Source organism: Parahaliea maris, from assembly GCF_008064665.1.
GTDB classification, from domain to species: Bacteria; Pseudomonadota; Gammaproteobacteria; order Pseudomonadales; family Halieaceae; genus Parahaliea; species Parahaliea maris.
This window is the reverse complement of record NZ_VRZA01000003.1, coordinates 631,106-688,776: the sequence shown is the minus strand read 5'-3', so window position 1 is coordinate 688,776 and position 57,671 is coordinate 631,106. Positions and strand designations below refer to the sequence as shown.

Sequence of the window (57,671 nt, the reverse complement as noted above, 5' to 3'; positions counted from 1 at the left end):
ACTACCGGAATCGGTGGTGGTGCTACCGTCGCTGAAAATTCGGGTGGCAACCGGTCCCGGCAAAATCGCGGACACCGCAATCGGTGCCCCGGCAAGCTGCATCTCGAGGAACAGGCACTCGCTGTAGGAGATCAGCGCGTGCTTGCTGAGGATGTAGGAGGTCTGGATGGGCATCATGCCCAGGCCACCGATAGACGCGGTGTTGGCGATCCAGGCTGGCTTGCCACAGGCGATCATGCGCGGGGCGAAGGCACGGACTCCGTGAATGGCGCCGTGAATGTTAATGTTGAGGGTTCTGTCCCACTGCTCTGCGCTCAGCTCCCAGCTGTAACCGAGGGTCTCCACCCCGGCGTTGTCGATCAGCAGGGTCACATCCCCGAAGCGTTCGTGGACCGCCGCCGCCAGGGCGTCGATCGACCCAGCGCTGGACACATCAACGCGCAGCGGATGCGCCTCACCCCCGCCTTCGCAAATGGACTGCGCCACCTGCTCCGCCCGCTCCAGGGCGATATCGGCCACCACCACCCGCATGCCCGCCTCGGCGGCCACCCGGGCCAGGCCCTCGCCGATACCCGATCCAGCACCGGTAATGACCGCGACACCGCCTGCCAATTGTTCCAGGGAATTCGACATGCCCATCTCCTCCAGGTTGTTGTTATCTACTGAACAGAAAGCTGCCCATTATGGCCCGCGACAGGCGTCGCCTGCCTCCTGCATATGGCTGAGGCGGTTCAATGACGATAAACTCGGAGGGATAATACGGCTGCGCTGGTCAGATGACTGAGAGCGCAGCCGGCTTGCAGCGGGATATCGGGAGTGCCTGCCCCGTCTGTCAGTTCACTTCGTTAACCCGGTCCGTGGAGGGTGGTGCCACCGGGCTGTTGGCACCCAGGTAGGTAGTGAGCGCATCCAGGTCAAGGCCCCAGGTGACCCGCGATGACGCTTCGGTGAAGGTAGTGAAGCTGTCGCCACCATCGGCGAGGAAGCTGTTGACCGCCACCAGGTAGACATCATCCATATACACCGGCTCACCGTTCAACTTCACGTTGCTGACGGTGATCGATGTACAGCCGCCGCCGACAAGTTCCTTCTCGAGGTCGTAGGTGAAACCTGCCGATACCCCCAGGTGCAGGAACCGGGTGGGCTGGCACTGTTCTTCCAGCACCTCGACAATCTGCTCGCCAGTCATGCTGATCACCTCGAGACCATTGTTGAAGGGCTGGAAGGTGAAAGCCTCGCCAAAGGTCACATTGCCGTCGCCTTCGGAGCCGGACTGGGCGTAGACCAGGTCGGAGCGCACGCCCCCCGGGTTCATGAAGGCCACCTGGCTGCCGAAGGTCTGGGTCGCCCAGAACTGGGCGTCGGCGACCAGGTTGCCGGCCGCGGACTCGACACTGCGGTCGGAACCCGAGGGATCCCCCCCGCGATTGATATCCTCGGTAATGCTGCCCACCACCTCGTTGGCGAAGTCGTCGTACAGCGGTTGCCACTTGTCGATGACGGCGGTAACGGCGGGGTCAGGGGTGAGCTCTTCGCGTACCACGGCGTGGTTGTAGGCCGAGGTTTTCTTGCGGTCCACGTCATTGGTCTTGGGATCGAGCACCAGTGTGACTTCAGTCACCACCCGACCGTATTGATAGGCGGAGGTGACGATACGATCATAACCCGCGGCATCCGGCAAGCGGCAATTGTAGGGCTGGTGAGTGTGACCGGTGATCATCACGTCGATTTCCGGGTCCAGCGCAGCGTTGATGTCGGCCACCGGTCCCTCGAAGTCGTCACAGGCGTTGTAATCACCGGGGGCCGGCACCTGGTTGCCGCCCTCGTGCAGGAGCACCACAATGGCCTCAACACCCTCACCGGCGAGAACCGGAACCAGGTTATTGGCGGCCTCGGCCTCGTCGAGGAAGTCCCAGCCTTCGATCCCGGCCGCGGCAACGATGGTGTCAGTCCCTTCCAGGGTCATGCCGATGAAGGCCACTTTGACCCCTTCAACTTCCTCGATCCAGTAGCCGGGCAGCGGCGTGGTCACCCCGTCGAATTCACTGACCACGTTGGCAGCCAGCCATTTGAAATTGGCCCCGGCGTAGGGCGAGTCAGGGTAGTAACAGCCATCCACGGGATGACAGCCCCCGTTTTGCATGCGCAACAGTTCGTCGACCCCCTCGTCGAATTCGTGGTTGCCGACACCGGAGAAATCCAGGCCCATGGCATTGAGTGATTCTACCGAGGGCTCGTCGTGGAACAGGCCCGAGAACGCCGGGGTGCCACCGATCAGGTCACCGGCAGCCACGGTGAAGCTGTACCTTCGGTCCTGGCGCAATTCAGCCAGCTTGGCGGACAGATATTCACCGCCACCCTCGTCGACGCCAAAACCCACCGCGTCGGTCTTGAGGTGGCCGTGGTAGTCGTTGAAACCGAGTAACTGAACCTCGATTTTTCGGCCGAGTGCTTTGCCCTTACCGGGATGATCTATATGGGCAGGATTTTCCGCTTGTACTGCTGCCGCGATGAGTGAAAGTGACGCGGCCATTGCGAATGATGCTGTACGACGATGGTGCTTCATCATGGAACCCCCATTGTTTCGGATGGATGACTTGGCGAGTAACGGAACAAGTAACGGTGCTTCACAGGATCAGACGGTCATTCTGCTGGTATAAAGTTAGTCGCTTTTTTTCAAATTGACCGAGTCGTTATTGAAGCGTGGAAATATGACGGTCTGTGGACGTTGTTGTGACAGCGGCAGGGGGAGGGAGATCACTTGAAGTGGTGGTTTACACTGCCGGGGAAGCGCCGGCAGGCGCAGCGCTGTGAAACCGGTGCCAACGGCGGGAGCAGGTGTATCCGCCCGGGTGGACAGGCACACGCCTGCGACAGTGGCGCCCGGGAGCCCGAAGTGACGCCGACACCCTGTTTGCGCCATAGTGGAGGCCCCTGGCACCGAGGAGAAGCCCGATCAGCACGAGGTCGACCCTGCTACCCCCTGACTGGCCGCTTTACGCGACCCTGCCGCCCTATGGCTGCAAACTCTTGCAGGACATCGGTGTCGACCGGATAGCGCCAGCGGCTGACGAGAGCGAACCCCATGAGAATCTGCAGGCTACCGGTGACCGGCCGGGGCTGGACCTGCCTGTTCCCCTGGCCTCCTGTGCCAACGACGTATTACAGGCGTATCGGTCGCTGAGCGGTGTCGACGTATTGCCTGCACTGTCGGGTGCCCGCCTGCTGGACGAACGCCACACCCTGGATGCCAGCCGACGCGAAGGCGAAGCCCACTGCCGCCTGTTACCGACTGCCGACGGCGTAATCGGCGTGAATCTCGCCCGCGACAGCGACTGGGAACTGATGCCGGCCTGGCTTGAAGGGAACGAGGCAAGTAACTGGGAGCAACTGGCTGAGCAGGTGGCGAAGCGCCAGACCAGCGCCTTGCTGGAGCAGGGCCGCCTGCTCGGACTCGCGCTCGCCGACGCCACGGTCATCCCCTCCCGGGAAACCCCCTGGTTCGAGCCCACAACACTTCACAGCCCGCTGACCGCCGACCGCCGCGACCGCCGCCCGCGGGTGATCGATCTGAGCTCACTCTGGGCCGGCCCCCTGTGCAGCCGCCTGTGGCTCGCTGCGGGAGCCGAGGTCATCAAGGTCGAGGGCGCCCATCGCCCTGACGGCGCCCGCAGCGGCTCCCCCGCATTTTTTGAACAACTGAATTCGGGCAAGCGCTGCGTCAGCCTCGACCTGCACTTGCCCAGTGGACAGGCAGAACTCAGGGAGCTGATCGCCGGCGCCGATATCGTCCTGGAGGCCTCAAGGCCCCGGGCCCTGCGGCAGATGGGTTTGGTAGCGGAAGACCTGCTGCAAACGCATCCGGGCCTGAGCTGGGTCAGCATCACCGGTTACGGACGTCAGGAACCACAAGCCAACTGGATTGCCTACGGAGACGACGCCGCTATAGCCGCCGGACTGTCAGCCATTGGCCACCAGGTGCACGGCCAATGGCGGGTGTTCGGGGACGCCATCGCCGACCCGCTCACCGGCCTGCACGCGGCGCTCGCCGGCTGGGCCAGCTGGCTGGGGGGCGGCGGCCACCTGCTGGACCTGTCGCTGGAGCGAACCGTACGCCACTGCATAGTGGCCACGGCACCGGCTGACCACAACTACCGCAGCCGCTATCGACTCTGGCGATCCGAGGCCGAAACAACAGTGAACAGGGGACAACCATCATCACGCTGATTCACAACGTCTGCCTGTACGGTCACGACGACAGGGTCACGGTGCGTCTCGAGAACGGCCACATTACCGACATCCGGCCCCGCCATGGCAGCGACCTGCCTGTCAGCGACCCCGCGCACCGCTGGATCGAGGGCAACGGCGCCACCCTGCTGCCGGGTCTGCACGACCACCACCTGCACCTGATGGCCTACGCCGCCGCGCTGGACTCGGTACACTGCGGCCCCCCGGCTGTGCAAACAGAGGAACAGCTCGCGGGATGCCTGCGCGACGCCAACGGGCAGCCCGACGCAGGATGGTTGCGCGGCATCGCCTATCACGCCAGCGTGGCCGGTGACATCGACCGCCACTGGCTGGACCGTTACATTCCGGACCGCCCTGTTCGCGTACAGCACCGCGGTGGCCGCCTCTGGGTGCTCAACAGCTGCGCGCTGGAGGCCCTGAACCTGGACCAGGCCCTCAACCAGGACCAGGCCCAGGGCGAACTACCGCCCGGCCTGGAACGCAGCGGGGAACAGTTTACCGGCCGCCTCTACGAAGGCGATGCCTGGCTGCGCGCCCGGGTACCCCGCAAGCTCCCCGACCTGGCCCGGGCCAGCTGCCAACTTGCCCGCTACGGCATTACCGGCATCACCGATACCACCCCGGCTAATGGACTCGAAGAGTGGCGGCTGTTCGCCGCCGCCCAGGACCGCGGGGAACTGGGCCAGCGAGTGAGAATGATGGGCGGCCCGGACATCGCGCTTTGCCATGACACCGAGGGCCTGCAGCGCGGAGAGCTCAAGGTACACCTGCTGGAATCGCAATTGCCGGAGCTGGACCGCCTGTGCGACGACATCGCCGCGGCGCACGCCCGGGAGCGGGCGGTCGCCATCCACTGCGTGACCCGTACCGAACTGGTGTTTGCCCTGGCCGCGCTGGACGCTGCCGGAACCGTGAGCGGCGACCGCATCGAGCACGCCTCGGTCTGCCCTCCCGAGCAGCTGGAGGAGATCCGCCGTCTCAACCTGCGGGTGGTCACCCAGCCTCACTTTATCGAGGAGCGAGGCGACCACTACCTCGACGAGGTGGAGGCCGAGGACCAGCCCTGGCTGTACCGGGCCGCCGCTTTCCTGGAGGCCGGCGTACCCCTCGCTGGCGGCAGCGACACACCCTTCGGAGACGCCGACCCCTGGCGCCTGATGCGCGCGGCGGTGAGCCGCAGGACCTTACAGGGGAGAATCATCGGAGCGTCAGAGGCACTCACCCCCGAACAGGCTCTGGCACTGTTCCTCAGCCCCCCGCAGTCACCGGGCCTCGGCTTGCGCCACCTGCAGGTCGGTGCCCCCGCCGACCTGTGCCTGCTGAAGGCGCCCTGGGCACAGGTCAGGACCCGACTCGACGCCAACCAGGTGCGCATCACCTGGCGGGGTGGTCAGTGTATTTTCGACGCCGCTGCAACCTGATCCAGCACCCGCGGTCTAGCTTTCCCCTTTCCCCAGCTGCGCGCGCCGGAAACGGTACAGCGACAGAGCGAGGCTCGACCCCACCACCAGCGCCGCCCCGAGTATTTTCTGCGGCGTCAGTGACTCCCCCAGGAAGAGCACACTTTCGAGCATCGACAGCGGCAGGTAGAGGTAGTAGATCATGCTCGAGTAAATGGCCGGCAGCTCGGTACTGCTCTTGACCCACAGGCCGTGGGAGATGACCGTACAGAGCAGCGCCAGGGTCAGCAACTGGTAGACGTCCGCGGTCTGCAGCTCCCAGCTGGACAGGGGCCACAGGGGCAGGAAAAACAGCAGGGCAAAGAAGAACTGGCCCCAGGTGCGGTCCGCCGTGCGCACGCCCTCCGCCCGCTGGTGCAGCAGGGGCAGGACCGCATACAACAGGGCACTGAACAGGCCCACGGCGATCCCCTTGCTGGTGGCATTGTCGAAGGACAGTGCCGGGGACACCACCAGGCAGCCGGCAAAACAACAGGCGATGGCAATCCACTCCACCGCCGCTACCCGCTCACCGTTGAAGAACCAGGCCAGCAGCATGTATTGCACGCCGTAGGTCGTGATCGTCAGGGCGGCGATGGAGGGGGTCGACAATTTGATGCTGGCAAAGTAACTCAGCCAATGCACCGCAAACACCAGTCCGATCACCACCAACTGCCGCCACTGCCGCGGAGCCAAGCGCCACAATCGGCCCTGCCACAACACCATCGGCGTAAACACCAGGGTGGCGATGGCCAGGCGGGTGAAGCCGATGGTGACCTCGTTGGCGGTGGTGGCACTGATCAGTACCGGCGCCGCCGACATGGTGGCCACGGCCACCAGGGCGATGATGATCAGGCGACTGTTTACCACGGCGGCCTCAAGCCCCGGCTGACGGATCATCGGGGCCGCCAAGGGCAGCCACCATGGCATTCAGTTCGAACACGTGTTCGTCGTAGGCCTCGAGCCCCTCGAGGGCTGACACCAACTGGCACAGGTAGTCCCGGTTGCTGCCGCTGGGCCCGGTGCTGCCGGCAATGTGGCGCGCCATGTCCGACATTGGCGCCGCACCGAGAAACGCGGGATTATCGGGCGCCGCGTAGTACACCACGCCGGCCACTACCTCGTCGCTGCCTGCCAGGGTGATCTGTACCGGGGCGCGCACATAGCCGTTCTTCTCCCGGTGGTCCAGGTGCACGAACACGCTCTCCTCCACCCGGTAGGCCACCCCCCGGCACAGGGCGCCAGGAGAGGCCGTCAGAGTTACCACCCGGCCGGGCTGCTCCGGTGTGCCGCGGTGGTCGTGGGAGCCCTGCCAGAAGCGCCGCTCCCAGCCCTCGATGCTCGCCACCTCGCGGCGCAGGTAGGGGAAGTCGACCTTGTAGATCAGCGACCCGTAGCCGAATACCCAGGTTGCGTCCGGTCCTGTCTCACTCACTGCCCGCTACCACCTCTTGTTACTCTCACCTCTTCCTGCTCCCCCTCTCGCCACGCGACTATTACCGCCGCCAGGTCGGGCCGCACGAGACTAGCAGAATGCGCAATCGGCACAAGCCGACCAGGCAGCTTCCTTACACTCTCCCCGGAGGGTGTGTATCCTTGCAGGCCCAGACCAGACCGGAATGTGCCCATGCTCCCGCTGTACCGACCCGCCGTGCTCGGCTTTCTTCTGCTGCTGGCCGGCTGCGCCAGCAAACCCAGTTACGACATCGACTTCAGCGACAGCTTTGATTTTGCCGGCCTGCACAGCTACCGCTGGTACGACGACGTCCACCCTTCGGAAATGGCGGACTACCGCCAGTACAACAGCTCCGACAAGCGAGTGCGCACTTATGTCGACCGCGAACTGCGGCGGCGGGGGTTTAGCGAAGGCACTACAGGCCAGCCCGACTTCCTGGTGAACTACAGTATCTCCAAGCAGGACCAGATGCGCATCGACAGCTTCAGCGGGTATCCCCAGGGGGTGCACGGCGGAATGGGTGTCGGCACCTACGGCGCGGGCGTCAGTATTGGTTACAGCAGCGGGCCCAGCGTCAAGCACTACCAGGAGGGCACGGTGGTGCTGGATGTCATCGACACTCGCAGCAGCAAGATCGTCTGGCGGGGAATCGCCGAGGGCAAGCTGAAGGACTCCCTGACCCAGAAGGACAAAAACCGCATTGCCTCGGAGGTCTCCCAGGCCCTGCTGCAGGACTTTCCCCCAACACCCGGCCAATAGGCCGGATTGTCACCGCGCAACGCCCCCTGACAGGTATCGCAACATCATGAAGAAATATATCGCTGCCGCAGTTGTACAGACGGCCCTGGCACTGGCCCCACTGACGGCGCAGGCCGACGCCAGCGCAGACTTCGAACAACTGCTGGCCGACCACTGGGCCCGGGCCGAAAAGGAAAAGATTTTCTTTCGCACCGACCCTGATGCCTTCCGCCCGGACGGTATTCTGCCGGAAATGGACACCGAAGCCCGGGCCCGACGCCAGGCCTTTAACGAGGAAGTACTCAAACGACTCGACGCCATCGACGGCGACGCCCTGCAGGGGCAGGAGCGTATCAGCTACAAGCTGTTCCGCTACGAGCGGGAGACCGAGCGGGCCAGCTACACCCAGCACGACCATGTCTTTCCCATTACCGCCCTGTTCGGCTTCCACATGTATTTTGCCGACGCCCCGGCCAACATGGCCTTTGGCAGCGTGCAGGATTATGAAAAACTCATCGTCAGCTTCCACGACTACCCCCGCTACAACGGGGAACAGATCGCGGCGCTGCGGGAGGGCATCGCCACCGGCTACACCCAGTTCTGCGGCTCCTTCGGCGAGTATGATCAGACCATCAGCCGCTACATCGTGGAAGACCCCGCCAACAGCGCCTTCTTCGAGCCCTTCACGCGCTTTCCCGGCAACATCCCCGAAAAACAGCGCAAGCGCCTGAGCAACGAGGCGCTGGAAGCCATCGCCGAGGACGTCATTCCCGCCTACCAGGCCTTCGAAACCTTTTTCCGCAATGAATACATGCCCGCCTGCCGCCAGCGGGAAGGCATCACCAGCGTCAAGGGGGGTGACGAGTACTACCAGTTCCTCATCGGCTATTTCACCACCACGGACCTCAGCCCCAGGGCCATCCACGAGATCGGCCTTAAGGAAACCAAACGTATTCGCGGTGAGATGCAGGCCATTATCGACAGGCTGGAATTCGAAGGCTCGTTCCAGGACTTCCTGAACAGCCTGCGCGATGACCCGAAGTTCTATGCCGACAGCCCCCAGGACCTGCTGGAAAAACTGGCCTTTATCGCCAAGCGCATGGATGGCCTGATGCCGACCTACTTCGGCCAGCTGCCGCGCATGCCCTACACCATTCGCCAGTCCGTGGGACGGGGCGCCTTCTATGCCAGTGGTACGGCGGACGGGCGCACCCCCGGCGTCTACTTCATCAACGCCGAGGGCTACCAGAGCCAGCCGCTCTACAATCTCGAGGCGCTCACCCTCCACGAGGCGGTACCCGGCCACCACCACCAGACCGCGCTGGCACTGGAACTGGACCTGCCCGCCTTCCGCCGTTCGCTGTATCACTCGGCCTACGGGGAAGGCTGGGGGCTCTATTCGGAAAGCCTGGGCAAGGAGGCTGGCTTCTACCAGGACCCCTACAGCGACTTCGGCCGCCTGACCTACGAGATGTGGCGCGCCAACCGGCTGGTGGTCGACACCGGCCTGCACGCCTTCGGCTGGACCCGCCAGGAGGCCATCGACTATCTGCTGTCCAACTCGGCGATGACCGAAGCCGAGGTCACCGCGGAGGTAGACCGCTACATCACCTGGCCGGCCCAGGCCCTGTCCTACAAGATCGGCGAACTGCGAATCCAGGCACTGCGTGACAAGGCTGAAGCCGCCCTGGGTGAGCGCTTCGACCTGCGCGCCTTCCACGACGTGGTGGTGGGCAACGGTTCGCTGGCCATTGCCATTCTCGAAGAGGTGGTGGACGAGTGGATCGAGAGCCAGCGCTAGCGCTGGCTCCCTGAAGCCAACTTACTGATCCCGGCCCTCGGCGACATCCTCAGCGCGCTTCTCGAGGTAGTTGAAGATGGCCATAGCGTCGTCCTCGTCGAGAATCTCGAGGAACCCCACCATCCCCTTCTCATGACGCAGACCACCGAGCACGATGGGCAGGAACTGTTCCCGGGTCTCGGCGCTCATGTACCGCAGGTCGGGAACAGAACTGCCGGACACCGCGCGGTCGCCATGGCACACGTAGCAGTAGTCCATATACAGGCTGTAGCCTTCCGCCACCTTGTCGGCGTCGTAGGCGAACTCGCGTGGAGCCACCGTTTTACTGTCTGCGACCTCCGCCTGGGGCAGGACGGCACTACCGCCCAGCTTGAAAACCAGCACCCGTGGGTGAGACACCGCGCCCTTGCTGCGGGTGGCAGCATCCCCCGCCGTCAGGGCAAATGCGCCCCCCCAGCCCGCGGCCACCGCCACGTACTGCTCTCCGTTCACGGCATAGGTCATCGGCGCGGCCGCGATCCCGGTCTGGGCATCCATTGACCAGAGCTCCTCGCCGGAGTCGGCCCGATAGGCCACGAATTCGGCTTCCGCATTGCCCTGGAACAACAGGTTACCCGCGGTACTCAGCATGCCACCGTTCCAGATATTGGCGTGCTGTATGCGCCAGCGCTCTTTACCCGCCACCGGATCCCAGGCACTAATGTGCCCTTTTACCAGGGCCATGAGCTGGTCGCGCATTTCGGCGTCGTCCGGCATCCCGGCCTTGTCGGTCTCAACGCCAGTGTTCCAGCCCAGTTTGCGGTAGGTGAAATCCGTCTCGGAAGAGTACAGCAGGGGGATTTCCTGAGCCGGGATATACACCAGGCCGGCTTCGGGGTTGTAACTCATCGGATGCCAGTTATGGCCACCCAGGGGGTGGGGATATACCACGGCCGCGGTGCCGTTCTCGTAGCGAGCCTCGGGATTCTCCACCGGCCGGCCGGTCGCCAGGTCCACCCCGCTCGCCCAGGTCACCTGAGTGTAGGGTTCGGCGGAAAGCAGCTTGCCCGTGGCCCGGTCCAGCACGTAGAAGAAGCCATTCTTGGGCGCCTGCATGATGACTTTGCGGGTTTCACCGTCGAGCTCGATGTTCGCCAGGATCATGTGCTGGGTGGCAGTGTAGTCCCAGCTCTCCCCCGGGGTGGTCTGGTAGTGCCAGACGTATTCACCGGTATCCGGGCGCAGGGCGACAATGGATGAGAGGTAGAGGTTGTCACCGCCTCCGGGGCTGCGGATAGCGCGGTTCCAGGGAGAGCCGTTACCCACACCAATGTAGAGCAGGTCGAGCTCCGGGTCGTAGGCCATGGAGTCCCAGACCGTGCCGCCACCGCCGATCTTCCACCATTCGCCGCCTTTCCAGGTCGGCAGGGCCTGCTCCAGCGCCGGGTTCTCCAGCGGCTGGGCGGGGTCACCGGGCACCGTGTAAAAGCGCCACAGCAACTCGCCGCCATCCGCGCTGTAGGCAGACACAAAGCCGCGCACGCCCAGTTCGGCACCGCCATTGCCGATCATCACCTTGCCCTTGACGATCCGCGGTGCACCGGTAATCGAGTAGGGCCGGTCCCTGGGCGTGGTCTGCACCTCCCACACCCGGCTGCCGTCGCTCGCCTCCAGGGCCACCAGGCGGCCATCGATGGTGCCGAAGTAGACCCGCCCCTTCCATACAGCGACCCCGCGGTTGACCACGTCACAGCAGGTATTGACCGCCCAGCTAGGCGGCACCTCGGGGTCGTAGGACCACAGCAGTTTGCCGCTGGCCGCGTCCAGGGCAAACACCTTGCTCCAGGCGCCGGTGACATACATCACGCCATCGACCACGATCGGGGTGGCCTCGATGCCGCGCTCGTCGGGCAGGTCGAAATACCAGTCGAGGCCAAGGCTCCGGACGTTATCCGCTGTGATCCCGTCCAGTGGGCTGAAACGCTGCTCGTCGTAGGTGCGGCCGTGGCTCATCCAGTTCTGCGGCTCGGTATCGGCAGCGCGAATCCGGGCACCGTCCACCGCCGCCTGTGGCGGCTCCGCGACGGAGCTGGCGGGAGTACCCGTGACGGAGGACTCCGAAGGCGGGTCGGATGGTTCCTGGGTACAGCCGGCAGTCAGCCCCAACAGGGCGGACAGGGCCAGCGCTCCCAGGCGCGAACGAGTGTGCAGACCCGTTAGAGAGTCCATTTCGGGGGTAGTCTGGAAAACGTGCATTGCAGATACCTTCTGGCGTTGTACAGGGCCCGGCTTGGGCCCCTTGTCGTTATTATCGGCGGCCTTTGTAGGCCCCCTGGATTTTTTCCCACCCGCAGAGTAACGCAGGGCTGGCTGGATGGGTACCTGTCCAATCCTACAGGCACGGAGGGGCCACTTTACTCGGCCTGCACCCCGCTATTCACCTCCGCCAGGATGCTTTTGTAGGCTGCGTCATCCCGCGCGGCCTGCCACTGGGGGTCGATACCGAGAAACACCATGGAGTGTGAGCGCTCCGCCAACGCGCGCCGCAGCCAGCTATAGGCCTTGTCCCGCTCCCCCAGCGCCAGCCAGGCCTTGGCGACTTCATAGGAGGGCAGGTAGTCCCCGGAGCGAACGAGCCCGGTGAGCAGGCTCTGCGCCTCGTCACGCTGTCCCGACAGCGCCAGCGTCCGGGCCAGTGAAGCGCGGAAAATGCCTCCGGCCGCCGACAGACGGTCTGCCTCTCGCAAGACAACGACCGCCTCGTCCGGACGCCCCTCCGCCTCCAGGGTCCAGCCCTGCCACAACAGGGCCAGGGCGAAGTCGGGTGCCAGTTCCCGGGTCAATGCCAATTGCTCCAGCGCCTGCGCGTAGCGCCCCTCGAAATACCACACCCAGCCCAGGACGGCATTGGCAATAAGCGAGAGAGGGTCGAGTTGCCGGGCACGACGCATCTCGCGCTCGGCCTCCTCGAAGCGGCCTGCCGCCGTCAACAGGTTGGCGTACCACTGATGGGTCTTGGCGTGCACCGAACGCAGCGCAAGTGCGCGCTGGAAATGCGCCTCTCCCTGCGCCAGGTTCCAGTCGAAATAGAGCGAGACATAACCCAGGGTGGCGTGGGCCGAGGCGTTGGCAGGGTCGAGTACCAGGGCCTGCTGTGCCGCTTCCCGCGCCAGCGGAAACGCCTCTGTCGGGCGGCGGTAGTCGTAGAAGCCCTCGACGGCATAGGCATCCGCGAGCCCGGCCCAGGCCGGCGCGTAATCCGGCGCCTGGGAGGTCGCCAGCAGCAGGAAGCTAACAGCGCGAGCCAGGTCGTCCCGGGTTCGCTTGTGCCAGTAAAAGCGCCCCTGCAGGTAGTTGTCGTAGGCGCGGGGGTCCGGCGGCGCCTGGGCGGGCGCACTCACCTCCCCCGGAGGCGTCACCATGCGCCCCACCAGGGTGCGGGTAATCGCACCCGCAATCTCTTCCTGAACCGCGAACACATCGCCCTCGGAGCGGTCGTAGCTTTCCGACCAGAGTTGCAGCCCGGTGGCGGCGTCCACCAGGCGCACACTGATCCGCAGGCGCTCACCCGAGCGTCGCACGCTGCCCTCCACCAGGGTGTCGGCATTGAGCAGGCGCCCAATCTCCCGGGCCCCCAGACCCGCCCCCTGTACCGCGGCGGCGGAGGCACGGGACACCATCTGGATCTCCCGTACCCTACCCAGGCGGAACATGACCTCCTCGGCGAGGCCGGCGCAGAAATAGTCGTCACGGGCATCGCCACTGGCGTTGGCAAAGGGAAGTACGGCCAGGGTATGGCCTGTAACCCGGGCACTGTGGGACACACTGCCACCCGGCCACCACTCACTGAATACGCCCGGGCGCCACAACCACCCCCCGAACAGCAGCGCGGCCAGCAGCAGCGCCAGCAGGAGGGCAGCCGACCATCCCGGTAAACGGCCGCCGGACCGCGATGGAACCGGCTCTGGCTGTCTCGGTGCCACAGGCTCCGGGAGCGGGGCATCCGCCTCCACGGCCTCCTCGGGTGGCACCAGCCGCCCCTGGACCGCCGACACAAAGCGGTAACCGTGCCGCGGCACGGTTTCGACAAAGCGCGGGTGGTTGGCGGAATCGTCCAGGGCCTGGCGCAGCTTGCGCAGGGTGGTGTTGAGGTTGTCGTCGAGGAGCCCGCTGGCGTCTTCGGGCCACAGGGCGTGATAGAAGGTGTCGCGGGTAACCAGCTCACCAGGGTGCTCGAGAAAGATCTCCAGCGCCCGCAGCGGCATCTCCTGGATCACCACGCGCCGGCCCTGCCTGCGCAGCTCCCTGGTTTCCGGGTCGTATTCGAATTCAGCGAAGCGAAGTAGTGCCAATTGCCCGTCCCGTACCCTTGAGGGTCGCCGGGTGCTCCCATTTCGGCCCCCGCGCCGCGACCACTATTTTCAGTTATCAGGTCACCTGTCTCAGTATAGTGAGGAGGATGCAGAATCGTCGCAAAAACAGGAATCGGGCCACAGCGAGCAAACACAGGTGGGCAAGGCGGCCAGGGAGTGCCATTATCAGGGGAGGCTCCAACAATAAAAAGGAGAGCGCCCATGACCCGCCAACCCGGCATTCTCGATCTCATCGGCAACACTCCACTGATCCACCTGCGGGAGGCATCGGAACTCACTGGCTGTCACATTTACGGCAAGGCGGAGTTCATGAATCCGGGTGGCTCGGTCAAGGACCGCACCGCGCTGGGCATCATCCGCGCCGCGGAGGCGGCCGGGGAACTGCGCCCCGGCGGTGTGATCGTGGAGGGCACCGCGGGCAATACGGGCATCGGCCTGACCCTGGTCGCCAATGCCCTCGGCTACCAGTCGGTCATCGTGATGCCCCAGACCGCCAGCCAGGAGAAGATCGACCAGCTGGAGATGCTGGGCGCCGACCTGATCCTGGTACCGAACGCGCCCTACAGCAGCCACCAGCACTACATCCATACCGCCCAAAGCGTTGCCGAGGGGCGCGCCCACTCCGAACCCAATGGCGCCGCCTGGGCCCGCCAGTTCGGTAACCCCGCCAACCGCCAGATTCACTACGACACCACCGGCCCGGAAATCTGGGAGCAGACCGGGGGCAAGGTGGACGGCTTCATCTGTGCCGTGGGTACCGGCGGCACCCTGGCGGGGGTGGCGGACGCCCTGCGCGAGCGCAAGCCGGCGGTGAAGATCGGCCTGGCGGACCCGATGGGCTCCGCACTCTACAGTCACTTCAACGGCGGCGCGCTGCAGGCCGAGGGCAATTCCATTACCGAGGGCATCGGCGTTTCCTTCGTACCCGGCAACCTCGACGGCGTGGAGGTCGATTTCAGCTGCCAGGTAGACGACGACACCGCCCTGCCCTGTGTATTCGACCTGCTGAAACACGAAGGCATCTCGGTGGGCGGTTCCTCGGGCATCAATATCGCGGGCGCCATTGCCATGGCCAAAGAGCTCGGGCCGGGGCACACCATTATCACGATCCTGTGCGACGCCGGCAGCCGTTACCACAGCAAACTGTTCAATCCCGAGTTCCTGATGCGGCACAAGCTGCCTTTCCCGGAGTGGATGGCCAGTTGATTCGCAGACGCTGTATCCGCTCGCCGGTCAGGTAGCCAGCAGCAGAAACCCCTCTTCGTTGAGCCGGGCCTGGCAGCCGGTCGCGATCCACGCACCCGCACTCCCCTCCCGGCTGGCCACCTGGGGGCCACCAACATGGAGTTCCCCCGGGCTACCCAGGGGCAGGTCCTGGCCGCTGACCGCATCCACAACTCGCAGGCGGGTGCCGGGCAGCGGCATCCCCACGCTGCCCGAGAGATTCCCCTGCTGGACTTTCCAGTCCTTGAGATCGACCGCGTCGGGAATATTCAGGGTGGCAACGGCAGTACACCAGGCGCCACCGAAACCGGTGAAGACACGGCAGCCAAAGCGGAGTTCAAACCGTTCCCGCTCCGCGGTGTCCAGTTCACCTTCAGTACAGGCAACCCGGCGCAGAGACTCCAGCATCAGGGGATGGACCGCTGTCTCGGCAGCCAGCGCATCCACTTGTCCCGCGCGGGCCACCAGCAAGGTGGCATTGGCCCGGGCCACACCGTGGGCTAGGCCGGTCACATCCTCTGCCGGGGCATGGCACAGGAGCGGGATGCCCTCGGTGAGTGGCATCAGCAGGCCCAGCGTGAAGCCGGTGGGGGTGTCCAGGGGGAGCGCACTGGCCACCACGTCTTCCACGCGCGTATTGAACACATCCGACAGCTGTTTACTGTTCACCAGGATATTGCGATGGGAGAGCGGCAGGGCCTCACCTTTATCGAACAGCAGGGCTGCGGCAGCTTCCCCGTGCTGGCGACCGCCGCCAAGACGGTAGATCAACCGCGAGGGCAACAGGCGCAGCTGCAATGTACCGAGCAACTTCTGCCAGGGGGACACACCGGACAGCAGCTCTTCGATGTAGTGGACAGCATTCTGACCGAAGGCGGCAGCATCCTCGAAGCCCTCTTCCGACAACCCCTGTTCCGACAGCCCTGCCAGGGTATCGCGCCGGGTAACAACCCGCTGCACACCGGCCTGTTGCGCCAGCGCTGTTGCCTCTCCGGACAGCGGCAGCGGCACCACGGTATGACCACGCCAGAGCGCCGCCAGCACGACAATGGCCGCCTCCGTTCCCGGCGGCAACAGGATGCCGACAACGCTCGACGAAGCGCCGCCCAGGCGAGCGGCAACCACCCGCACCCGGGCAAACAGCTCGGCTTCCGTCAGGCGCTCGCCGGATGTGTCGGCGATAGCCTGCTCGGACGGACGGCGCCGGGCAGTGCGCAACCAGGCCAGGGCAACGGGGTCCAGGCTTTCGCTGTAGGCCTGCCAGGCGGTGACCGAGAGATCCATCACTTCCTGTTTGAGTTCCTTGGCGCCGGTCTGCAGTGGCAGGGGCTCGCCAAAGGCAACGATCAGGTCGCGGCGAAAATCCGGTGTGCGCGCGAGTTGCAGACCATCGTCCGCCCGGGACAGGCTGCTGCCCCAGAGGCCGTGCAGGTAGAAAGGTACGATCACACCCTCTTCCACCCCGTCCAGGGTACGCTGGTAACCGGTGTGGAACTTGCCCAGATGGCCGTTGCGGCTGATGGCCCCCTCCGGGAACAGGCACACGCACTCGCCGGCCTTGAGCAGGCTGTTGATGGTGGCAAGGGCCTCCTCGCTCTGGCCCGCGGCGATGGGCACCACGCCGAACGCTTTGAGGAGGGGCTTCAGGTACCAGGTTTCATAGATGCGGCGCAGCATCACGAATCGAATGGGACGGGGGCAGGCGATCTGCACCAGGGCCCAGTCAATCCAGGAAATGTGGTTACCCAGCAGCAGGGTGGCCCCGGACTGGGGCAGGTTGTCGAAGCCGATCACCGCCACCTTGTAACGGCGCTTGAGAATCCACATCACCAGGATACGGGCCAGGGAGTGGGGTAGCTTGCGCACGGTGTAGCCGGTGCCAATGACCGCCACCACGGTCAGCAGGTAGAACAGGCCGACACTGCCGATGCCCGCCGTGGCGAATACCACCGTCAGCACGAGAGCCGTCATCATGGCCACGTTCTGCACCCAGTTGTTACCCGCCAGTACGGTACCCAACTGTTCCTTGCGCGCCTGGAACTGGATCAGGGCATTGAGCGGTACGATGAACAGGCCGCCCATTACCCCCACCAGGAGGAAGGTGAGCCCCATGGTCACCGCGCTCTCCAGCCCCGGCAACACGAAAAGTCCGATGGCGATACCCAGCGCGCCCACCGGAATGAAGCCGGTCTCGATGTAGTTCCGGGAAGCGCGACCGGCCAGCATCGAACCCAGCGCGATACCAATCCCCGAACACGCCAGAATCCCCTGGATGACCACGGTATTGGTTTCCCCCAGCGCCTCCTTGGCAAAGGCCGGGAATGCCGCCAGCATCACCTGGGAAATCGCCCAGAAGGTGGCCAGACCGATGATCGACAGCCAGATGGCACTGCGCTCATTCAACACACGCAGATTCTGACGCAGGTAATCGAGCCGGGCGTAACGGGAAATTTGAAAACCGGTGTCAGGTGCGGCCGCCCTACGCGCCGGCAACAGGGCCGTAGCCAGCCACTCCACCAGGGCAAGCGCCATGAGCACCCAGCCGATGGACGCCACATAGTGCATCGTTTCACCGGGGTCACTCGTACCCGCCGCCGGCAGCAGGGCCTCGAACAACATCGAGAACACAAAGGTGCCCAGCAGGATACCGGCGATGGTAATGGCCTGGACCGCACCGTTGGCGGACGCGAGGTTGCCGGCGCCCACCAGTTCCTTGATGTAACCGTACTTGGCCGGACTGTAGATGGCGCTCTGTACCGCCAGCAGGAAAGTCAGGGCAAAGGCCGCCCAGAACCAGCCCTGGTAGTAACTGAAGGTGATCAGCCCGGTGGCCACCACCGCCACCAGGGCGGCGTGACGGATAATGCGGTGCTTGGCGAAGCGGTCTGCGAGGAACCCGGCGGGGGAAAACAACAGGATGAAAGGCAGCAGGATGAGTCCGTTCACTATCGCGGTCAGGATCACCTGTTGCTGGCCATCGTAGCTCTTGAAAATCGCGTTCTGGATCACGATTTTGTGACCGAGGTCGACGAAGGCATTGAGGAACACTACCGCCAGGTAGGCCAGGTATCCGCGCTTGTTATTGCTCATTGTGTGCTCTCTGTTCGCTGCTCTGTGAAGAGCGCCGGGGGAATCCATTCATGCCCGCCAGAGTAAGCGCAGGCCGCACATGTCGCTACCGAATACTATGTTGTAGCAGAAATCGCCACCTCTGGTACTATCCCGTGATACCCAACACACAGGGAATCACACTATGGCCCAGGTTACCGCACTGGTGGAGGCCCTCAAGTCTGCCCTCAAGTCCGCGGGGATCACCTATGCCGGCGTCGCAGCGGCACTGGCGCTGTCGGAGTCCTCGGTGAAGCGCAAATTCTCCCGCGAGGAGTTTACCCTGGCGGAGATCGACCGCATCTGCAGCCTCTGCGCCCTGGACATCAGCGCCCTGGTGCAACTGATGGAGCAGCGCCACGACCGCCTGCAGCGGCTGAGCGTGGAACAGGAACGGGAGATTGCCGACGACCTCGCCCTGCTGGTGGTGACCGTGTGCGTGCTCAACCACTGGCGCTTCGAGGACATTCTGCGCTTTTATGTTTTTGAAGAACACCAACTGGTACAGATGCTGGCCCGCCTCGACCGCCTGCGGCTGATCGAACTGCAACCCAACAACCGCATCAAGCTGCTGGTGGCCACCAACTTCGGCTGGCGTCCGGGCGGCCCGATCCAGACCCGCTTCCTCAAGACCATCCAGAAGGACTTTTTTGCCGCCAACTTCGACCGCCAGGACCACAGCCTTATAGTGCTGAACGGTATGCTGTCGGAGGAATCCAATTCCGAGTTCCGGCGCAAGCTGGAACGCCTGGCCCGGGAGTTCGACCAGCTCAACCGCGAGGACGCCGGCCTGCCCTTCACTGATCGCCACGGCTACACCGCGGTCATGGCCCTGCGCGACTGGCGCTACACGGGCTTTGCCCCGCTGCTCAAGGACGCCACCTGACGCCGGGTATCACCTGCCGCTACCTGCGGTGGCGCCACGCGGCGCTTCGCCTGCAGCAATTGCTCCCCGGCGGCGCCGCTGCCAATACTCCCTCCCGTCGAAACAACCACAGGAGGGATTCGACATGGAACAATATGAAATCAGCGGTAGCACCTCGGCCTGGGACATTTTTGTCCGCCTGTCTTTTGGCATCGCGGTGGGGTCCACCCTGCTGGGTATCTACATGATGCCCGGGGAACTGATCGTAAAGGGTTACTTCCTGATCAGTTCCCTGTTCCTGGTGTACGCCACCATCACCATGTCCAAGACCATTCGCGACCGGCACGAGTCAGAACGACTCCACAACCGGATCAGCGAAGCGCGCACCAGCAAGATCCTGCGCGACATGGACCGTGAGTAGGAGGCCGCAACCATGAGCGTATTCAGAAAACTGAACACCCTGCTGCGGGCCGGCGCCCGGGAGAGCGCGGAGCGTATTACCGGCGCCAACGCCATACGTATCTACCGCCAGGAAATCGTCGATGCCGAACACCTGCTGGAGCGACGCCGCAACTGCCTGGCGGGCATGATCGCCACCCGCCACGACCTCGAGCGCGAGATAGGCGCCTGCGACCAGCGCATCGCCCGGCGGGAAAAACAGGTGTCCGCCGTGGCACCAGAGCAGCGGGACGAGGCCTTGCTGCAACTGGCAGCACAGGACATCAGCAGCACCGAGTCTCACCGGGAAGCCCTGCGTCGGCGCCACAGTGTACTGTGCGGGCGCATCGACACCGAGGAACTGACCCTGCGCCGCCTGCTGGCAGAAATCCGGGAACACCAGCGCGAGGTCCGGTTACTCTCCGCGGAAGTGGCGCGAGGCGGCTGCCAGGCCATCGAACGCTACCAGGCCACCGTGGCCGGCCACCTCGCTACCCTGCGCGACACCCGGGCCAGCATCAGCGGCACGGTGAGTGACAACGATGCCGCGGAAGCCGGTATGAATGAAGCCATCGACCGACTGGAGGGCGACCCGCTGGACCGGCGCCTGGAGCGGGACGGGCTGGACGACGACTCCCGGCACCGGGAGGCGGTACTCGCCAGGCTGCGCGGATTGGGCGCTGCGGGCGCGACTTGAACGCCCATCCCGCCCTGCTCCATTTAGCATGCGCCATTGAACATTGCAGCAGGGCGGGAGTCCTAATAGGGTGAAGACCTGACGCCAAAGGAATACCCAGCGATGACAATCCGGCTTCTGGCCAGCGCCACTGCGCTCACCCTGCTCCTGCCCACCCTGGCTCTCGGTGAAAAGCTCAACAAGCGCGAGCGCGAGGCGGTGGTACCCTTCCTGGGCGTCTACCAGGGCGCCTTTGACACCGCCCTCACCCCCAGCCCGCTGGACGACCTCAACATCAACCCCTGCCGCGACTGCGATACCCACGGCGCGCCGCTGAAAGATATCTACCTGCAATTGGACCAGGCCGACAAGGGCCTGCAACTGAGCTTTCACCGCGAGCCGGAGGGCCCCGCCTTCGATCTGCTCGGCCAGTACTGCCACAGCGCGGTGGGGGAATTGAAAGACCTCAAAACCACGGAAGGCACCGGCAAGGACAGCGGTGACAGTTATCGCGTGATGACCGCCACCTTCGCCTTCGACCCCGGCCGCTGCCCGCGCAATGTCGCCGAGAACAAAGAACCCGAACTCACCCTGTCGCTGTTGCAGAACGAAACCCAGGGGATGCACTTCGCCAAGCTGGAAATCGACAAGGACCTGCGCCGTGTCACCACCCTCACCGCCAAGAACCGTGAGGGCGAGCGGGTGGAAGTGAAGTCCAACCCCGCCGACTACGGCAAGGACCGCCGGGAGACCCGTTCCTACCTCTACGAGGACGAGATGGGCGAAGGCAGCTACGTGCGCAGTAATACCACCGAAACCCGCTACTTCTCGATTCCAGTGGTGCTCAATGGCTATGTGGGCGCCAACCTGACCTGGTGGCCCCACAAAATTCTGGATGTAGAGGCCGAAACCGAAGAGGTACTGACCCGCCACACCGGTGTCTTCATGCCGGTGGCCCCGGAGCTGCAGGACGAAGCGGAATAAATTTTCGCCGCGCCCCAAGGAATCCGCCTGCTGGCGCGTCCTATCACAAACCCCAGGCACAGCCGGCCATGGCAGAGACCTTTACAGACAAGCGGACAGGCTCGCAGCAAGAGACCATCAAGCGCGCCCAGCGCGGCGACCGGGAGGCATTTTCGCGCCTGCTGGAAGACCACTATGCGCTGATGTACCGCTTTGCCTTCAAGTACTGTGGGCAGCGCGCCGACGCCGAGGATGTCACCCAGCAGGCCTGCGTCAAGCTGGCCAGGGTGCTGCCCCAGTTTCGCTTCCAGTCGGCCTTCAGCACCTGGCTTTACCGCCTGGTGATCAACTGCGCCCTGGACTGGCATCGCAAACAAACTGCCACGGGCGATCCTGAACTGGCGGACTCCGCGGTTGAAGGCAACGCCGAGCCGGCAGTCATGCTGCGGCAGGTACTGACCCGGGTACAGGCGATGGGTGAGGGCTACTGCGAGACCCTGGTACTGGTCCACGGCGAAGGGCTCACCCACGCCGAGGCGGCAGCCGTGCTGGAATTGAAGGAATCCACCGTGTCCTGGCGCCTGCACGAAATCCGCAAACGGCTGCAGCGCGAGCAGCAGCCGGGAGTAGAGGTATGAACGACGACGAACTCAAGCAACTGTTTGCCCGGCAGGATACGGCGCATGACGACTCCGCTCGCGACAAGGCTCTGAAGGCGGCCATGGCCGCTTTCGACGAGGCACAGGCAGAGGGCAAGGCAGAACAGGAAAAAACATATTCGGCGACCCAAGGAAGTGCCACCATGTCGCGTCTCATTCCCGACCATCAACCGGTTGGGAGAAAAGCCATGAATACAATCACCGCAGATTCACCCGTGAAACGCTGGACCTTCAGCGCCCTGGCCAGTGCCGCCGTACTGGTGCTGGGCGTCTTTATCACCCTGCAGATGCCCTGGCAGGCAGGAATGGAGCCTGCCGGGCAAACGCCGCCGTACCGTGAAACCCGGGATGACGCACTACCTTCCTCGCCCAAGGTGGCGTTGGAGGAGCGTGCCGTACAGGCCGAGCAGGAACTCGGCAGTGTGGCCAGCGAATCCCACATCGTGGTATTGGACGCCGACGCGTCGGCATCGGCACAGGCAGCCAGCGCGGCACCGCCCCCACAGGTGGCGAGAACCGAGAGGAAGCTACAGGCCGCCCCCGCGGCAGCCGCAGCGCGTGTCGAAGCCGACGGTTTTGCCGTTCCCGCCCTGGCTGCACGCATCGACCCGATGCCACCCCGGGGCTATCAGGAAACCGGCCGCGACCGCTTTGAAGCGGTGGAGGCCAACCCGGTAAAACGGGTTAGCGAGGCCCCGGTATCGACCTTCTCCATCGACGTGGACACCGCCGCCTACAGCTTCGTTCGCCGCCAGTTAAACCAGGGTGTACTGCCGCAGAAAGCTGCCGTGCGGGTAGAGGAAATGATCAACTATTTCCCCTACGACTACCCCGCCCCCCACAGCAGCGACCAGCCCTTCGACACGCACGTCACCCTGATGGATGCACCCTGGAAGCCGGGTAACAAGCTGGTGCATATCGGCATCCAGGGTTATGAAATACAAGGTGAGCAGCCACGCTCCAACCTGGTATTCCTGCTGGATGTGTCCGGCTCCATGAACAGCCCCGACAAACTGCCGCTGGTCAAACAGTCCATGGGCTTGCTGCTGTCCCGCCTGCAACCGGAGGACACCGTTTCCATCGTAGTTTATGCCGGCGCGGCGGGCACCGTGCTGGAGCCCACGCCAGCCAAAGAGAAACAGAAAATCCTCGACGCCCTCAACCGCCTGCAGGCCGGCGGCTCGACCGCGGGTGCGGCGGGCATCCAACTCGCCTACCAGCTGGCTGAGTCACAGCTCGTGAAAGACGGCGTGAACCGCATCATTCTGGCCACCGACGGCGACTTCAATGTCGGCATCAACAATCGGGAGGAACTCAAGGGCTTCGTCGAGCGCAAGCGCGAGTCCGGCGTGTTCCTGTCCGTACTCGGGTTTGGCCAGGGCAACTATCACGACGCCCTGATGCAGACCCTGGCCCAGAACGGTAACGGTGTGGCCGCTTACATCGACACCCTGGGTGAAGCCCAGAAGGTGCTGGTGCACGAAGCCACTTCAGCCCTGTTCCCGATTGCCAAGGACGTGAAAATCCAGGTGGAATTCAACCCGGCAACGGTCAGCGAATACCGGCTGCTGGGCTACGAAACCCGCCTGCTGAAGGAAGAGGACTTCAACAACGACGCGGTGGACGCGGGTGACATCGGCGCCGGACACAGCGTCACGGCGATCTACGAAATCACTCCGGTGGGCAGTGATAGCGGCGTCTTCGCGCCCTCTCGCTACCGGGCTACAGAAGCGGACAGTAGTAAAAGCGGCGAGTACGGTTTCCTCAAACTGCGCTACAAACTGCCCGACGAGGATGAATCACGCCTCATCACCCAGCCCATCGAAGTCAATGCGCGGCAGAGTGAAGGACTAGTGCGTGAAGCCCGCTTCGCCACCGCGGTGGCGGGCTTCGCCGAACTGTTACGCGGCGGAAAATACAGCGGCGACTGGACCTGGGCCGACGCCCTGGGCCTGGCCCAGGCCAACCGCGGCGACGACCCCTATGGCTACCGCGCGGAACTGGTCCAGCTGATTCGCAAGGCGGAAGTCGCCAAGGCTATGTAGCACATCCGTAAGCAAATCCGTAAAGAGAACAACAACGGCTCCTGCGGGGGCCGTTTTCTTTGGAGGGTTAGTGCGCTGGCTCCAGTTGCTGCGCCAACTCGAGCAGAGAGCGTACAGCGTCGTCTTTCGAGGTAGCTGCTCCCAGCTCCAGCGCCTGCACAAGCGCCACCCGCGACGGCGACACCGATTCGCGGGCCTGGGCGACGTCCCACTGCATCTGGGCCAGCAGCCAGAATTCCACGGGGTAGGCGCCGTCGGTCACCCGCTCCAGCAGCAGCGCCATTTTGGGGGTGATGTTGCGTTTGCCCTTGATCAGCTCGTTGACTGGCTGGGGTTGGTTGAACCCCAGCTGCCGGGCAAGCTGCGACTGCGAGCAGCCGCCCGGCTCGAGGATCAGGGACTCCAGCAGGGTGCCGGGATGAGAGACGGTCTTACTCACGAACACCCTCTACTGCAGGAGTCGCCTTGTTGCTCTCCAGCAAATGGCGATAACCGCCGATGAAGGACGCAAGATCGGTAGCGCTATGGGGCATCCACACCACGTTCTCGTTCTTCGCCATCTGGTCGAGGGTTTCCATGTAGCGGATACCTACCAGGTAGTCGGCAAAGTCCTCCTGCATGACTTCCTTCACCAGTTGTAGTTTGCGCTGTTCGGCCTGGGCCAGACGTTCGATCGCAGCCGCTTCACCCTCGGCCTCCAGCACATAGGCTCGCTGCTCGCCCTCCGCGGTAGCGATACGGGCATCCCGCTCACCTTCGGCTCGCAGGACCTCCGCACGCTTGAAACCCTCGGCTTCCGTCACCCGGGCGCGGCGCTCACGTTCCGCTTTCATCTGCTGTTCCATGGCGGACAACACATCCGCCGGCGGAATGATGTCCTGCACCTCAACCCGATTCACCTTGATCCCCCAGGACTGGGCCGCCGCGCCGATCGTTTCCACCAGGCTGGCGTTGATCTTCTCCCGGGAGGTCAGGGTATCGTCGAGGTCCATCTCACCGATCACGTTCCGCAGCGTGGTCTGGGTGAGGGTTTCCAGGGCAATGGGCAGGTTCTCGATTTCGTAAACGGCATCGCGTGCCATGGTGATCTGGAAATACACCACCGCATCCACCTGGATACCCACATTGTCCCGGGTAATCACCGACTGGGAGGGAAAGTCGTACACCTGCTCCCGCAAGTCCATATTGGTGATCGTTGTCACTACAAAGAACTTCTGACCGGCTTCCTTCTCCGTTCGCCGCCAGGGGATCTGGCGCGGCTGGTCGACCACCGGGATGATGATGTTGAGCCCGGGCTCCAGGGTCTTGTGGTAGCGTCCCAGCCGTTCGATCATCATCACCGACTGCTCCGGGACGATGCGAATGCCCTTGACCAGCAGTGTCATCACAAACACCACTATGAATCCGAGTATTACCATTGCTGCAATCGTCATGAGCCCTCCTTAGCGTGGCAGACGCTTTACAATCAAAGTCGAAGTTTTGACGCCCACCACCTCGGCGAGGTCTCCCTCCATCAGGTCATCTTCACTTTCCAGTGCCCAGCGGGAATCGCGGAACATGGTGTAGTAATCGCCCCCGACATCCGGGCTATCCATCACCGTGACCTGCTTGCCCACCATCCCGCGTACGCCAAAACGGGAAGGCTCCTGGTTCATGAAGGTTCGCAGGGCAAAGGGACGAATGCCCACAAAAAAAGCCAAGGTTCCGAGTGCATATCCCAGCAGCGCCCAACCGAGTTCACCACCCAGGTAGTGACCGAGTGCGGCACAGAGCGCACCGAACCCGAGACCGGCCATCACGAAGCCGGAAACAAAGATTTCCGCGGTAATGAGCAGAACGCCCGCAATGATCCAGAGGTGCCAGGGGCTGAGTCCGAGAACCGACATTAATGTATTATCCTTACATGTGTAATATGCAAGAATGGTAGCGCAATCGGCTGGCTTGTCAATTACCGGATATCCATCGCGCCTTGAAGGGATTCAATCCTGAGCCTGGAGAACAGATCCCGAATCCCGCCACTCAGTCACAGGCTTTGACTCCAACCTTGTTCGCCTGGACAGAGAACACGAGATTGTCGATCGCGCGATCCCGTGAGTTGTAGAGCCCGGAAAGGACCGAGTAGCTCTCACAGTCGGCGCTGCCGACCCCACCCGATTGCTCGGCGCCTTCCGCGCTGTATATGACGGTATAGGTGGTCGGGGTTGGATTGCGAAACAGCAGGCTGCCGTACCCGCCCACATCGATCCGCACCAGTTCCAGCCCCGATTCAAATTGCTGAAGCACCACAGGCTCCAGTTCCAGTTGCGCATTGACCGTATCAAAGGCCTCGATGCTGATATCCGCTGAGTTACCCAGCTGGCCCACCACCTTGACCACCGACTTGAAGGAGCGAACCTCCCGCGCGAAGTCGCGCAACTGGTCCAGCTCCTCCTTCGGCAAGTCGCCCCGCTTGTCCCGGCGGTATTGCCGGATTCGGTCATGCAACGCATCCGCACGTTCGACCTGTTCCTGCAATGCAGTGGTGTCGTCCAGGGAACTCCTGAAATCGTCGATCAACTCCTGGTACTCATCGTCAAAGTCTTCAGCAGACGCCGCGATGCTTGCGAACAGACAGCTGCCCAGAAAAAACCAGAAGAAAACTGACGTGATACGCTTTGTCATAAAGAAGTCCATTGGCCTCGAGTGGTCGACCAAAGGATTCTAGACCAGATTTTTTACATAGGACGATTAGTTGAGAGATCGGCAACAGCAACGCACTCGTCCAGTGCCTCCTCTCACCCTGGACGACTTGAGAAGCGCCGGTGCTCAATCGGGATTGACCGCCCCTATAAGCTGACGCTTCAGTGAGTCTCTTCAATTGCTCGCTTGACGTAATTCGAGAAATCATCGGCATAAACTTCTCCATATTCCTGCCAGTATTCAACGAATCCAGGACGTTGAGCTATCCAGATAATCTGTTTATACCGCGACTGCCATTTGCGCTCTGTCAAAGCACCTTCGCAGTACAGATCGTAGGCCTGTTCCATCGTGTGTATGTACAACGAAACTATTGCCTGGGCCCGTTTTCTTTCCTCTGGAGTTAGCTGGTCCGGATTATCCAGGTAGGTATAAAAGTGCGAATTCGCTTCCACGCTATCACTCAAAGTCTTGGAGAGTGTCATCGAGGCCTGGCTGTAAGCCGCCGCGGCAGCGCTTCTTGTAGCCGAGGTATTCTGCTTGATCTGCCGGATCAGATAGATGAGTGTGACTATAACGCCGATCGCTCCCAACGCCTCAGAAATTGAGCCCACTGCATCCCAGTTAATATCGCCGTAGCGCATCAGATAGCCCTCCAGCGCGTGAATACGGTAACAGCATAGACACTTTGAGGCCGGATGTGGTCGTTCTCAAGAGAAAGCGTGCTCGCCCGACCGCACCTCGAAGCAAAAATAGCTCATGTAAGTATCCAGTGTGAGCGTATGTGCCGGGTGAACTTCCACAACACTTCAGTCATTCCAGACTGTCTGGCCCAGACTCTGACGCCGCGAGACTTTCCGATGCTGCGATAGCCGCTTCAATGCGATGTGCAAATTTTGGCGGCGAAGCCGCCCCCCAGTCTAACCACCATTTTCGAAACCCGGGAAGACTGACTAACCAGTCGACTTGCATGTTCCTGGAGGTTTTCAGGCTTTCAGAGAGTATTCCTGAGGCTTCATATTCCTCCGCTTCCTGTAGATTCGTGATCATCGCGACCATTGCATTAGTGTATCTGTGGTATTCACATGGCGTCAGGGATTCCGGGTCCTGATGGCCGCGAAGCGTGAGGTCAGCCAGGGCTGCATTTTCAGCAATCATTCTCGAATAACCGGCTGTACCCTCCCTGTAGTTCGCAATGGTTGCCGCTCGTACCGACCGCGTGTTCTGTCGAATCTGCAAGGCCAGGTAAACCAGCGTCACGACTGTTGCTACTCCGCCAACAAATTCCGCAATTGCGCCAAGTGCTTCCCAGTTCACGATTACTTACCCATTTTTGCAACTCCAGAACCAAGGATAGACCGAAGAGCACCTCTCAACTAAAGATAGCTTACGGGGGTCATGAGAGCCGCTGCGACGCCGATTCGAGGCCAATCTCTACAAATCGACAGGTTTCCATCCTCTGCGGGCAACCTACAATGGCATACTCACAGCAAATCCATAAACAATCGGTGGCCGTCACCTCCTGGCAACGGCAGCAAATGAACAGGGCAGAACGCAGAGTACCCAGCGTGACAGATGACGAATCCGTGACAACGCTGCTGCATCAGTGGCGATCAGGCGATGCCAGCGCGCTCAACCAGCTGACCCCGCTGGTCTACGAAGAGCTTCGCAAGCGCGCCCGCGCGGCGTTCAGTGCCGAAAATGCGGGCCACACACTGCAACCCACGGCACTGGTGCATGAGCTGTTCGGCCGCCTGGCACCCGCCAACGTGAACTGGCAGGATCGCAGCCATTTTTACGCCCTCTGCTCCCGCATGATGCGCCGCATTCTGGTGGATCACGCCAAGGCCCGCAGCGCCGATAAACGCGGCGGCAAGGCTGCGCCTATTGCGGTGGATATCGAACTGATCGAAGACGCAACCAACCACGAGGACTTGCTCAGCCTCGACCGGGCCATGGAGAAGCTGTCCGAGCTGGATGCCCGCAAGGCGGAACTGCTGGAGTTGCAGATTTTCGGTGGCCTGTCATTCCGTGAACTGGAGGAGATCACCGGCCTGTCCAGCAGCACCCTGGATCGCGATTTGCGCTTTGCCAAAACCTGGCTCAAGACTCAGCTGAGCAGCCACTGAGGACTGGCCATGTCCGGTTCCAAGCCGCTCCCTAGCCTTTCATTGCCTCTCCTTTCTCCCGCCTGTACACGCTTCGCATGAGCAGCGAACTGTGGGCAGACATGGAGCGCCTGTTCCACGCGGCCCTGGAGCTCCCTCCCGGCAAGAGAGCGGCCTTTCTGGAGCGCGAGTGCGGCGACAATCGGGACCTGCTCGACGCGGTGCTCGAGTTGCTCAACAACAGCGACACCCCCGCGGAGCTCGATTACATTGTCGGCGCCTCCGCCCGGGACTGGCTGGAACAGAGCACCCTTGAACAGGGCGATCGCGCAGGTTCCTACCGCATCCTGCGCAAAATCGGTCAGGGCGGCATGGGTACCGTCTACCTCGCCTCCCGCGCAGATGACCAGTACGAACAGCAGGTCGCCATCAAGATTATTAACCAGCTGGCCGGCGAGAATGCCGATGTGCTGCGGCGTTTCCAGGACGAGCGCCAGATTCTGGCGAACCTGCAACACCCCAATATCACCCGCCTGCTGGACGGTGGCAGCCTCGAGGACGGCTCCCCGTTCCTGGTCATGGAGTACGTCGACGGTGAGCGTATCGACCGTTACTGCACCGCCCGCTCGCTGTCGGTGGACGCCATTCTGCGGCTGTTCGTCAAAGTGTGCGGGGCGGTCGAGCACGCCCACCAGAACCTGGTAATTCACCGGGACCTGAAACCCTCCAATATCGCCATCGACCACGACGGTGAACCCAAACTGATGGATTTCGGGGTCGCCAAGCTGATACGCAGTGGCGGCACCAGCGAGGACCCACAGACCCTGATGGATGAGCGAGTGCTCACTCCGCTCTACGCCAGCCCGGAACAACTCAGCGGCGAGCCGGTCAGTACCCTGTCGGACGTGTATTCCCTCGGCGTCATCCTGTACGAGTTGATGACCGGTCACCGCCCTTTCGATGGCGCGGACAGCGGCACCTGGGCTTACGCGCGGCGGGTCATCGAGACCGAGCCACCCTCCCTGCGCAAGCAGGCCGGCAGGCCGGTGGATGATTCGGCCGCGCCGGCGGCGACGCCCTCCCGGCGCCGCTTTAACCGCGACCTGGATAACATCGTCCTCAAGGCTCTGCACCGGGATGCAGCAAGGCGTTACCAGTCGGTAGCGGCCCTGACCCGGGATATCGAGAACTACCTGGCGCGGCGGCCCGTCAGTGCCCGACCGCCCTCGTTGCCCTACCTGATCCAGCGCTTCGTCCAGCGCAACCGGCTGGCGAGCGTCTTGATCCTGTCCTCAACGATCACGGTCACCGCCCTTGGCATCGCCCTCTGGCAGCAGGCCCAGGTGCTCGCGGTGGAGCGCGACGTGGCCCGGGACCAGCTGGCCCGCACCACGGCCGTACTCGGCCTGGTCGAGGAGATGTTCACTGGCTTACACCCGGATAACAGCGGCGGCAAGGACGTCACCGTGCGCGAGATGCTGGACCTGGCAGCCGTGCGGCTGGACGCCGACAGCGCCAAGGCCGAGTCCGCCGCGGCACCGGCCAGGGCGGTGATCCAGCGCATCATAGGCCAGACCTACAATGAACTTGGCCTGATCGAGCCGGCGCGACAGCAACTGAAGGAAGCCCTCTCCCTGCACCGCGGCGGGCAGATCAGGGATGACGAAGAGAAACTGCGCGCCCTGCTGGACCTGAGCGAAACCTACTATCTCGCCTTCGAACTGGAAGCCCGGCTGGAACTGGCGAATGAAGCGCTGGCCTTCAGTGAACAACTTTATGGGCGCGGCAACCTGAAGACACTGGAAGCCGCAAGCGCCGTCGCCAGCTCCCAGCACATGCTCGGCGAGCTGCAGCAGTCCCGGGACCGCTTCGCCGACATCTACCAGCGACGGCGGGAACTCCAGGGCGCAACACACCGGCAAACCCTGGGCACACTGCAGAGTCTCGGCGTACTGGAACACTGGCTGGGCAACTACGACGCGGCCCTGGAAGACTACAGCCGCTGCGCCTCCCAGGCGGAGCAGACACTGGGCCCCTCCAACACCCTGACCATGAGCTGCCTCAGCCGCCGCGGTCTCGTTCTGGAGACCATGGGCCGCTACGCCGATGCAGTCGAGGCGCTGGAGCAACACCTGGCACTGGCAGAGGAGGTACTGGGCCCCAATCACCCGGAGACCCTGCGCTCACTGCACAGCCTGGCGGACGCGCACCGGGGCCTGGGCCAGTACGCTGCTGCGGAACCCCTCTTTCTGGATGTACTCGAGCGCCGTCGCACCGCCCTGGGCGCCAACCATATTGAAACCCTGCAAAGCGAAATGAAGCTGGCACGGCTGTACCGGCTGATGGGGCGTTATACAGAGGCACGCCCGCTGATAGAGCACGCAGTGGCGGAAGAGGTCAGGCAGCAGGGTTTCGCCCACCCCGCCACCCTGATTGCCGCCCAGGAGCAGGCAGAGCTATTGCTCGCGCTGGACGATCTCGGCCCGGCGGAGCCCCTGCTAAAACGGATTCTGGCGGCGCGGGAGGAGGTGCTCGGCAGCAATCACCCAGAGCTGCAGCGTACCCTGACGGGCCTGGCGCGTATCGACCTCGCCCGCGACAAGCCCCTGGCGGCCAGACATTACCTCGAGCGAGCGCTTGCCCTGGTGGAACCACATGCGGACTACCAGCGGCAGGAGAAAGAAGCAGTTTTGACCCTGCTCATCGCCAGTAGCGAAGCCTTGCAGGACAGCGCGGCCAGTCGCCGTTACCGGCAGCAACTGGCCAGCTTCAGCGAGGACAATCGCTGAAGCCGGCGGAAATGGGTCAGGACGCGATAGCGCCGCAACGATACACCCCGTAGGTCTGTTCGCCCTGGGCGTTGACCTCGCTTTCTGCCACCACCGTATCACCACCCATCCGGGCACCGGCGTTCCGGGCCAGGGTCTGCAGTTCAGTCTCGACCTTCTTGCGATTGCGGTCGATGCTGGCCAGTTCACTGCGGGTGATCGCGACGGTGTTACCGAGCCGCTTGCAATGGGTAGGCGCAGCGGAAACGACCGTGACGGTCTCCCCCTGGGGGGTGAGGTCGACCCAGGAACAGGCAGCCAGGGGCAACAGCAGCAGGCCGGCGAAGATGGAACGCATGGTAATACTCCAGAACAGATGTTTGCTTAAGGACGGCCAGACCCCGCTCGCCATTCCCAGGGCGCAACGGGGCTGCGATCTACCCACAGCCCCCGGCGGGCCTGACGGGCACTGTTTTCAATATGGCCCAGGCGCAGGTCGTAGGGGGCGGATTGCTGGTCCCACCAGGCACAACCCTTGTGTACCAGCAGCTTGCTGACCGGTGTCGCCCGGAGATAGACCTCACTGACCAGCATATCGTTCAGTGGCCGCATATTGGCACTCAGGAGCACGCTGCGCCCGAGCACCAGTTCTTCCAGGCAGCGCCGCGCACCTTCGCCATAGGGCTGGTCCGGCTCGGGCGCATCCACCCCGCGCAAGCGAATGGTATGCGTACGCTCCTCGCTGTCGACCACCTGCAGAATGTCGCCCTCCACGACCCGGGTGACGCCCACCTGCAGCAGCCGGGGTGGCTCTTCCGTGGTCGACGGGGTGACCTCCGGTGTCGAGCTGCAACCGCCCAGCAGCACGAGCCCGACTGACAACCAAAGGAGTTTACCGTTCATCACCTGGCTATTCCCGTCCCGATTGGCGACCCGCCATGACACAGCCGACGCTTTGCTGCAGTATCCCCTATTCTTGAAACGGTTCACAGGAGACCCTTTGCATGTTGCCCGAAATTGCCAGAGGCCCGGCAACGGCCCTGGCGGCGATTTTGTTGGCGTGTCTGCCACTCACCGCCCCCGCCGCCGGGACACGCGAACCCGTTGAGGGTGATTACACCATCCGTGATTTCCGCTACGACGACGGCAAGGTCGGCGAGCTGCGCCAGCATTACACCACCCTGGGTACGCCCCGGCGCAATGCCGATGGACAGGTCACCAACGCCGTTCTGATCATGCACGGGACCACGGGCAGCGGCTCGGGGTTTCTCAGCGAGCGCTATGCAGGGGTGCTGTTTGGTGAGGGGGAGCTGCTGGATGCTTCCCGTTATTACATCGTGCTCACCGACGCCATCGGTCACGGCAAATCAAGCCGCCCCAGTGAGGGGCAGGCCAGCGACTTCCCCAACTACACCTACGACGACATGGTGCGGGCCCAGTACCGGCTGCTGACCGAACATCTCGGTGTCGACCACCTGCGGCTGGTGACCGGTACCTCCATGGGCGGCATGCTGAGCTGGGTCTGGGGCTACACTTACCCCGACTACATGGATGCCCTGATGCCCCTGGCCAGCCTCCCGGTGGAGATTGCCGGGCGCAATCGCATGCTGCGCAAGATGATCATCGATGCCGTCAAGAATGACCCGGGCTACAAGGACGGGTTTTACGATGAACAACCCGCGGGGCTGCGCGAGGCGATGTACCCGCTGATTTTCATGGTATCCAGCCCACTGCAATACCAGTTGGAGGCACCGACCCGGGAGCAGTCCGAAGCCAGGCTGGAAGGCCTGGTGCAGCGCTACAGCGGCAGCATGGACGCCAACAACCTGACCTACGCCTTCGACGCCTCCCGCTTCTATAACCCGGCGCCCCACCTGCAAAACATCACCGCGCCCCTGCTGGCCATCAACTCGGCCGATGACCAGGTCAACCCGCCGGAACTGCGCCTGCTCGAAGAGCACATCGTCAACGTGCCGCAGGGCGAGTCAGTGACCCTCGATATCACCCCGCTGACCCGCGGCCACGGCACCCACTCCCTGCCGAGCGTATGGGGGCCCTACCTGGCGCGCTTCCTCGAGCAGACCGCCATCCCGGAAGAGCAGAATTCCCGCGATGCCAGCGCGCTGACATCGCCGGAATCCTCCCCCTGGCTGGAGCAGGCTCCAGCGCAGTACGTGGCGCGCTTTGAAACCACCGAGGGCCTGTTTCGCATCGCGGTAAAACGCGAGCTGGCTCCCCGCGGCGCCGACCGCTTCTACCAGCTGGTGAAAAATGGCTACTACGACGGCGTGCATATCAACCGCGTGGTCCCGGGCTTCATTGCCCAGTTCGGCGTTCACGGCGAGCCGGAGATTCAGCGGCTGTGGAAATCCCGCTACATCGAGGACGATCCGGTCGCCGCCAGCAACACCCGCGGCAGCGTGGCCTTCGCTATGACCGGCCCCGATACGCGCAGCACCCAGGTCTACATCAACACGGTCGACAATGCCCGGCTCGACAGCAGCGGTTTTGCCCCCTTCGGCGAGGTCGTCGAAGGTATGGACGTGGTCGACCGGCTCTACGGCCTGTACGGAGAAAACGCGGGCGGCGGCCTGCGGGGCGGGCAGCAGGGCCCCCTGGAAACCGGCGGCAGCGAGTACATCGACCGCGAATACCCCTTGCTGGATTTCATTGTCAACGCGCGGCTGGAATAGCGCGCCAGAAGCCAGCAGTTGACGTCAGAAAGTACCGCGAATCAGGGCTAGCTGGCTCCCCGCGGGCAGCCAGCCTGCGCTGAAATCAGGGCGTGCGATGCCGGGTGAGGAGTTGTTCGAGTTCCGGCAGGCTGGCGGGGTCGTCGATGGTGGAAGGTACCGCGTACTCCTCCCCGTCGGTCATCTGCCTGAGGACCTTGCGCAGGATTTTGCCGGAGCGGGTCTTGGGCAGGCGCGGCACAATGAGCGTGTCCTTGAAGCTGGCCACCGCGCCGATTTCCTGGCGCACGCTCGCCACCAGTTCACGGTGCAACTGGTCCGGGTCGATATCCACGCCGTCTTTCAGCAGCACCAGGCCCAGGGGTTTCTGGCCCTTGAGTTCGCAGTGCACACCGATCACCGCACACTCGGCCACGGCCGGGTGGGCGGCGAGAATTTCTTCCATCTCGCCGGTGGACAGGCGGTGTCCGGCGACATTGATCACGTCGTCGGTGCGTCCCATGATGTAGACATAGCCGTCCTCGTCGCGGTAACCACCGTCTCCCGACACGTAGTAACCATCGAAGGTGGACAGGTAGCCATCGCGGAAGCGCGGGAAATTACCCCAGATGGTGGGCAGGCAACCGGGAGGCAGCGGCAACTTCAGGGCCACACTGCCCTGCTGGTCGGGGCCCAGTTGTTTACCGTCGTCATCCAGGATCTGCACGTTGTAGCCCGGCACCGGGAACGTCGCCGAGCCGGCGCGGGTCGCCACCGGCTCGATCCCCATGGGATTGGCGCAGATGGCCCAGCCGGTCTCGGTCTGCCACCAGTGGTCGACCACCGGCACCTGTAGCAACTCGCGGGCCCAATCGTAGGTTGGCGGGTCCAGCCGCTCCCCCGCCATGAACAGGGTTTTGAGGCAGGACATATCGTACTGGGCCAGCAACTTGCCCTCAGGGTCTTCCTTGCGGATAGCGCGGAACGCGGTGGGGGCCGCGAACAGGGCCTTCACGCCGTACTCACTGACAACCCGCCAGAAAGCGCCGGCGTCCGGCGTGCGCACCGGCTTGCCCTCGTAGAGGACGGTGGTGAGTCCCGCGATCAGGGGCGCGTACACAATGTAGGAGTGGCCCACAACCCAGCCAACGTCGGATGCCGCCCAGAACACGTCGCCCGGGTTCATGTTGTAGATGGCCTTCATGCTGTAGTGCATGGCCACCGCGTGACCGCCATTGTCCCGCACCACGCCCTTGGGCCGACCGGTGGTGCCGGAGGTGTAGAGGATGTACAGCGGGTCAGTCGCCGCTACTGGCGTGCAGGGCGCTGGTTCCGCATCAGCCGCGGCGGCCGCCCAATCGATGTCGCGGCCTGCCTGCAGTTCAGCCGCCGCTTCCGGGCGTTGCAGAATCACTGTGGCGCGAGGCTTGTATTGGGAAGCCTCGATGGCGGCGTCCAGCAGTGGCTTGTAGGGAATCACCTTGTCCACCTCAATGCCACAGGAGGCGGAGACCACCACCACCGGTTCGGCATCGTCGATGCGGATAGCCAGCTCGTGAGCGGCAAAACCACCGAACACCACCGAGTGTATGGCACCAATACGGGCGCAGGCCAGCATGGCCACCGCCGCCTCGGGCACCATGGGCATGTAGATCAATACCCGGTCCCCCTTGCTGACGCCCTGCGCCAGCAGGACGCCGGCAAAGCGGGCCACCTGGTCCAGCAGGTCGCTGTAGGTGATCGCGCGCTTGCTGTCGGTCACGGGGGAATCGTAGTAAATGGCGACCTGGTCACCGCGCCCCTGGGCCACGTGGTAATCGAGTGCGAGGTGGCAGGTATTGAGCTGGCCATCGACGAACCAGCGGTGGATGCCGTTGTCGTCGCGGTCGAGCATGGTCTCGGGCCGTTGGAACCAGTCCAGGGCGGCGGCCTGCTCGCCCCAGAAAGCCTCGGGCGCATCGATGGAGCGCAGGTACTGTTCACTGTAAGTCATGCCGGCGGAGCCTATTTGTGAGAGCTTTGTTATGGAAAGCGTTATAAAAGTCTATCGCCCAATGTAGCGGCGCGCTCCCGGCTTCGCCATACGACCAAAGTCGAAACGCCTGCAACACTTTGGGCCCGCCGCCTCTGTTATCATCACCTGACGGGTGTCCGGTCATACGCTCGGCCAGCCAGACAATAATCATGCCGGGGCAAGGTCAACGGTGTCGTCTTCAGTACTTTTCAGTCTAGCGCTGCTGTATATCTTTTTCCTGTTTGCCGTGGCGTGGCGGGTGGACCGCAATTCCGATCGCGGCCTGCACCAGACCCGCAGCCCGCGCTGGCGAGGGCTGGTCTATGCCCTGTCGCTTGGCGTTTACTGCAGTTCCTGGACCTTTTACGGCGCCGTGGGCAGCGCCGCCGGGGAACCCTGGTCTCACGTGCCGATCTACCTCGGCCCGATCCTGGTATTCCTGCTCGGCTGGCCGGTGATCCGCCGCCTGATGGCAGTGGGCGAGGGCCACCGGGTCACCTCCATCGCCGACTACCTCGGCGCCCGCTTTGGCAAGCGCCAGAGCCTGGCCATCCTCGCCACGGCGGTGGCCTGCGCGGCTGTCCTGCCCTACATCGCCCTGCAGTTCCGGGCCCTGGCCCAGGCCTGGACCATCGTCGGCGGGGAGGCCGCCCCGCTCACTGACATCGGCATGGATACCGCATTGTTTACCGCCATCCTGCTGGCGGTATTCACCATCCTGTTCGGCGCCCGGCGTCTCGACGGACATGAACGTCACCAGGGCATGATGACGGCCATCGCCGTGGAATCCCTGGTTAAATTGCTGGCGTTCATCTTTGTCGCGCTGCTGGCACTGGGCTACCTGCTGGGCCTGCCGGACAGCGGCTCCCTCAGCGCCTCCACCGAAGCCCTCAAGCACTTTTCCCTGTCGGGAGAATTTCTCGCCAATACCCTGATCAGCGGCCTGGCGGTACTCTGCCTGCCGCGACAGTTTCACGTCATGGTGGTCGAGGCCCAACCCGGCACCGATACCCGGCTGACACGCTGGCTGTTCCCGGTGTACCTGCTGCTGTTCATGTTGCTGGTGATTCCCATCGGATTGGCCGGCTCGGAAGTCTTCGCCGTGGCGGAGGGTGTCAACCCGGACACTTACGTCCAGCTGTTACCCCTGGCCCTGAATTCAGGCTTTGGCGCCATGGCAGCTTTTGTAGGCGGCATTTCCGCGGCCACCGGCATGGTCATCGTGGCCACGGTGAGCCTGGCGATCATGCTCACCAACGAGGTGGTCGCCCCCCTGCTCATGCGCTTCAATCGCAACTCGCCGGCCGCCGTACTGCAACTGGGCGACAACCTCCGGCGCACCCGCCAGATCATTATTGTCGGCATCCTGCTGGCGGCATGGACGGTTACCGGGCAACTCAGCGCCCTGCCCTGGCTGGCCCAGATCGGCTTTATCTCCTTCCTTGCGGCCGCCCAGCTGGCACCGGCGCTGCTCGCCGGCCTCTACTGGCGGCGCGCTCACGGCATCGCAGTCATGACCGGCATCCTGGTAGGGCTGAGCCTGTGGTTTTACTGCGGTGTGCTGCCAGCCCTGCTGCCGGAACACAGCCCCCTGCTGAGCTACGGTCCGCTGGGTATCGACTGGCTGCGGCCGATGGGCCTGTTTGGCATAGCCGGGGAAAGCCGGCTCGCCTACGCCACCGCCTGGAGCCTGTCTCTGAACAGCCTGTGCCTGGTGAGCCTGTCACTGCTGCTCAAGCCCTCCCGGGCGGATATCCGCCAGACCCGGCTGTTCCTGTCACACTCCGCAACCATCCCCGACGATGACGCAGAAGACTACGAGCTGAGCCTGATCCGGGGCAGCCAGCTCCAGGCGCTGCTGCTGCCCTTCGTGGAACAGGATGAAATGCAGCGCATGTGGCAGGCCTTCGAGGACCGCTACCAGCAGCGCCTGCTGCCGGGTGATCGGGTGCCCCGTTTCGTCGTCAGCCAAACCGAGTCGGTGCTGGCGAGCATGATAGGCGCCTCCTCGGCCCACAAGGCCCTGGAGCAGTTGGAGAGCTTCCAGCAGCTGGACTACAGCGACCTGGCGTCGATGGTATCCGACGCCAGCCGCCTCAACACTTTCAACAGGGACCTGCTGCAAACCACTGTGGAAAGCCTGGTACAGGGCGTCTCGGTAGTGGATGAACAGCTGCGGGTGGTGGCCTGGAACCACGTTTACCAGGACATGTTCAACTACCCCGAGCGCTTTCTCTACATCGGCTGCCCCATCGAGCGCGTGTACCGCTACAACGCCGAGCGCGGCTTCCTCAACACCAATAGCGAGCAGAGTATCGAGGAACAGATAGCGCGCCGCCTGCAGTGGCTGCGCGAAGGCAGCAGCTACCGCCTGGAGCGCACCCTGCCCGATGGCCGGCTGATCGAGATCCAGGGCAAGCCGATGCCTCGGGGTGGTTTTGTCACCACCTACATCGACATCACCCGCTATCGGGACATGCTGGCGGAGTTACGCGATACCAAGGAGGAACTCGAACAGAAAGTGGTGTCCGGGTCGGAGTCACTCAGCGCCAGTAACGCGCTGCTGCGCCAGGAAAACCGCCTGCGGGCGGAGGCGGAGTCGCAACTGAGGGAAGCCAACTTGAGCAAGTCCCACTACATGTCTGCCGCCAGTCACGACCTGCTGCAGCCCATCAACGCCGCGCGCCTGTTCACCGCCAGCCTGCGCCAGCAGCTGAACACTACTAAGGATTCCGACGCCACCCAGGTCGTCGACCAGATCGACCGCTCCCTGCGGCGGGCGGAGCAACTCATTTCCGAGCTGCGGGAAATCGCCCGCCTCGACTCCGGCCGCTACCAGCCCCAACTCACCGACTTCCCGGCCGGCCGCCTGCTGGATGCCCTGCGTGACGAGTTCCGCGAGGATGCAGAGGGCCAGGGGCAACGCCTTACCGTCATGCCCAGCAGCCTGTGGCTGCACTCCGACGAGGCCCTGGTGCACCGGATCCTGCAAAACCTGCTGTCCAACGCCCTGCGCTACGCCCCCCACGCCCATATCCTGGTGGGCGTCCGCCGGCGCCCGGGCATGGCGGAATTGCAGGTTATCGACACCGGGCCCGGGATTGCCGAACGCGACCAGGTCGCCATTTTTGAGGAGTTCCAGCGGCTGGTGAAATCCGGCACTGGCAAAGGCGACGGCCTCGGCCTGGGGCTGGCGATTGTGCAGCGCTGTGCGCGCTTACTCGATCACCCGCTGCGCTTGGAATCCGTCGTGGGGGAGGGCACCCTGTTCTCGGTCACCGTCCCCCTGGGCGAGGCGCGTGACCTGCCGGTGGAAGACGAACCCCGGCAGGCACAGGATTTGGCCGGCATCACCCTCACCTGCCTGGATAACGAACCCCTGGTACTCGAGGGCCTGCAGCGCCTGCTGGAAGACGCCGGAGCCCGGGTCATCACCGCGGCGGACCGGGCCGGCCTGACCCGGGCCATGTCGGAACAGACGCCCGACCTGATTCTCGCCGACTATCACCTCGACGCCGGCGACACCGGTCTCGACGCCCTGGCCGCCCAGTCCGGCCCCCTGCCGCCGGTCGTCGTGTTGTCTGCCGATGACAGCGGAGAAGTGCGTGAGAAGGTGCGCGAAGCCGGCTATCGCTTCCTGCCCAAGCCGGTGAACGCCGCGCGCTTGCGGGCGTTGATTCTCGCCCTGTTGCGGGGCTAGACCGGCGCGGAAAGATCCTCGGGCGGCTCCACGCTGAGACTGGTGAGTGCCAGCACTGCCTGGGTGCGGGAAGTGACTCCCAACTTGCGGTAGATCTCCGTCATATGCGCCTTGACCGTCGCCTCCTTGACGTCGAGTTCGTAGGCGATCTGCTTGTTGAGCAGGCCCTCCACCAGCATCGACGCTACCTTGAATTGCTGCGGTGTCAGGCTGGACAGAGCCTCGGCAACGTCAAGCGCCTGCAGGCTGGCGCCCTTGGAACCGGCCTGCAGCCCCGGGTGCAGGCCGCGCTCGCCCGCCATTACCGCCTCGATGCAGCTCTGGATCGCGTCGATATCGGCAGACTTTGACAGGAACGCGGCCGCGCCGTGATCGAAGGCGCGGCGCACGGTGTCAGGGTGGGTGTTGGCCGAAATCATCACCACTGGCGCTGCCGGAAAATGGCCGCAGAACCAGGACAGTGCGGAAAAGCCCACGGCACCGGGCATGTGCAGGTCCAGCAGAAGCAGGTCGATGGCGCCGCCACCCAGGGCCAGCTGCTGCAGGTCACTCACTTCCGAGGCCAGCTGTACCGTGTGCTGCGGGAAACGCTGGGCGATGACCTGCTGCAACGCGGCGCGAAACAGCGGGTGGTCGTCGGCTATAAGAATGGTATGTGCAGTCACGGCGGCACTCCGGGTAACGGCCAGTTTCACCGAACATCAATCCGGTCCTGCCAGACAATGTAATCCCCGCTGCGGGCAAACGGAAGTGATTGACTATCGACTTTGGTCCAGTGTCGACCAAAGTCTAATGGCCGCAATGACAGCGTCGACCAATACTGCCACTGCTCAATTCATAACCAGAACAGGAGCAGTGAAGATGCGCAAGCACACCCAGCATGTCCTGATAGCAGCAAGCCTGGCTGTCGGTTCCACTCCCGCGCTGGCAGACGCCGTGGCGGACAAGATTGCCGAACTGGAACGCCAGATCGCGGAACTCAAGGCTCAGGTGACCTCCAACAGCCAGTCCATCGTCAGCAACAGCAGCGACATCGAGGAAGCCCGGCCGATGGCCAAGGGCACCACCATGCGCTACGGCGGTTATATCCAGCTCGACGGCATCGCCAGCAGCTACTCCGAGGGCAGGCCCTCCAGTTCGCTGATCAACGACTTTATCGTGCCCTCGGTGATTCCGGTGGAACCAGCCTCGGGCGACGCCGACAGCTACAACAGTTTCAGCCTGCACGCCAAATCATCGCGATTCTTCTTCACTACGAAGACAAATACCGATGCCGGCGCCATTTCCACCCGTATCGAACTCGACTTCATGCTGAGCCCGGCCGGGGACGAGCGTATCTCCAACTCGTGGAACTCGCGCCTGCGGCACGCCTTCGTCAACTGGGATTACGCCGAAGGTAGTTCGATTCTGGCGGGCCAGACCTGGAGCACCTTCTTCAACGTCGGCGCACTGCCCGACGTGCTGGATTTCGTCGGCCCGGTGGGCACCATCTTCAACCGCCAGCCGATGATCCGCTGGACCAGCGGCCCCCTGCAGCTGGCCCTGGAGAATCCCGCCACCCGCCTGAACCAGTTCAGCGGCGGCAGCGTCAGTACCCGCCTGGATGACGCGGAATCCATGCCCGACATCGTCGCCCGCTATAACGGCAAGGCCGGTGACCTGAGCTGGTCCATCGCCGGTATCGCCCGTGAGCTGGACTACGAGGCCCGCAGCGACAGCGCCACCGAAGCCGCCAGCGACAGCCAGTTCGGCTACGGCCTGAGCCTGGCGGGCAAATGGATGCTGGGCCGCGACGACCTGCGCTTCATGTTCAGCTACGGCGACGCCCTGGGCCGCTACCTGGGCCTCAATGCGTTCAACGACGGCTACATCGACGCCAACGGCGACATCGAGACCATCGACCAATGGGGCGGTTACGTCGCCTACCAGCATTACTGGAGTGACGAGTGGCGCAGCACCTTTTCGCTGTCCGCCGCCTCCGCCGACAATCCCGACACGGGTGAGTTCGGCGGGGCCAACAGCCTTGCCAGCGACTACCAGACCGTGCACGCCAACCTGAACTGGCTGCCGGCGCCGAAACTGCAAATCGGCGGCGAGCTCAGCTACGGCAAAAAGGAACTGGAGGACGGACGCAAGGGTGATCTGAGCCGGCTGCAGTTTGCTGTGAAGTACGCGTTCTAGGGTCGGGCGCACCCGACCAAAGTCGAAAAGAACGGGAGGAGTCCCGGGTGTATAGTGGACTCTTCTCACCATAACAATGCTAACGGAGAAGTTGTCATGTCCAAGCTGACAGAAGAACAGGCCGCGGCCTACTGGAAGCGCAACCTCGCGCTGATGATCAAACTCCTGGTGATCTGGTTTGTGGTCAGCTACGGCTGCGGCATCCTGCTGGTGGATGTTCTCAACCAGATCCAGATCGGCGGCTACAAGCTCGGCTTCTGGTTTGCCCAGCAGGGTTCGATCTACGTATTTGTCGCACTCATTTTCTACTACACGCGCCGTATGGCGGCATTGGACCGCGAGTTCAATGTCCACGACGACGAATAGGGGGCTGTCATGGATCTTCGTACACTAACGTATATCGTGGTCGGGGCGACCTTCGCCCTGTACATCGGCATCGCCATCTGGTCGCGGGCCGGCTCCACCAAGGAATTCTACGTCGCCGGCGGCGGCGTGCACCCGGTGGCCAACGGCATGGCCACGGCCGCGGACTGGATGTCAGCCGCGTCCTTCATCTCCATGGCGGGGATGATCGCCTTTATGGGCTACGGCGGCTCCGTCTTCCTGATGGGCTGGACCGGCGGCTTTGTGATCCTGGCGATGCTGCTCGCCCCCTACCTGCGCAAGTACGGCAAGTTCACCGTGCCCGAGTTTATCGGCGACCGCTTCTACTCGAAGTCGGCGCGGGCGGTAGCGGTGATCTGCCTGATCATCTGTTCGGTGACCTACGTCATCGGCCAGATGAAAGGGGTGGGCGTAGCCTTCTCCCGCTTCCTCGAAGTGGACTACGACACCGGCCTGTATGTGGGCATGATCCTCGTGTTCTTCTATGCAGTACTCGGCGGCATGAAGGGCATCACCTACACCCAGATTGCCCAGTACTGTGTGCTGATCCTCGCCTATACCATCCCGGCGATGTTCATCAGCCTGCAACTGACCGGCAACCCCCTGCCCCAACTGGGCCTTGGCAGCACCCTGAGCGGTAGCGACACCTACCTGCTGGACCGCCTCGACCAGGTGGTGACGGACCTGGGCTTCGCCCAGTACACCATCAGTGAACGGCTATCGACGCTGAACATGTTCGCCTACACCGCCTCGCTGATGATCGGCACCGCGGGCCTGCCCCACGTGATCATCCGCTTCTTCACCGTACCCAAGGTGAGCGACGCGCGCTCCTCCGCTGGTTGGGCGCTGGTGTTCATCGCCATCCTCTACACCACTGCCCCCGCGGTGGCCGGCATGGCACGCCTCAACCTGATGCAGACCATCGAACCGCAACCCGGCAACTATCTCGCCTACGACGAGCGTCCCCAGTGGTTCAAGAACTGGGAAACCACCGGCCTGCTCGCTTACGAGGACAAGAACGAGGACGGCCGCATCCAGTACAGCGCCAATGCCGAGACCAATGAAATGGTCAAGATCGACAACGACATCATGGTACTGGCCAACCCGGAAATCGCCCGCCTGCCCAACTGGGTAATTGCCCTGGTGGCAGCCGGTGGCCTCGCGGCAGCGCTATCCACCGCAGCGGGCCTGTTGCTGGCGATTGCCTCAGCCATCTCTCACGACCTGCTCAAGGGCATGATTGCACCTAACATCTCCGAGAAGGCGGAGCTGAACGCCAGCCGTGTGGCCATGGCCCTGGCGATTGTCGGCGCGGGGTATCTCGGGCTCAATCCGCCGGGCTTCGCCGCGGGGACGGTGGCCCTGGCCTTCGGTCTCGCCGCCTCGTCGATCTTCCCGGCGCTGATGATGGGCATCTTCTCCAAGGTCGTCACCAAGGAGGGCGCCATCGCCGGCATGGTGGCGGGTATCGGTGTTACCCTGTTCTATGTGTTCCAGCACAAGGGCATCATGTTTATCCCGGGCACCGCCTTCCTTGGCGACACTCCCGAGAACTGGTTCTTCGGCATCGAACCCAATGCCTTTGGTGTGGTCGGCGCGGTCGTGAACTTCGCGGTAGCCTTCGCGGTGTCCAAAGTGACTGCACAACCGCCGGAGTCCGTGCGCGAACTGGTCGAACATATCCGCATCCCCGCGGGTGCCGAAGTCGCCCACGACCACTGAAGCTGTAACCACAGGAGACGCCACCAGCATGTTCACCAACAAACACATCGTGATTGCCCTGCTGGTGGCTCCCATCCTCTCACTCATCGCCTGGTTCGGGGTCGGCCATTTCACCAGTGAAAAGCCCCACGCGGCCATCCCCGGGCAGGTGTACCCCCTACTGGAAAAAAGCAACTGCCGCTACGACAGCGGTGCCTGTGAACTGGTCAATGGCGATGTCACCCTGCGTTTGCAGGTACTCCCGACAGACGCCACCCCCCTGCTGGAACTGAGTTCCAATGTCAGCCTGCAGGGCGTCGCGCTCGCCGTGGTGCCCGCAGGCGCCACACCCGCAGACAATGTTCCACCGGAGTCGATGACCAGCGTGAACAGCGACACCACACTGTGGCAGTTACCCCTGGCGGCGCCCCTTGCAGAGGGCGAACGCCTGCGGCTGGTTGCGATAACACCGGATAACCGGTTTACTGCAGAAGTGTCTACCAATTTCAGCCGCTAACCACCGACGCAACTGTTATCGCCCAGACGGCCGATAACACCGGGTACCGGCGCAGCGGGAGAACTGCCAGCCATGTCGTCCGCAGACCAGCATGAACCCGCATCGGGCAGCAGAGCGATATCGCCTGAGCTACAATCCCTGGTCGACTTCCTCGGCCAGACCCTGCCTTTCAACGAACTCGATCCGGACACCCTCCGGGCCAGCGCCGCGGACATGGAGGTCATCTACCACCGTCAGGGAGAGCGCCTCGTCACCGGTGATGGCAGCGGTTTGCGTGTTGTACGCAGCGGCGCCATCGACTTGCGAGACGGCCAAAACAAGCTGTTAGACCGACTCGGAGAGGGAGAAAGCTTCCATCTCGAGCGCCTGAACCAGGCGCACTCCGAAGGTGTGACCGCCACCGTGATCGAAGACACCCTGCTCTACCACCTGCCCAACCACCGGTACCTTGCCCTGCGCGAGGCCCACCGGGATTTCGACCGCTACTTCCACACCCAGCGTAGCCGCCGCCTGCGGCGCGCGGCCCGCTACGAATCCCAGCCTCACGCCATGACCCAGGCGGTGGCGTCGGTGATGACCAGCGACCTGCTGACGGTGCGTCCTGATACGCCTATCAGCGAGACCGCCCGCGCCATGACAGCTCGCCGGGTCTCCTCGGTGTTCGTAATGGACGGTGAGACACTGGCGGGCATTGTCACCGACCGTGACCTGCGAGAGCGTGTGCTCGCCGCTGACCGCTCACCCGAGACCGCCACCCGCGACATCATGACCGCTGATGTGCGCTGGCTGCAGGCAGAGGCCAGCCTGTTCGAAGCACTACTGACCATGACCCGGTACGGTTGTCACCACCTGCCGGTCCTGCGCGACAACAAGCTCTGCGGGGTTGTCACCACGTCCGATCTCATGCTGGCGCGCCAGGATGACCCGGTGTTCCTGGTGCAGCACATCTACCGTCAGGAGGAGGTGGCCGGCATCCAGAGCCTGTTGCAGGGCGTGCCCAATCTCATGGTGCAGTGGGTCAACACCGGTATCCGGGCGCGCCAGGTCAGCCGGGTACTCACCGCCATCAGTGACGCCGTTACCGTCCGCCTGCTGCAGATCGCCGAAGCTCGGTTGGGGCCTCCCCCGGTACCCTACTGCTGGGCCGGGTTCGGTTCCCAGGGCCGCCAGGAGCAGCTGCTGGGTGCCGACCAGGACAACGGCCTGATCATCGACAACAGCATGGGCGAGGAGCACGCGGACTATTTCCAGCGACTGGCGCAGTCGGTGTGCGACGGACTCGATACCTGCGGCTACCCCTACTGCAACGGCAACGTGATGGCGATGAACCCCGAGTGGCGCCTGCCGCTGGCCCAGTGGCAAGAAAAGGTCCGCAGCTGGACCCGCACCCCTACACCCGACGCGGTGATGCGGGTATCGATCTTCTTCGACCTGCGCGCCATTCACGGCGACGCGAGTCTGTGCGAACAACTGCAGCAGACCATGCTGTCCGCTTCGTCCGACAACACCATATTCCTGGCTGCACTGGCGCAAAACGCCCTGGACAATCCGGCGCCGCTCGGCATTTTCCGCCGTTTCGTGGTCGATCGCGACGGCCAGCATCGCGACAGTCTGGACCTGAAAAAGCACGGGGTCATGCCCATCACCGACATCGTCCGACTCCACGCCCTCGGTCATCGTGTAGCTGCCGTCAATACCGACGAACGCCTGCTCGCCCTGGAGCAGGCGGGTGCCTTGGCCAAAGTGGACGCACGCAACCTGACCGACGCCCTGCACTGCCTGCAGCGCTTGCGCCTGCAGAACCACGTGGAGCAGCAGCTGCGCGGTGAGAAGGTGAGTAACTTCCTCAATCCCAGGAACCTGTCGAAGATGGCCCGGGAACAGCTGCGGGACGCCTTTTCCATTATTCACGATGCCCAGGCTGGCGTGCGTCTGCGCTTTCGCCAAGGCATGGGTTGATGTGGCCGCTACCCTGGCGCCGCTGGCGCTACCGCTCGCGGGTCAGCGGCACTGTACTGGCCCGGTGCTGGGAAGCGCCCGCCCCGGCTGCCCGTCGCCCCTGGGTGGAACAGCGCTTCCTGGTGTGCGACGCAGAGATGTCGTCTCTGGACGTCAACGAAGGTGAGTTGCTCAGTCTTGGCTGGGTGGCGGTGGACGGTGGCCGCGTCAACCTGGCCTCCGCCAGTCACTGCCTGATCGCCACCACCGGCAGCGTGGGCCAGAGCGCCGGCATCCACCAGTTGCGGGACTGCGACCTGGAGCAGGCGGGCAGCGAAGCCGACGCCATTGACCGCCTGTGTGAAGCTGCGCGGGGAAGGGTACTGGTATTCCACCACGCCCCCCTGGACCTGACGTACCTGAACCGGGCCAGCCAGCGTCATTTCGGCGCGCCCCTGCTGCTGCCGTACCTGGACACGCTGGCGATGGAAAAACGCTACCGCGACCGCGTCGGGCAAGCCGAACACAACGGTGGCCTGAACCTCACCGCCTGTCGCCGCCGCTACGGCCTGCCCGACTATCCCGCGCACAATGCACTGGTGGATGCCCTGGCCACCGCCGAGCTCCTGCTGGCCATTGCCAGCCATCGCGGCGGCGTGGATCGGGAAGGCCGCAGCAAACCTGCACGCCTGAAAGATTTACGCTAGTGCCCTTCACGCATCGTGTAGGACTACACTAGTCCCATAACTGCAACCACGGCGGAGTGACCATGGCCGACACAACCATTACCTTTCACGGCGCCGCCGGCGAGGTCACCGGTTCCTGCCACCTGCTACAACTGGCCAGTGGCCGCCGGGTGATTCTGGACTGCGGCATGCACCAGGGCGGCGACGCAGTGGATCGCATCCAGGACGAGGATTTTCCCTTCGACCCGGCCAGCCTCGATGCGGTGATCCTGTCCCACGCGCACCTGGACCACTCGGGGCTGCTACCCCTGCTGGTACGCCGCGGCTTCCGCGGGCCCATCCTGTGTACAGCCGCCACCGCCGACCTGCTGGACATCATGCTGCACGACTCAGCTGGCCTGTACCTGCGCGACCTGGAGCGGGAGAACCTGCGGCGGGAACGCCGCGGTCGCAAGCCGGAATCCCCGGTGTACGATCAGGAAGACGTCGAGCGGGTGCTCAGGCAATGCCGGCCGCTTGCCTATGGCACGCCGTTCGACGTATTCCGCGAGCTACAGTTGAAGTTTCACGATGCCGGTCACATTCTCGGCTCCGCCATCGTCGAGCTGACTATCGGGGACGGCCACGACACCCGCACCCTGGTCTTTTCCGGCGACCTGGGGCGCAGCGGTTCGGTGCTCATGAAAGACCCCACACACCTGACAAAAGCAGACCTGCTAATGATGGAGAGCACCTACGGCGATCGCGAACACCGGTGCGAAGCCGACACCCTCGACGAACTGCGTGAAGTGTTGCACGACACCTGGCGTCGGGGGGGCAGTGTGATGATTCCCTCATTTGCCGTGGGCCGGGCGCAGGAAATCCTGTTTCACCTGGGCGTGCTTTACAAAAATGGCGAACTCGACCCCTGGCAGGTCTACCTGGACAGCCCCATGGCCATCGCGGTTACCCGGGTCTACGACAACTGGCTGAATGCGCTCGATGGTGACGACATCAAACAGCTGAGCGAGGTCCACCGTGACTCCCTCGCCAGTTTCCTGCCCACCCTGAACCTGGTCGAGGACACCGAGGAATCGATGGCCATCAACCGGATCAAGTCCGGGGCGATCATCATTGCCGGCAGTGGCATGTGTACCGGCGGGCGTATCCGCCACCACTTCAAGCAGCGCATCTGGGACAACCGCAACACCGTCATTTTTGTCGGCTTTCAGGCCCGGGGCACCCTGGGCCGGTTGCTGGTGGACGGCGCCAAAGAGGTCAAACTGTTTGGCGAGCCCTATGCCATCAAGGCCCGGATCGAGACCCTCGGCTGCTTTTCCGCCCACGCCGGGCAAAGCGAACTGATCGAGTGGGCGGGATCGTTTACCCCGCGTCCGCGGATGGTACTGGTGCACGGCGAGCCGGAAGCGCAGGTCGTGCTGGCGCAACGTCTGCAGGAGGAGTTTGGCATGTCGGTAGAGGTGCCCGCCCGGGGCGACCAGCTGACGCTGTAAGTCACGGGAATCCACGGCGCCCCGGGGGCGCTACGTGCCACCGGGTCCGGCCCGGATTTCGCTTTCCTCTGCGGCGACCCGGGTCAACACTGCCCGGGCGGCCAGTGGCCCGGCCAGTTCAAACAGCACGGTGGCGGAAATCACCACCGGCAGCAGCGTTTCCTGCAGATCCGGATACAGGCCGGCAGCGACAAAGGCCATGGCCAGGGCGACACCCGCCTGGGGCAGCATGGCCAGGCCACCCCAGCGCGAGAACCCGCCCTGGGTCCAGGCCGGGACAGCCGCCAGCCAGCCGCCCAGCACACGCCCGAGCAGCCGCAGCAGTAAATAGGCCAGTAACAGGGTGCTGACCCCGGCAAAGGCATCCAGGGTCAGGTAAGCGCCGCAGAAAATGAAGAACAGGGCCAGAAACGGCCACTCGATATCCTCGACGGCATGAAACGGGCGGTGGTGGTGGCGCGCAAAATTCACCACGGTCATTCCCATCGCCACACAGGCCAGCAGGTGCGATACCTTCAGCCACTGCGCCAGGCCCGCGCACAACAACACCATGCCGAGCGCTTCCATCAGGGTCGGCTCACCTCGCCGCAGCCGACCCGACAGGTAGGCCATGGGCAGCCCCAGCAGCACGCCGAGCAGGAGTGCGCCAAACAGCTCGCGCAAAGCGTGCAACAGAAAGTCGGCGCCCATGTCCATCGCGCCGGCGGACACTACGTGCAACACCAGTACCGTTATGCTGAACACGATGAGACCTATGGCGTCGTCCACCGCCACGATACCCGACAACACATCGGCGAAGCGGCTGCCGCGCTGCTGTTCGCGGATTGCCTCAAAGGTCGCTGCGGGGTCCGTGGCGGTACCGATGGCCCCCAGCAACAGGGCGAGATGAATTCCCCCACCCAGCAGCAGCACCCCCACGGCCACGACCGCGTAGGTAACCAGCGTTTCCCATAGCGCCACCCACATGATGAGGTGCCCCAGGCGCCGGATCAGGTCCATCGACATGCGGCCGCCAACGAGAAAGCCCACCATGGACAGGGCCAGCACCGAAATGAACTCGAAACTGCGCGCAGAGCGCGGATCCACCAGCCCCGCCACCGAAGGACCGAGTAAAAACCCCACCAGGATCAGCAGGGAAATACGCGGCATCCGGGTGTGCCGGCCCATCGCCTCGGCCAACACGGCCAGCAACAACAGCAGGCCCAGGGTGATCAGCTCGCTGGCCAGCACCGTCACGCGGAGGCCTCCTGCAGGGAGCGCAGCAGATCCTTGGTCGCGTGGTGCAGGTCGCGGTTTACATTCAGCATATTGGTCAGGTCGGTACCACTCACCAGGTCTCTCGCCGCCATGTCACTGACCTGCAGGTTGGCGGACTCGTAATGCGCGTCATTGTCACGCAGCAGGCGCTCGATTTCATCTGCCCTGCCTGCCCGCAGCGCCGCTTGCCGGGCCAGGCGCAGGTAGGCACCGGTGGCGTGGGCCATGTAGTGGCGGTGTTGCCTATACAGTGATTGCGCCGCTTCCTGTTCACTATGACGCTGGACGAAGAGGTGCTCGCGAATGTCCCTGAGCGTCTTGCTGCTGTAACTGAGGGATCGAGCCTCACGTATCTGCCGTTGAATAACATCCACCTGGTCGATGCTCAACTGCTCCGCTTGCAGGTCGTAGGAAAAGGCCAGCAACCCGGACTCCTGCTGCTTGAGCCAGGCATAGCGCTCCTCCTGGCTTTCCCGCATGGCCAGCACCGCGTCCAGTTCCCGGGCCAGTTCGGCGGGCAACTCCAGCGCCTCTACCGGTAGCTTGAAGGTGTGCAGGATCAGCGCAATCGCCTGCAGGCGCATCGACTCCAGGGTGCGCCCGGTGGCGGCCAGGGCGGCATCCGGCACGCTGACGGGCACTGAGGCCAGGTCGACGACGGCGGACTCGCCTCCCAGGAAGCGGTTCCCCAGCCAGCGCGACCAGGGTTTGAGCCAGGGCAAAAACAGCAGCAGGCCCACCAGGTTGAACAGGCTGTGAAACAGCACCAGAGAATACAGTGGATCCGACAGCCCGAAGGCTGAGAGGATCAGCGGCAGCAGTGGCAGTACCACCAGCAGCGCCAGCACATCCACCACTAGGTTGAACAACAGGTGAGCGAGCGCCAGTTGCCGCTTCACCACACTGCCGCCAATGCTGCCGATCAGCGTGGTGCTGGTGGTGCCGAGGTCTGCGCCGATCACCAGGGCCGCGGCGGCGGGCAACTCCAGCAGGCCGCCATTGAGGGCCGCCAGGGTCAGCATCATCACCGCCGAGCTGGACTGGATGAGACCCGCCATGCCTATCCCCGCGAGGAAGTACACGGGAATTGCCTGACCGCGCAGCACTGCGAGATCCCAGCGGGCGGACAGGCCCTCCACCGCCTCTTTCATGATATCCAGGCCAAGCAGGATCAGGCCGATACCGAATATCAGGCGGCCCAGGGCACCCCAGTGCCGCCCCCGCAATGGCAGCAGGCGCAGCAATGCGCCGAGGGCCATCCCCGGCAGTGCCAGGGCCTGCAATGACAGCTTGAAACCGATGGTCGCCACCATCCAGCCGGTCATCGTGGTCCCCAGATTGGCGCCGACCAGAACCCCCACCGCGTTGTACAGGGGCAGTACCCCGGCACTGGCGAAGGCCAGTACCAGCAGGCTGACCAGGGAGCTGCTCTGCAGGATACTGGTGACCAGCACCCCCATTGCCGCGCTGCTGACCGGGGAGGCGGTGGAACGCGAAAGCCAGCGCTGGAAAGTGCGGCCACCCAGGGCGCGCACTCCGCCCTCCAGTTCGTGCATGCCGAACAGGAACAGGGCGAGGCCGATGGCCAGCGCCACTAACACACTCAGGGTTGCCAACAGATAGTTTCCTCCCATCCGGTATGTATGATTTTTTATTATAGGGCCGGAAGGACCCGAGGGGAGGCAGCTGCCGCCTGTGTTAGTATCCGCGGCAACCGCGCAGACAGGTAAGGTTGTGAAAGACGAGTCAAAGACAATAACCGACGGACGTCGTCAGCGGGGCGAACAGTCGCGGCAGCGCATTCTATCCGAGGCACTGCGGCTGTTTTCCCGCCACGGGTATGCCGGTACCAGCCTGTCAGCCATTCGCGACGCTACCGGGCTACCCGTCAGCTCGCTGCACCACCACTTCGGCAGCAAGGCAGGCATCTGCCTTGCCGCTATTGATGCTCTGGGAGAGACCCTCAGCGGCAGTGGTTTGCAGCAGCGCCTGCAATCAGTGACCGGTGCAGAGGCGCGAGCCCACCTGCTTGTACAGGGCATTTTGCGACACAATGAGCAGGAATATCCCACCCTTCTGCTGATCATCAGGCTGGCGATGGACGGCGACGATATCGACCCCGCCATTCGCCCGGCAGTCCAGGCCATCCGCAAGAAGGCGGTCGACGGACTGGCGGCGAATCTCAGGCTGGTCTTTGCGGAGCGCAGCCCCCCGTTGCCGCGGCCACGGTGTGAAGTCATGGCCCGGCGCCTACTGGCGATCATGGATGGCTGGCTGGTAAGCCAGCTGACCGATTACCCGGATGCATTGCCCGCCTGGTCCGCCCGGGACCTCGAGCACCTGGTACTGGCCCTGGCGGAGGACTGAGGCGGCTCAGGCCGCCTGTTCGATACCCAGCTCGTCCCGCACCAGCGGCATCACCAGTCTCGAAAACTGCTCGATGGAGCGCTCCACCATGGACTGCGGCATACCGCCGGCATCGAAGTAGCAGTACAGGTGGTCGATACCACCGACATCCCGGTTGGCCTGTACAATCCGCTCGGCGATCTGTTGCGGAGAACCGCACAGGTCGAACTCGCGCCAGTCGCCCGACAGGTCCTGGGCAGTCGCCAGCGAAGCCAGCGCCTGGATGCCGGCTGTCACGCCCTTCCCGCGGACGATCTCCTTCATGAAACTGCGGTACTGACCCATGTAGGGTGCCCACGCAGCGTGCGGGTCTGCACTGTCATTATCGACATAGCAGTAGGCAATCGCCGCCACTTCCATTTCGCTCTCGGGGTGACCTGCGGCCAGATAAGCTTCCCGGTAGGCTGCTGCGACAGGCGCGTAATTGCCGTAGCTGCCGAAGATGGTGGCCAATTGCAGTTTGTAGCCCTTGCTCCCGGCGGCTACCGCCTTCTCGATCGTGGTTCCGGTTCCCATCCAGATCGGGATGGACCGGCCGGAGTAGGTGCGCGGTTCTATATGCGCGTCCTTGAAAGGCGCGCGAAAATTGCCCTCCCACTGCAGTTTCTTTTCGGACCACATCCGGTCGAGCAGATCGAGCTTTTCCACCATCATGGCGCCGGCGTCCTGCGCGGACTGGCCAAACAATTCAAAGGTGGCGGGCGTGATGCCGGGCGCCACGCCAATTTCGGCGCGCCCTTCCGAGAGCAGGTCCAGCGTGGCGAAGTCCTCGGCAATGCGCACAGGGTCATGGTTTGCCAGCAGGGTCACCGCCGTACCGAGACGGAGCCTTTCCGTCTTCATGGCGATGGCCGTGAGAACCATCTGCGGGACCGCGAGGATATAGTCGTTGAAATGGTGCTCACCCAGCCAGATCGCCGAGTAACCACACTTCTCCGCCAGCACGCCCTCGGCCACCCAGCCCAGGTGCTTCTCAGCCTGCGACTCGTTGTAGCTGCCAGTGACCGGATTGGGAAGGTGATCACCGAGTGAAAATACGCCAAATTCCATTGTTCTGTCTCCGCCAGTGTCTGTGCGCAGGGTTATTCTAAATCTATTATATCGATCGATACAACTGTTTGTTTTAAGGAGCCCGACTCAACAGACCGTCCACTGCCATTCCGTAGTCCATGGATTCGCCGGTCCAGCAGGGCCGGAGCGTATCGGCATCGATGTGCGGTGACCACGAAGAGAGTGAATCGGGGGAGATTTCCGCGGAGACGTTGGGGAACTGGGGATAGACGCTGCTTTCGATGGTCACGCCAGCCGGGGTTGAGAAACGCAGTGTGGGTGTTGACGCTTCAGTACCCCGGGGTTCCACATCAATAGCAAAGCCTCCCTGGTGCAGCAGGCGATGGTGGTAGCGACAGAGCGTCACCAGGTTGTCCAGGCTCGTTTCACCGCCATCAGCCCAGTGCCGGATATGGTGGGCATCCACATAGCGCGATTCGCAGCAGCCGGGGAAGCGGCAGGTCTTGTCCCGCAGTGACAACGCCCGGCGGATGGATGGCGGTACAGTGCGAGTACGGCGGCCGATATTCAGCACCTCACCGTGTTCGTTTTCCAGTACGGTGACCAGGCTGGCGTCGCAGGCAAGGCGGCGGGCGGTGGCGGGGCTGAGCCACTGTTTGTGTTCTAACTCACAGCACTTGGGGCCGTGTGGTTGCTGACCCTCTTGCTCTCGCAGTGTGCCTATATCAACGTGGAGCATGATCTGGCAGCGTTCTGCGCCTTTCAGGGCGTGGATCGTTTCACCCTCGCTGTGCGTCGCCAGAAAATGCTCGGTGATTTTTACCAGTGCATCGGCGCGCGTCTGCTCAAGCAGTTCCTGGAAGTGATTGCCGGATTCCCGCTCTTCCCGTTCGACGGCTTCGGAAAACGTCTCCGCTGAGACGTCCTTGCATGTACCTTCTTCGCGCTTTTCCTGAAGCTCCTTTTGACGTTCCGCCTGCAATGGAGCCACTACGGCTTCGACTGCCTTGATGACTTGCTCGCCGGCTTCCGGCGGCAATTTCGCATGGATGACCCACATGCCCTGTTCATCCTGGTAATAAACCAGCTTGCGGACGTTGTCCTGTTCATTCTCCTGCTGACGGTCCGATAACTGTTTCTGTACCCGGTCGAACTTGCCTACCAGCTTTTCCATATGACTGGCCGTGCCGTGGCGGGCAATCATCAGCAGGTAGTCCTCGTTGTCCTTCGTGGCGACACGGGTCATTGCCCGTACTTTGGAATAGCTGATCTCGCCTTTGGCAAATGCCGCATCTATCTGGGGTAGTTCACCCAGACAATGAGCCACTCGTACTTTCTCGCGAGCGGCCCCCAACGCGATCCCGCACTGCCAGTTGAGCCAGTAGGCACAGGAGCGCACCGTACCGCCACCGCTCCAGCCCTTGCGGTGATCAAACTCTGCAATGAGTTTCAGCAGGCGGTGATTGGCGGCGTTGATCTGGCCGGCGAGGAGGGTGATTTGCCGAGCGAGATCATCGGTGTCATCTGCGTGAAAAGGTTCTGTGATTCGGACTGGAAGGTTCATGGTGACGCCATCGAAATACTGGTTGTATATACAGTATTTATTGTGGTTCACATGCTAGCTGGGTTCAAATTATTCCGCCTGGTTTTTAATATCGATTGCGACTAGATAAGGCTCTCGATAGTCCTTTTGGATAATGGATGTCCGGAACATTGGTCGGTTACCGGGTGTCCGCTTTCGCCTAATTTGCGGTCAGAATCACCCAAGCTCGTTTGACAACTCTCTCGACCCCACGTCACCTTTTGAATCCAACAACTGCTATCTCGACTATTATTATTAGCTCCCCATCGATATGGGAGTACACGCTTGACCGAGGCCGAGTTAAACGACCTTATTCTGATATCTGCGGGTCAAATAGATTCGTCTTTTGAGTATTGGCTGACAATAAGTTTCGGTGTTCTGATCGCGACGCACGTTACTCGGAGATCAATCCCGTTACGTCTGAAATTATTGATTTGCGGTCTTTATTTTGCAGGCTCCGTATCCGCTGTCTTGCTTACAATCGGAGATATGATGCAGATTTTTCAATACGCTAAGCAGCTGAACACTCCACTCGCTGGAATCGGGCTTAGTGCTACAAGTGATGTAATTCGGTTTCTAATCTACTTCATCGGCACCTTGTCGATATCCACCGCAATATTTCGCTATGAGCGGTGGACCGGAGGCAGTGGAAACTGAATTACGTCAAGCGGGATTATATGATCACGGTGAAATTGGCAGCTATGAGGTAAAAGCAATCCCAACGACCCGAAAACAGACCAATCGATCCCAGCAATTCTTCCAGCCGGGGAAGCGCAGCCAGCAGGTGCAGCAGAAGATGCGGGCTCCTGGTCAGGAGCCCACCGACAGCGGATAACTAGGAGGCCCTGTTCTCGATCAGGTTATCGACAACAGACGGGTCCGCCAGGGTGCTGGTATCGCCCAGGTTCTGCAGTTCGTTCTCGGCGATCTTGCGCAGGATGCGGCGCATGATCTTGCCGGAGCGGGTCTTGGGCAGGCCGGGTGCCCACTGGATGACGTCGGGCTTGGCGATGGGGCCGATCTCCTTCACGCAGAGAGCGATGAGTTCCTTGCGCAGTTCCTCGCTGGGCTCCACACCGTCCATCGGTGTGACATAGCAGTAGATGCCCTGGCCCTTGATATCGTGGGGGAAGCCCACCACGGCGGCCTCGGCGATCTTGTCGTGCAGCACCAGGGCACTTTCCACCTCGGCGGTACCCATACGGTGACCGGAGACGTTCAGCACGTCGTCCACCCGGCCGGTAATCCAGTAGTAGCCGTCCTCGTCACGGGAGGCGCCGTCACCTGTAAAGTAGTAACCGGGATAGGTGCTGAAGTAGGTGTCGATCAAGCGCTGGTGGTCGCCGTACACGGTGCGGATCTGGGAGGGCCAGGGCGACTTGACTACCAGATAGCCGGCGCCGGGGCCTTCGATTTCGGAACCGTCCTCGTTAAGCAGGGCCAGGTTCACCCCGAACATCGGGAACGAAGCGGAGCCGGGCTTCAGGTCGGTGGCGCCCGGCAGTGGGGTGATCATGTGCGCGCCGGTCTCAGTCTGCCACCAGGTATCCACGATCGGGCAGCGGGACTCGCCCACGGTCTGGTAATACCACTCCCAGGCCTCGGGATTAATCGGCTCACCGACGGTACCCAGCAGGCGCAGACTGGCGCGGGATGAGCGCGTGACCGGCTCGTCCCCCACCGCATGCAGGGCGCGAATGGCCGTCGGGGCTGTGTAGAAAGTGGCGACCTGGTGCTTGTCGACGACTTCCCAGCAACGGCCGGCATCCGGGTAGGTAGGCACCCCCTCGAACATCAAGGAGATCGCGCCGTTGGCCAGCGGGCCGTAGACGATATAGCTGTGGCCGGTGACCCAGCCCACGTCGGCGGTACACCAGTAGACTTCACCCTCGCGGTAGTCGAAGACGTACTTGAAGGTCATCGCCGCCTGCAGCAGGTAACCGCCGGTGGTATGCAGCACGCCCTTGGGCTTGCCGGTGGAGCCGGAGGTGTAGAGGATAAACAGCGGATCTTCGGCGTCCATGGACTCCGGCTCGCAGTCTGCAGAGGCGGCTGCCGTCGCTTCGTGGTACCAGACATCACGGCCGTCCTGCCAGTCGATATCGCCCCCGGTGCGCTGTACAACGACGCAGGTATGTACGTCCGGGCAGTGCTCGAGGGCGGCGTCGGCATTGGCCTTCAGCGGCACCTTCTTGCCACCGCGCAGGCCCTGGTCTGCGGTGATGACCACCTGGCAATCGGAATCGAGAATACGGTCCTTGAGGGCCTCCGGGGAGAAGCCGCCGAACACTACCGAGTGGATGGCGCCGATGCGGGCGCAGGCCAGCATGGCGTAGGCCGCCTCCGGAATCATCGGCATGTAGATGCATACCCTGTCGCCCTTTTTCACGCCGCGTTCGCGCAGGACATTGGCAAGCTTGCAGACGGAATCTTTCAGTTCGGCATAGGTGATGTGCTTGCTGTCGGCCGGGTCGTCGCCCTCCCAGATAAAGGCGGTCTGGTCGGCACACTGGGGCAGGTGGCGATCGATACAGTTGACGCTGGCATTGAGCTTGCCACCGGCAA

The 57,671-nt window shown here is 63.1% G+C and carries 46 protein-coding genes (2 of these 46 running past the window's edge); 24 read left to right on the top strand and 22 right to left on the bottom strand.

The features are described 5' to 3' along the window. Together FV139_RS11400 and FV139_RS11395 are read right to left on the bottom strand one after the other, a co-directional pair. Window positions 1–633, bottom strand: the 5' portion of a protein-coding gene (locus tag FV139_RS11400; RefSeq protein WP_213004089.1) for an SDR family NAD(P)-dependent oxidoreductase. It extends 231 nt beyond the left edge of the window; only the first 633 of its 864 coding nucleotides appear in the window; the start codon lies at window positions 631–633; its stop codon lies off the left edge, out of view. 199 nt (window positions 634–832) lie between these two features. Then, window positions 833–2,533: a bifunctional metallophosphatase/5'-nucleotidase gene (locus tag FV139_RS11395; protein ID WP_187276496.1), complete on the bottom strand. Its 1,701-nt coding sequence runs from the start codon at window positions 2,531–2,533 to the stop codon at window positions 833–835. A 497-nt stretch (window positions 2,534–3,030) separates the two neighbouring features. On the opposite strand from FV139_RS11395, the gene FV139_RS11390 reads away from it, so the two are divergent. Both FV139_RS11390 and FV139_RS11385 read left to right on the top strand, forming a co-directional pair. Next, entirely contained in the window at window positions 3,031–4,227 is a 1,197-nt protein-coding gene (locus FV139_RS11390; protein WP_148068537.1) for a CoA transferase, read from the top strand. A 41-nt stretch (window positions 4,228–4,268) separates the two neighbouring features. Continuing rightward, the gene (locus FV139_RS11385; RefSeq protein ID WP_187276495.1) at window positions 4,269–5,669 is read left to right on the top strand and encodes an amidohydrolase family protein; all 1,401 of its coding nucleotides are present in this window, start codon (window positions 4,269–4,271) and stop codon (window positions 5,667–5,669) included. Between the two features lie 15 nt (window positions 5,670–5,684). Here the strand turns inward: FV139_RS11385 and FV139_RS11380 are convergent, their stop codons facing one another. Next, entirely contained in the window at window positions 5,685–6,587 is a 903-nt protein-coding gene (locus tag FV139_RS11380; protein WP_187276494.1) for a DMT family transporter, read from the bottom strand. Next, entirely contained in the window at window positions 6,565–7,122 is a 558-nt protein-coding gene (locus FV139_RS11375; RefSeq protein WP_148068534.1) for a gamma-glutamylcyclotransferase, read from the bottom strand. The genes FV139_RS11380 and FV139_RS11375 overlap by 23 nt, the downstream gene beginning before the upstream one ends. A 192-nt stretch (window positions 7,123–7,314) precedes the next feature. On the opposite strand from FV139_RS11375, the gene FV139_RS11370 reads away from it, so the two are divergent. Together FV139_RS11370 and FV139_RS11365 are read left to right on the top strand one after the other, a co-directional pair. Continuing rightward, entirely contained in the window at window positions 7,315–7,902 is a 588-nt protein-coding gene (locus tag FV139_RS11370; protein ID WP_148068533.1) for a DUF4136 domain-containing protein, read from the top strand. Window positions 7,903–7,948: 46 nt separating this feature from the next. Beyond that, entirely contained in the window at window positions 7,949–9,682 is a 1,734-nt protein-coding gene (locus tag FV139_RS11365) for a DUF885 domain-containing protein (protein ID WP_148068532.1), read from the top strand. 21 nt (window positions 9,683–9,703) lie between these two features. Here the strand turns inward: FV139_RS11365 and FV139_RS11360 are convergent, their stop codons facing one another. After that, window positions 9,704–11,917, bottom strand: coding sequence for a PQQ-dependent dehydrogenase, methanol/ethanol family (locus FV139_RS11360; RefSeq protein WP_235898628.1), 2,214 nt, complete (start codon window positions 11,915–11,917; stop codon window positions 9,704–9,706). Window positions 11,918–12,075: 158 nt separating this feature from the next. After that, the gene (locus FV139_RS11355) at window positions 12,076–14,013 is read right to left on the bottom strand and encodes a winged helix-turn-helix domain-containing tetratricopeptide repeat protein (protein WP_148068531.1); all 1,938 of its coding nucleotides are present in this window, start codon (window positions 14,011–14,013) and stop codon (window positions 12,076–12,078) included. 222 nt (window positions 14,014–14,235) lie between these two features. Here FV139_RS11355 and FV139_RS11350 point away from each other — a divergent pair, with 222 nt between their 5' ends. Then, window positions 14,236–15,240, top strand: coding sequence for a cysteine synthase A (locus tag FV139_RS11350; RefSeq protein WP_148068530.1), 1,005 nt, complete (start codon window positions 14,236–14,238; stop codon window positions 15,238–15,240). A gap of 27 nt (window positions 15,241–15,267) precedes the next feature. On the opposite strand, the gene FV139_RS11345 is transcribed toward FV139_RS11350, so the two are convergent. Then, entirely contained in the window at window positions 15,268–18,348 is a 3,081-nt protein-coding gene (locus FV139_RS11345; RefSeq protein ID WP_187276493.1) for an MFS transporter, read from the bottom strand. Window positions 18,349–18,511: 163 nt separating this feature from the next. On the opposite strand from FV139_RS11345, the gene FV139_RS11340 reads away from it, so the two are divergent. The 6 genes from FV139_RS11340 to FV139_RS11315 all read left to right on the top strand — a co-directional run bounded on the left by FV139_RS11340 (window position 18,512) and on the right by FV139_RS11315 (window position 24,012). Next, entirely contained in the window at window positions 18,512–19,252 is a 741-nt protein-coding gene (locus FV139_RS11340; protein WP_148068528.1) for an XRE family transcriptional regulator, read from the top strand. A 124-nt stretch (window positions 19,253–19,376) separates the two neighbouring features. Next, window positions 19,377–19,652, top strand: coding sequence for a YiaA/YiaB family inner membrane protein (locus FV139_RS11335; RefSeq protein WP_148068527.1), 276 nt, complete (start codon window positions 19,377–19,379; stop codon window positions 19,650–19,652). A 12-nt stretch (window positions 19,653–19,664) separates the two neighbouring features. Next, window positions 19,665–20,366 (top strand): PspA/IM30 family protein, encoded by a 702-nt coding sequence (locus FV139_RS11330; RefSeq protein ID WP_148068526.1) that lies wholly within the window; start codon window positions 19,665–19,667, stop codon window positions 20,364–20,366. Between the two features lie 102 nt (window positions 20,367–20,468). After that, window positions 20,469–21,329: a hypothetical protein gene (locus FV139_RS11325; protein WP_148068525.1), complete on the top strand. Its 861-nt coding sequence runs from the start codon at window positions 20,469–20,471 to the stop codon at window positions 21,327–21,329. A gap of 68 nt (window positions 21,330–21,397) precedes the next feature. Next, window positions 21,398–21,946 carry an RNA polymerase sigma factor gene (locus FV139_RS11320; RefSeq protein WP_148068524.1) on the top strand — a complete coding sequence of 183 codons (549 nt, stop codon included), beginning with the start codon at window positions 21,398–21,400 and terminating at the stop codon, window positions 21,944–21,946. Beyond that, the gene (locus FV139_RS11315) at window positions 21,943–24,012 is read left to right on the top strand and encodes a vWA domain-containing protein (RefSeq protein ID WP_148068523.1); all 2,070 of its coding nucleotides are present in this window, start codon (window positions 21,943–21,945) and stop codon (window positions 24,010–24,012) included. The genes FV139_RS11320 and FV139_RS11315 overlap by 4 nt, the downstream gene beginning before the upstream one ends. 67 nt (window positions 24,013–24,079) lie before the next feature. Here the strand turns inward: FV139_RS11315 and FV139_RS11310 are convergent, their stop codons facing one another. The 6 genes from FV139_RS11310 to FV139_RS11285 form a co-directional block, all read right to left on the bottom strand. Then, window positions 24,080–24,451, bottom strand: coding sequence for a HigA family addiction module antitoxin (locus FV139_RS11310; protein ID WP_187276492.1), 372 nt, complete (start codon window positions 24,449–24,451; stop codon window positions 24,080–24,082). Beyond that, on the bottom strand, window positions 24,444–25,445 hold the full coding sequence (locus FV139_RS11305; RefSeq protein ID WP_148068521.1) for an SPFH domain-containing protein: 1,002 nt from the start codon (window positions 25,443–25,445) through the stop codon (window positions 24,444–24,446). Before FV139_RS11305 ends, FV139_RS11310 begins: the two co-directional genes overlap by 8 nt. Before the next feature lie 9 nt (window positions 25,446–25,454). Continuing rightward, on the bottom strand, window positions 25,455–25,898 hold the full coding sequence (locus FV139_RS11300; RefSeq protein WP_148068520.1) for an NfeD family protein: 444 nt from the start codon (window positions 25,896–25,898) through the stop codon (window positions 25,455–25,457). Between the two features lie 133 nt (window positions 25,899–26,031). Continuing rightward, window positions 26,032–26,673 carry a hypothetical protein gene (locus FV139_RS11295; protein ID WP_148068519.1) on the bottom strand — a complete coding sequence of 214 codons (642 nt, stop codon included), beginning with the start codon at window positions 26,671–26,673 and terminating at the stop codon, window positions 26,032–26,034. A 179-nt stretch (window positions 26,674–26,852) separates the two neighbouring features. After that, window positions 26,853–27,332, bottom strand: a complete 480-nt coding sequence (locus FV139_RS11290) for a hypothetical protein (RefSeq protein WP_148068518.1) — start codon at window positions 27,330–27,332, stop codon at window positions 26,853–26,855. A 169-nt stretch (window positions 27,333–27,501) separates the two neighbouring features. After that, window positions 27,502–28,005, bottom strand: coding sequence for a hypothetical protein (locus FV139_RS11285; RefSeq protein WP_148068517.1), 504 nt, complete (start codon window positions 28,003–28,005; stop codon window positions 27,502–27,504). 251 nt (window positions 28,006–28,256) lie between these two features. Between FV139_RS11285 and FV139_RS11280 the strand changes: the two genes are divergently transcribed. Together FV139_RS11280 and FV139_RS11275 are read left to right on the top strand one after the other, a co-directional pair. Further along, on the top strand, window positions 28,257–28,817 hold the full coding sequence (locus tag FV139_RS11280) for an ECF-type sigma factor (protein WP_213004088.1): 561 nt from the start codon (window positions 28,257–28,259) through the stop codon (window positions 28,815–28,817). Between the two features lie 77 nt (window positions 28,818–28,894). Then, on the top strand, window positions 28,895–31,585 hold the full coding sequence (locus FV139_RS11275; RefSeq protein WP_148068515.1) for a serine/threonine-protein kinase: 2,691 nt from the start codon (window positions 28,895–28,897) through the stop codon (window positions 31,583–31,585). Window positions 31,586–31,601: 16 nt separating this feature from the next. On the opposite strand, the gene FV139_RS11270 is transcribed toward FV139_RS11275, so the two are convergent. Continuing rightward, entirely contained in the window at window positions 31,602–31,922 is a 321-nt protein-coding gene (locus tag FV139_RS11270; RefSeq protein WP_187276491.1) for a DUF4156 domain-containing protein, read from the bottom strand. A 26-nt stretch (window positions 31,923–31,948) separates the two neighbouring features. Further along, window positions 31,949–32,467 (bottom strand): thermonuclease family protein, encoded by a 519-nt coding sequence (locus FV139_RS11265; RefSeq protein WP_148068513.1) that lies wholly within the window; start codon window positions 32,465–32,467, stop codon window positions 31,949–31,951. 101 nt (window positions 32,468–32,568) lie between these two features. Here FV139_RS11265 and FV139_RS11260 point away from each other — a divergent pair, with 101 nt between their 5' ends. Continuing rightward, window positions 32,569–34,257 (top strand): alpha/beta fold hydrolase, encoded by a 1,689-nt coding sequence (locus tag FV139_RS11260; RefSeq protein ID WP_148068512.1) that lies wholly within the window; start codon window positions 32,569–32,571, stop codon window positions 34,255–34,257. Window positions 34,258–34,342: 85 nt separating this feature from the next. Here the strand turns inward: FV139_RS11260 and FV139_RS11255 are convergent, their stop codons facing one another. After that, window positions 34,343–36,229, bottom strand: a complete 1,887-nt coding sequence (locus tag FV139_RS11255; RefSeq protein WP_148068511.1) for a propionyl-CoA synthetase — start codon at window positions 36,227–36,229, stop codon at window positions 34,343–34,345. A gap of 280 nt (window positions 36,230–36,509) precedes the next feature. Between FV139_RS11255 and FV139_RS11250 the strand changes: the two genes are divergently transcribed. After that, window positions 36,510–39,950, top strand: coding sequence for a hybrid sensor histidine kinase/response regulator (locus FV139_RS11250; RefSeq protein ID WP_235898627.1), 3,441 nt, complete (start codon window positions 36,510–36,512; stop codon window positions 39,948–39,950). Here the strand turns inward: FV139_RS11250 and FV139_RS11245 are convergent. Further along, on the bottom strand, window positions 39,947–40,615 hold the full coding sequence (locus FV139_RS11245; RefSeq protein ID WP_148068510.1) for a response regulator transcription factor: 669 nt from the start codon (window positions 40,613–40,615) through the stop codon (window positions 39,947–39,949). The genes FV139_RS11250 and FV139_RS11245 overlap by 4 nt on opposite strands. Before the next feature lie 196 nt (window positions 40,616–40,811). Between FV139_RS11245 and FV139_RS11240 the strand changes: the two genes are divergently transcribed. The 7 genes from FV139_RS11240 to FV139_RS11210 all read left to right on the top strand — a co-directional run bounded on the left by FV139_RS11240 (window position 40,812) and on the right by FV139_RS11210 (window position 48,850). Then, on the top strand, window positions 40,812–42,131 hold the full coding sequence (locus FV139_RS11240; RefSeq protein WP_235898626.1) for a DcaP family trimeric outer membrane transporter: 1,320 nt from the start codon (window positions 40,812–40,814) through the stop codon (window positions 42,129–42,131). Window positions 42,132–42,227: 96 nt separating this feature from the next. Next, window positions 42,228–42,497 (top strand): DUF4212 domain-containing protein, encoded by a 270-nt coding sequence (locus FV139_RS11235; RefSeq protein ID WP_148068509.1) that lies wholly within the window; start codon window positions 42,228–42,230, stop codon window positions 42,495–42,497. Between the two features lie 9 nt (window positions 42,498–42,506). Next, the gene (locus FV139_RS11230) at window positions 42,507–44,237 is read left to right on the top strand and encodes a sodium:solute symporter family protein (RefSeq protein WP_148068508.1); all 1,731 of its coding nucleotides are present in this window, start codon (window positions 42,507–42,509) and stop codon (window positions 44,235–44,237) included. A 28-nt stretch (window positions 44,238–44,265) separates the two neighbouring features. Beyond that, complete coding sequence (locus FV139_RS11225) at window positions 44,266–44,733, top strand: hypothetical protein (RefSeq protein ID WP_148068507.1); 468 nt, start codon at window positions 44,266–44,268, stop codon at window positions 44,731–44,733. Window positions 44,734–44,805: 72 nt separating this feature from the next. Then, window positions 44,806–46,692 (top strand): DUF294 nucleotidyltransferase-like domain-containing protein, encoded by a 1,887-nt coding sequence (locus FV139_RS11220; protein WP_148068506.1) that lies wholly within the window; start codon window positions 44,806–44,808, stop codon window positions 46,690–46,692. Then, on the top strand, window positions 46,692–47,378 hold the full coding sequence (locus FV139_RS11215; protein ID WP_148068505.1) for a 3'-5' exonuclease: 687 nt from the start codon (window positions 46,692–46,694) through the stop codon (window positions 47,376–47,378). Before FV139_RS11220 ends, FV139_RS11215 begins: the two co-directional genes overlap by 1 nt. Before the next feature lie 62 nt (window positions 47,379–47,440). Beyond that, entirely contained in the window at window positions 47,441–48,850 is a 1,410-nt protein-coding gene (locus FV139_RS11210) for an MBL fold metallo-hydrolase RNA specificity domain-containing protein (RefSeq protein ID WP_148068504.1), read from the top strand. A gap of 30 nt (window positions 48,851–48,880) precedes the next feature. Here the strand turns inward: FV139_RS11210 and FV139_RS11205 are convergent, their stop codons facing one another. Then, window positions 48,881–50,086, bottom strand: a complete 1,206-nt coding sequence (locus FV139_RS11205) for a cation:proton antiporter (RefSeq protein ID WP_148068503.1) — start codon at window positions 50,084–50,086, stop codon at window positions 48,881–48,883. Continuing rightward, window positions 50,083–51,723, bottom strand: a complete 1,641-nt coding sequence (locus FV139_RS11200) for a Na/Pi cotransporter family protein (protein ID WP_187276490.1) — start codon at window positions 51,721–51,723, stop codon at window positions 50,083–50,085. The genes FV139_RS11205 and FV139_RS11200 overlap by 4 nt, the downstream gene beginning before the upstream one ends. 118 nt (window positions 51,724–51,841) lie before the next feature. On the opposite strand from FV139_RS11200, the gene FV139_RS11195 reads away from it, so the two are divergent. Then, entirely contained in the window at window positions 51,842–52,474 is a 633-nt protein-coding gene (locus FV139_RS11195; RefSeq protein WP_187276489.1) for a TetR/AcrR family transcriptional regulator, read from the top strand. A 6-nt stretch (window positions 52,475–52,480) separates the two neighbouring features. On the opposite strand, the gene FV139_RS11190 is transcribed toward FV139_RS11195, so the two are convergent. Continuing rightward, complete coding sequence (locus tag FV139_RS11190) at window positions 52,481–53,563, bottom strand: LLM class flavin-dependent oxidoreductase (RefSeq protein ID WP_148068500.1); 1,083 nt, start codon at window positions 53,561–53,563, stop codon at window positions 52,481–52,483. Between the two features lie 73 nt (window positions 53,564–53,636). Next, window positions 53,637–55,088 (bottom strand): HNH endonuclease signature motif containing protein, encoded by a 1,452-nt coding sequence (locus FV139_RS11185; RefSeq protein ID WP_148068499.1) that lies wholly within the window; start codon window positions 55,086–55,088, stop codon window positions 53,637–53,639. Window positions 55,089–55,752: 664 nt separating this feature from the next. On the opposite strand from FV139_RS11185, the gene FV139_RS11180 reads away from it, so the two are divergent. Then, on the top strand, window positions 55,753–55,941 hold the full coding sequence (locus FV139_RS11180) for a hypothetical protein (protein ID WP_148068498.1): 189 nt from the start codon (window positions 55,753–55,755) through the stop codon (window positions 55,939–55,941). Here FV139_RS11180 and acs read toward each other — a convergent pair whose 3' ends face one another. Further along, window positions 55,942–57,671, bottom strand: partial view of an acetate--CoA ligase gene (gene acs / locus FV139_RS11175; RefSeq protein WP_148068497.1) — the 3' portion only. The gene runs 202 nt beyond the window's last position; the window shows 1,730 of its 1,932 coding nt (coding positions 203–1,932); the start codon falls outside the window, past its right edge; the stop codon is at window positions 55,942–55,944.

Excerpts from the sequence above, each read along its gene's own strand:
- FV139_RS11270 (WP_187276491.1), bottom strand. The coding sequence starts at position 31,922 with ATGCGTTCCATCTTCGCCGGCCTGCTGCTGTTGCCCCTGGCTGCCTGT.
- FV139_RS11330 (WP_148068526.1), top strand. The coding sequence starts at position 19,665 with ATGAGCGTATTCAGAAAACTGAACACCCTGCTGCGGGCCGGCGCCCGG.
- FV139_RS11340 (WP_148068528.1), top strand. The coding sequence starts at position 18,512 with ATGGCCCAGGTTACCGCACTGGTGGAGGCCCTCAAGTCTGCCCTCAAG.
- FV139_RS11345 (WP_187276493.1), bottom strand. The coding sequence starts at position 18,348 with ATGAGCAATAACAAGCGCGGATACCTGGCCTACCTGGCGGTAGTGTTC.
- FV139_RS11260 (WP_148068512.1), top strand. The coding sequence starts at position 32,569 with ATGTTGCCCGAAATTGCCAGAGGCCCGGCAACGGCCCTGGCGGCGATT.
- FV139_RS11365 (WP_148068532.1), top strand. The coding sequence starts at position 7,949 with ATGAAGAAATATATCGCTGCCGCAGTTGTACAGACGGCCCTGGCACTG.
- FV139_RS11325 (WP_148068525.1), top strand. The coding sequence starts at position 20,469 with ATGACAATCCGGCTTCTGGCCAGCGCCACTGCGCTCACCCTGCTCCTG.
- FV139_RS11320 (WP_148068524.1), top strand. The coding sequence starts at position 21,398 with ATGGCAGAGACCTTTACAGACAAGCGGACAGGCTCGCAGCAAGAGACC.
- FV139_RS11185 (WP_148068499.1), bottom strand. The coding sequence starts at position 55,088 with ATGAACCTTCCAGTCCGAATCACAGAACCTTTTCACGCAGATGACACC.
- FV139_RS11215 (WP_148068505.1), top strand. The coding sequence starts at position 46,692 with ATGTGGCCGCTACCCTGGCGCCGCTGGCGCTACCGCTCGCGGGTCAGC.
- FV139_RS11275 (WP_148068515.1), top strand. The coding sequence starts at position 28,895 with ATGAGCAGCGAACTGTGGGCAGACATGGAGCGCCTGTTCCACGCGGCC.
- FV139_RS11300 (WP_148068520.1), bottom strand. The coding sequence starts at position 25,898 with ATGTCGGTTCTCGGACTCAGCCCCTGGCACCTCTGGATCATTGCGGGC.
- FV139_RS11350 (WP_148068530.1), top strand. The coding sequence starts at position 14,236 with ATGACCCGCCAACCCGGCATTCTCGATCTCATCGGCAACACTCCACTG.
- FV139_RS11380 (WP_187276494.1), bottom strand. The coding sequence starts at position 6,587 with ATGATCCGTCAGCCGGGGCTTGAGGCCGCCGTGGTAAACAGTCGCCTG.
- FV139_RS11360 (WP_235898628.1), bottom strand. The coding sequence starts at position 11,917 with ATGCACGTTTTCCAGACTACCCCCGAAATGGACTCTCTAACGGGTCTG.
- FV139_RS11210 (WP_148068504.1), top strand. The coding sequence starts at position 47,441 with ATGGCCGACACAACCATTACCTTTCACGGCGCCGCCGGCGAGGTCACC.
- FV139_RS11335 (WP_148068527.1), top strand. The coding sequence starts at position 19,377 with ATGGAACAATATGAAATCAGCGGTAGCACCTCGGCCTGGGACATTTTT.
- FV139_RS11240 (WP_235898626.1), top strand. The coding sequence starts at position 40,812 with ATGCGCAAGCACACCCAGCATGTCCTGATAGCAGCAAGCCTGGCTGTC.
- FV139_RS11235 (WP_148068509.1), top strand. The coding sequence starts at position 42,228 with ATGTCCAAGCTGACAGAAGAACAGGCCGCGGCCTACTGGAAGCGCAAC.
- FV139_RS11290 (WP_148068518.1), bottom strand. The coding sequence starts at position 27,332 with ATGCGCTACGGCGATATTAACTGGGATGCAGTGGGCTCAATTTCTGAG.
- FV139_RS11295 (WP_148068519.1), bottom strand. The coding sequence starts at position 26,673 with ATGACAAAGCGTATCACGTCAGTTTTCTTCTGGTTTTTTCTGGGCAGC.
- FV139_RS11190 (WP_148068500.1), bottom strand. The coding sequence starts at position 53,563 with ATGGAATTTGGCGTATTTTCACTCGGTGATCACCTTCCCAATCCGGTC.
- FV139_RS11225 (WP_148068507.1), top strand. The coding sequence starts at position 44,266 with ATGTTCACCAACAAACACATCGTGATTGCCCTGCTGGTGGCTCCCATC.
- FV139_RS11370 (WP_148068533.1), top strand. The coding sequence starts at position 7,315 with ATGCTCCCGCTGTACCGACCCGCCGTGCTCGGCTTTCTTCTGCTGCTG.
- FV139_RS11220 (WP_148068506.1), top strand. The coding sequence starts at position 44,806 with ATGTCGTCCGCAGACCAGCATGAACCCGCATCGGGCAGCAGAGCGATA.
- FV139_RS11255 (WP_148068511.1), bottom strand. The coding sequence starts at position 36,229 with ATGACTTACAGTGAACAGTACCTGCGCTCCATCGATGCGCCCGAGGCT.
- FV139_RS11395 (WP_187276496.1), bottom strand. The coding sequence starts at position 2,533 with ATGGCCGCGTCACTTTCACTCATCGCGGCAGCAGTACAAGCGGAAAAT.
- FV139_RS11315 (WP_148068523.1), top strand. The coding sequence starts at position 21,943 with ATGAACGACGACGAACTCAAGCAACTGTTTGCCCGGCAGGATACGGCG.
- FV139_RS11265 (WP_148068513.1), bottom strand. The coding sequence starts at position 32,467 with ATGAACGGTAAACTCCTTTGGTTGTCAGTCGGGCTCGTGCTGCTGGGC.
- FV139_RS11305 (WP_148068521.1), bottom strand. The coding sequence starts at position 25,445 with ATGACGATTGCAGCAATGGTAATACTCGGATTCATAGTGGTGTTTGTG.
- FV139_RS11230 (WP_148068508.1), top strand. The coding sequence starts at position 42,507 with ATGGATCTTCGTACACTAACGTATATCGTGGTCGGGGCGACCTTCGCC.